Annotated in this window: 48 protein-coding genes and 2 pseudogenes (2 of these 50 only partly in view); 30 read left to right on the top strand and 20 right to left on the bottom strand. The window is 62.9% G+C overall.

Annotated features, from left to right (window positions below):
* The 3 genes in view from NIBR502773_RS29005 to NIBR502773_RS28995 are tightly spaced (at most 10 nt apart) and all read right to left on the bottom strand, a layout consistent with a single transcriptional unit that may run on beyond the window.
* Positions 1-1,610, bottom strand: partial view of an FUSC family protein gene (locus NIBR502773_RS29005; RefSeq protein WP_141157606.1) — the 5' portion only. It extends 346 nt beyond the left edge of the window; 1,610 of the gene's 1,956 nt are visible here — the first part of the coding sequence; its start codon is at positions 1,608-1,610; the stop codon falls past the left edge of the window.
* A complete protein-coding gene (locus NIBR502773_RS29000; RefSeq protein ID WP_141157605.1) occupies positions 1,610-2,518 on the bottom strand; it encodes an HlyD family secretion protein in 909 nt (302 codons plus the stop codon). Before NIBR502773_RS29000 ends, NIBR502773_RS29005 begins: the two co-directional genes overlap by 1 nt.
* A gap of 10 nt (positions 2,519-2,528) precedes the next feature.
* Complete coding sequence (locus tag NIBR502773_RS28995) at positions 2,529-2,717, bottom strand: DUF1656 domain-containing protein (protein WP_027608439.1); 189 nt, start codon at positions 2,715-2,717, stop codon at positions 2,529-2,531.
* Between the two features lie 117 nt (positions 2,718-2,834).
* Here NIBR502773_RS28995 and NIBR502773_RS28990 point away from each other — a divergent pair, with 117 nt between their 5' ends.
* From NIBR502773_RS28990 to NIBR502773_RS31475, 3 genes and pseudogenes are all read left to right on the top strand, one after another.
* Positions 2,835-3,689: a helix-turn-helix domain-containing protein gene (locus NIBR502773_RS28990; RefSeq protein WP_141157604.1), complete on the top strand. Its 855-nt coding sequence runs from the start codon at positions 2,835-2,837 to the stop codon at positions 3,687-3,689.
* A 41-nt stretch (positions 3,690-3,730) separates the two neighbouring features.
* Positions 3,731-4,459, top strand: a pseudogene (locus NIBR502773_RS31480) (PAS domain-containing protein); the annotation flags it as partial.
* Positions 4,460-4,606: 147 nt separating this feature from the next.
* Entirely contained in the window at positions 4,607-5,044 is a 438-nt protein-coding gene (locus NIBR502773_RS31475) for a methyl-accepting chemotaxis protein (protein WP_370671255.1), read from the top strand.
* A gap of 182 nt (positions 5,045-5,226) precedes the next feature.
* Here the strand turns inward: NIBR502773_RS31475 and NIBR502773_RS28980 are convergent, their stop codons facing one another.
* The gene (locus tag NIBR502773_RS28980) at positions 5,227-5,595 is read right to left on the bottom strand and encodes a hypothetical protein (protein WP_141157603.1); all 369 of its coding nucleotides are present in this window, start codon (positions 5,593-5,595) and stop codon (positions 5,227-5,229) included.
* 301 nt (positions 5,596-5,896) lie between these two features.
* Between NIBR502773_RS28980 and NIBR502773_RS28975 the strand changes: the two genes are divergently transcribed.
* From NIBR502773_RS28975 to dapA, 4 genes are all read left to right on the top strand, one after another.
* Positions 5,897-6,517, top strand: coding sequence for a LysE family translocator (locus NIBR502773_RS28975; protein ID WP_141157602.1), 621 nt, complete (start codon positions 5,897-5,899; stop codon positions 6,515-6,517).
* Positions 6,518-6,527: 10 nt separating this feature from the next.
* A complete protein-coding gene (locus NIBR502773_RS28970; RefSeq protein ID WP_141157601.1) occupies positions 6,528-6,920 on the top strand; it encodes an ester cyclase in 393 nt (130 codons plus the stop codon).
* A 33-nt stretch (positions 6,921-6,953) separates the two neighbouring features.
* Positions 6,954-7,433, top strand: coding sequence for a VOC family protein (locus NIBR502773_RS28965; protein ID WP_115487455.1), 480 nt, complete (start codon positions 6,954-6,956; stop codon positions 7,431-7,433).
* A gap of 322 nt (positions 7,434-7,755) precedes the next feature.
* Positions 7,756-8,619 (top strand): 4-hydroxy-tetrahydrodipicolinate synthase, encoded by an 864-nt coding sequence (gene dapA / locus NIBR502773_RS28960; protein ID WP_141157600.1) that lies wholly within the window; start codon positions 7,756-7,758, stop codon positions 8,617-8,619.
* Positions 8,620-8,787: 168 nt separating this feature from the next.
* Here dapA and NIBR502773_RS28955 read toward each other — a convergent pair whose 3' ends face one another.
* Entirely contained in the window at positions 8,788-9,480 is a 693-nt protein-coding gene (locus NIBR502773_RS28955) for a GntR family transcriptional regulator (RefSeq protein ID WP_141157599.1), read from the bottom strand.
* A gap of 2 nt (positions 9,481-9,482) precedes the next feature.
* Entirely contained in the window at positions 9,483-11,279 is a 1,797-nt protein-coding gene (gene atzF / locus NIBR502773_RS28950; RefSeq protein WP_141157598.1) for an allophanate hydrolase, read from the bottom strand.
* Between the two features lie 246 nt (positions 11,280-11,525).
* Here atzF and NIBR502773_RS28945 point away from each other — a divergent pair, with 246 nt between their 5' ends.
* Both NIBR502773_RS28945 and NIBR502773_RS28940 read left to right on the top strand, forming a co-directional pair.
* Positions 11,526-12,902 carry a pyridoxal-phosphate dependent enzyme gene (locus tag NIBR502773_RS28945; protein WP_141157597.1) on the top strand — a complete coding sequence of 459 codons (1,377 nt, stop codon included), beginning with the start codon at positions 11,526-11,528 and terminating at the stop codon, positions 12,900-12,902.
* Entirely contained in the window at positions 12,899-14,065 is a 1,167-nt protein-coding gene (locus tag NIBR502773_RS28940; protein WP_065941733.1) for a cystathionine gamma-synthase, read from the top strand. Before NIBR502773_RS28945 ends, NIBR502773_RS28940 begins: the two co-directional genes overlap by 4 nt.
* Positions 14,066-14,129: 64 nt before the next feature.
* Here NIBR502773_RS28940 and NIBR502773_RS28935 read toward each other — a convergent pair whose 3' ends face one another.
* Positions 14,130-16,328 carry an OsmC domain/YcaO domain-containing protein gene (locus NIBR502773_RS28935; RefSeq protein ID WP_141157596.1) on the bottom strand — a complete coding sequence of 733 codons (2,199 nt, stop codon included), beginning with the start codon at positions 16,326-16,328 and terminating at the stop codon, positions 14,130-14,132.
* 247 nt (positions 16,329-16,575) lie between these two features.
* On the opposite strand from NIBR502773_RS28935, the gene NIBR502773_RS28930 reads away from it, so the two are divergent.
* From NIBR502773_RS28930 to NIBR502773_RS28915, 4 genes are all read left to right on the top strand, one after another.
* Positions 16,576-18,057, top strand: coding sequence for a PAS domain-containing methyl-accepting chemotaxis protein (locus tag NIBR502773_RS28930; RefSeq protein ID WP_373682402.1), 1,482 nt, complete (start codon positions 16,576-16,578; stop codon positions 18,055-18,057).
* Positions 18,058-18,378: 321 nt separating this feature from the next.
* Positions 18,379-18,999 carry a LysE family translocator gene (locus tag NIBR502773_RS28925; protein ID WP_141157594.1) on the top strand — a complete coding sequence of 207 codons (621 nt, stop codon included), beginning with the start codon at positions 18,379-18,381 and terminating at the stop codon, positions 18,997-18,999.
* 132 nt (positions 19,000-19,131) lie between these two features.
* Positions 19,132-20,067, top strand: a complete 936-nt coding sequence (locus NIBR502773_RS28920; RefSeq protein ID WP_141157593.1) for a DMT family transporter — start codon at positions 19,132-19,134, stop codon at positions 20,065-20,067.
* Between the two features lie 148 nt (positions 20,068-20,215).
* Entirely contained in the window at positions 20,216-21,553 is a 1,338-nt protein-coding gene (locus NIBR502773_RS28915; protein WP_141157592.1) for an MFS transporter, read from the top strand.
* A gap of 59 nt (positions 21,554-21,612) precedes the next feature.
* Here NIBR502773_RS28915 and mdeB read toward each other — a convergent pair whose 3' ends face one another.
* A complete protein-coding gene (gene mdeB, locus NIBR502773_RS28910) occupies positions 21,613-24,291 on the bottom strand; it encodes an alpha-ketoglutarate dehydrogenase (RefSeq protein ID WP_141157591.1) in 2,679 nt (892 codons plus the stop codon).
* Between the two features lie 191 nt (positions 24,292-24,482).
* On the opposite strand from mdeB, the gene NIBR502773_RS28905 reads away from it, so the two are divergent.
* The 3 genes from NIBR502773_RS28905 to NIBR502773_RS28895 all read left to right on the top strand — a co-directional run bounded on the left by NIBR502773_RS28905 (position 24,483) and on the right by NIBR502773_RS28895 (position 27,236).
* On the top strand, positions 24,483-25,409 hold the full coding sequence (locus NIBR502773_RS28905) for a class I SAM-dependent methyltransferase (protein ID WP_141157590.1): 927 nt from the start codon (positions 24,483-24,485) through the stop codon (positions 25,407-25,409).
* 148 nt (positions 25,410-25,557) lie between these two features.
* Entirely contained in the window at positions 25,558-26,274 is a 717-nt protein-coding gene (gene pcsA / locus NIBR502773_RS28900; RefSeq protein WP_027606368.1) for a phosphatidylcholine synthase, read from the top strand.
* 182 nt (positions 26,275-26,456) lie between these two features.
* Positions 26,457-27,236: a TSUP family transporter gene (locus NIBR502773_RS28895; protein ID WP_115486169.1), complete on the top strand. Its 780-nt coding sequence runs from the start codon at positions 26,457-26,459 to the stop codon at positions 27,234-27,236.
* Here the strand turns inward: NIBR502773_RS28895 and nudC are convergent.
* Positions 27,204-28,037, bottom strand: coding sequence for an NAD(+) diphosphatase (nudC, locus tag NIBR502773_RS28890; RefSeq protein ID WP_141157589.1), 834 nt, complete (start codon positions 28,035-28,037; stop codon positions 27,204-27,206). The genes NIBR502773_RS28895 and nudC overlap by 33 nt on opposite strands.
* Before the next feature lie 5 nt (positions 28,038-28,042).
* A complete protein-coding gene (locus NIBR502773_RS28885) occupies positions 28,043-28,855 on the bottom strand; it encodes a crotonase/enoyl-CoA hydratase family protein (protein WP_141157588.1) in 813 nt (270 codons plus the stop codon).
* A gap of 185 nt (positions 28,856-29,040) precedes the next feature.
* Between NIBR502773_RS28885 and NIBR502773_RS28880 the strand changes: the two genes are divergently transcribed.
* Positions 29,041-29,595 carry a UPF0149 family protein gene (locus NIBR502773_RS28880; protein WP_141157587.1) on the top strand — a complete coding sequence of 185 codons (555 nt, stop codon included), beginning with the start codon at positions 29,041-29,043 and terminating at the stop codon, positions 29,593-29,595.
* Between the two features lie 7 nt (positions 29,596-29,602).
* Here the strand turns inward: NIBR502773_RS28880 and NIBR502773_RS28875 are convergent, their stop codons facing one another.
* Positions 29,603-30,232: a lytic polysaccharide monooxygenase auxiliary activity family 9 protein gene (locus tag NIBR502773_RS28875; RefSeq protein WP_115486173.1), complete on the bottom strand. Its 630-nt coding sequence runs from the start codon at positions 30,230-30,232 to the stop codon at positions 29,603-29,605.
* A gap of 313 nt (positions 30,233-30,545) precedes the next feature.
* Here NIBR502773_RS28875 and aroA point away from each other — a divergent pair, with 313 nt between their 5' ends.
* Positions 30,546-31,802 carry a 3-phosphoshikimate 1-carboxyvinyltransferase gene (gene aroA, locus NIBR502773_RS28870; RefSeq protein ID WP_141157586.1) on the top strand — a complete coding sequence of 419 codons (1,257 nt, stop codon included), beginning with the start codon at positions 30,546-30,548 and terminating at the stop codon, positions 31,800-31,802.
* A 32-nt stretch (positions 31,803-31,834) separates the two neighbouring features.
* A complete protein-coding gene (locus NIBR502773_RS28865) occupies positions 31,835-32,224 on the top strand; it encodes a hypothetical protein (RefSeq protein ID WP_065941293.1) in 390 nt (129 codons plus the stop codon).
* A 1-nt stretch (position 32,225) separates the two neighbouring features.
* On the opposite strand, the gene NIBR502773_RS28860 is transcribed toward NIBR502773_RS28865, so the two are convergent.
* The gene (locus NIBR502773_RS28860; RefSeq protein WP_141157585.1) at positions 32,226-32,825 is read right to left on the bottom strand and encodes an NAD(P)H-dependent oxidoreductase; all 600 of its coding nucleotides are present in this window, start codon (positions 32,823-32,825) and stop codon (positions 32,226-32,228) included.
* A gap of 72 nt (positions 32,826-32,897) precedes the next feature.
* On the opposite strand from NIBR502773_RS28860, the gene NIBR502773_RS28855 reads away from it, so the two are divergent.
* Positions 32,898-33,491, top strand: a complete 594-nt coding sequence (locus tag NIBR502773_RS28855) for a TetR/AcrR family transcriptional regulator (RefSeq protein WP_092488581.1) — start codon at positions 32,898-32,900, stop codon at positions 33,489-33,491.
* A 275-nt stretch (positions 33,492-33,766) separates the two neighbouring features.
* Here the strand turns inward: NIBR502773_RS28855 and NIBR502773_RS28850 are convergent, their stop codons facing one another.
* Entirely contained in the window at positions 33,767-34,432 is a 666-nt protein-coding gene (locus NIBR502773_RS28850; RefSeq protein WP_141157584.1) for a GNAT family N-acetyltransferase, read from the bottom strand.
* Positions 34,433-34,487: 55 nt separating this feature from the next.
* Complete coding sequence (locus tag NIBR502773_RS28845) at positions 34,488-35,372, bottom strand: LysR family transcriptional regulator (protein ID WP_141157583.1); 885 nt, start codon at positions 35,370-35,372, stop codon at positions 34,488-34,490.
* 113 nt (positions 35,373-35,485) lie between these two features.
* On the opposite strand from NIBR502773_RS28845, the gene NIBR502773_RS28840 reads away from it, so the two are divergent.
* From NIBR502773_RS28840 to NIBR502773_RS28815, 6 genes and pseudogenes are all read left to right on the top strand, one after another.
* The gene (locus NIBR502773_RS28840) at positions 35,486-36,709 is read left to right on the top strand and encodes an MFS transporter (protein ID WP_141157582.1); all 1,224 of its coding nucleotides are present in this window, start codon (positions 35,486-35,488) and stop codon (positions 36,707-36,709) included.
* Positions 36,710-36,747: 38 nt separating this feature from the next.
* Positions 36,748-37,458, top strand: a complete 711-nt coding sequence (locus tag NIBR502773_RS28835) for a FadR/GntR family transcriptional regulator (protein WP_092488585.1) — start codon at positions 36,748-36,750, stop codon at positions 37,456-37,458.
* A gap of 108 nt (positions 37,459-37,566) precedes the next feature.
* The gene (gene lhgO, locus NIBR502773_RS28830) at positions 37,567-38,760 is read left to right on the top strand and encodes an L-2-hydroxyglutarate oxidase (protein WP_141157581.1); all 1,194 of its coding nucleotides are present in this window, start codon (positions 37,567-37,569) and stop codon (positions 38,758-38,760) included.
* A 57-nt stretch (positions 38,761-38,817) separates the two neighbouring features.
* Entirely contained in the window at positions 38,818-40,143 is a 1,326-nt protein-coding gene (locus NIBR502773_RS28825; protein WP_141157580.1) for an MFS transporter, read from the top strand.
* Between the two features lie 81 nt (positions 40,144-40,224).
* Positions 40,225-41,076: pseudogene (locus NIBR502773_RS28820) on the top strand (CAP domain-containing protein).
* 171 nt (positions 41,077-41,247) lie between these two features.
* The gene (locus tag NIBR502773_RS28815) at positions 41,248-43,434 is read left to right on the top strand and encodes a GAF domain-containing protein (RefSeq protein WP_141157579.1); all 2,187 of its coding nucleotides are present in this window, start codon (positions 41,248-41,250) and stop codon (positions 43,432-43,434) included.
* 8 nt (positions 43,435-43,442) lie between these two features.
* On the opposite strand, the gene NIBR502773_RS28810 is transcribed toward NIBR502773_RS28815, so the two are convergent.
* The 4 genes from NIBR502773_RS28810 to NIBR502773_RS28795 all read right to left on the bottom strand — a co-directional run bounded on the left by NIBR502773_RS28810 (position 43,443) and on the right by NIBR502773_RS28795 (position 52,387).
* Positions 43,443-44,609, bottom strand: a complete 1,167-nt coding sequence (locus NIBR502773_RS28810; protein ID WP_141157578.1) for a diguanylate cyclase — start codon at positions 44,607-44,609, stop codon at positions 43,443-43,445.
* A 51-nt stretch (positions 44,610-44,660) separates the two neighbouring features.
* Positions 44,661-46,898, bottom strand: a complete 2,238-nt coding sequence (glgB, locus tag NIBR502773_RS28805) for a 1,4-alpha-glucan branching protein GlgB (RefSeq protein ID WP_141157577.1) — start codon at positions 46,896-46,898, stop codon at positions 44,661-44,663.
* Positions 46,895-50,242, bottom strand: coding sequence for a maltose alpha-D-glucosyltransferase (treS, locus tag NIBR502773_RS28800; RefSeq protein ID WP_141157576.1), 3,348 nt, complete (start codon positions 50,240-50,242; stop codon positions 46,895-46,897). Before treS ends, glgB begins: the two co-directional genes overlap by 4 nt.
* Before the next feature lie 156 nt (positions 50,243-50,398).
* Positions 50,399-52,387, bottom strand: a complete 1,989-nt coding sequence (locus NIBR502773_RS28795) for an alpha-1,4-glucan--maltose-1-phosphate maltosyltransferase (protein ID WP_141157575.1) — start codon at positions 52,385-52,387, stop codon at positions 50,399-50,401.
* A gap of 204 nt (positions 52,388-52,591) precedes the next feature.
* Between NIBR502773_RS28795 and NIBR502773_RS30690 the strand changes: the two genes are divergently transcribed.
* Positions 52,592-52,768, top strand: coding sequence for a hypothetical protein (locus NIBR502773_RS30690; RefSeq protein WP_168209022.1), 177 nt, complete (start codon positions 52,592-52,594; stop codon positions 52,766-52,768).
* Here the strand turns inward: NIBR502773_RS30690 and NIBR502773_RS28790 are convergent.
* Positions 52,746-53,237 carry an MgtC/SapB family protein gene (locus NIBR502773_RS28790; protein WP_115486185.1) on the bottom strand — a complete coding sequence of 164 codons (492 nt, stop codon included), beginning with the start codon at positions 53,235-53,237 and terminating at the stop codon, positions 52,746-52,748. The two genes, NIBR502773_RS30690 and NIBR502773_RS28790, sit on opposite strands and share 23 nt — an antisense overlap.
* 118 nt (positions 53,238-53,355) lie before the next feature.
* Here NIBR502773_RS28790 and NIBR502773_RS28785 point away from each other — a divergent pair, with 118 nt between their 5' ends.
* From NIBR502773_RS28785 to mapR, 3 genes are all read left to right on the top strand, one after another.
* Complete coding sequence (locus NIBR502773_RS28785) at positions 53,356-53,595, top strand: DUF3203 family protein (RefSeq protein ID WP_115486186.1); 240 nt, start codon at positions 53,356-53,358, stop codon at positions 53,593-53,595.
* A 184-nt stretch (positions 53,596-53,779) separates the two neighbouring features.
* On the top strand, positions 53,780-55,189 hold the full coding sequence (gene ccoG, locus NIBR502773_RS28780) for a cytochrome c oxidase accessory protein CcoG (protein ID WP_141157574.1): 1,410 nt from the start codon (positions 53,780-53,782) through the stop codon (positions 55,187-55,189).
* A 76-nt stretch (positions 55,190-55,265) separates the two neighbouring features.
* Positions 55,266-56,675, top strand: coding sequence for a GntR family transcriptional regulator MpaR (gene mapR, locus NIBR502773_RS28775; RefSeq protein WP_065941278.1), 1,410 nt, complete (start codon positions 55,266-55,268; stop codon positions 56,673-56,675).
* A gap of 123 nt (positions 56,676-56,798) precedes the next feature.
* Here mapR and NIBR502773_RS28770 read toward each other — a convergent pair whose 3' ends face one another.
* Positions 56,799-57,034, bottom strand: partial view of an SDR family oxidoreductase gene (locus tag NIBR502773_RS28770; RefSeq protein WP_141157573.1) — the 3' end only. Its footprint extends 511 nt past the window's final position; the window shows 236 of its 747 coding nt (coding positions 512-747); its start codon lies off the right edge, out of view; it ends in the stop codon at positions 56,799-56,801.

Genomic DNA, 57,034 nt, shown 5'->3' with positions numbered 1-57,034 from the left:
GCCTGCAAGGCGACCAATCGGTGCTGTTGCCGGGCCTGCCACTTGAGCAGGTCCATGCGGCGCCCGTGCCGGAGTAAGCGCCGGGTGTCCCTGTGCAGCGCCTGGGTGAGGGCGTGTACATGGCGGGCGGATTGCCCCGGCAGTAGCTGGAAGGCCAGCAGGCAGATGGCAAGCGCTACCAGCCAGGCGAGCGCTTGATTGGCGAAGTCAGTGAAGTCGTACTGGGCCGTGCCGCCGGTGCCGACGAGGGTGTTGAACGCGATCAGGTAGGCAATGCCCTGCAAGGCGTGGCGCGGCCGGGTGGTGGCATGAATGCCGACGGTCCAGAAGGCAATCAGCACGATGCTGAGCAACGCGAACCCGCTGATGTGCGGCAACACCAGGAACTTGCACGCCGCTGCCGTTACGATGCCGTACAGCGTCCCCTCGAAGAAGCGGCCTATGCCTTGAGCGGGCGCCGGGCTGGTGGCCAGCAAGGTGCAGCACGGGCCCAACACTGCCAGCAAGGTTGGCCCCTGGTCCCAGGCGCTCAGGTACCAGACCGCAGCGGTTGCAAGCGTGGCCACCAGGGCGCGTAGACCGTTACGCAGCGCGTCGCCGTAATGGCGGTGGAAACCCACGGCGCGGGCCGGCGTCCGGGGCGCGCGCTCAAGGCAGGCAAAGCTCAGCAAGGCGCTGGACAGGTCTGCCAATTGTTCACTCAAGCACTGCTGGCTTTGACGGTTTTCATGGGCCTGGGCGAGGCGGTGCTGCATCTCCCGGGCATGCTCGGCTGCCACGGAAAAACCCGGCTTTGCGTCGGCCAGCTGTTGCAGTTGCGCGCCCATTCGAACGAGGGAAGGCAAGCCACCGTGGTTGAGCGGTGACTCGTCCAGGATCACCCCGTGCACATACGCAAGCCCTGCCTGCAGGGTCGCGAGCCTGGAACGGATCAGGCGGGACTCGCCTCGGCCGATCCCGAGAAGCTCGTCCACCTTACCCACATCGATGGCGAGCTGGCCCTGCACACTAGCCAGTTGCGCGCCCTGCTCCCCCTCAATTCGCAAGGCCAGCAATCCCAAGGTACGGGCGGCGATGTCCTCAAGTGCCTTGTTCAGTTTGGACTCGACGGTCTTGCGGCTGAACAACGTCGCTACCAGACTCAGGCTCAACACCCCGAGAACCACGGCTGTGCCCCGCGCCACGATATGCTCGAAACCTTGCTGCGGGGCGACAATGGCCGGGCCCAGGGCAAGGCAAACCGTATAGCCTGCGACCACTGCCGCCGTGGCCTGGTAGTGCCGAAGCACGGTCATGGCACCGACACAAAGGCCGAGCCACACGCCGACCCCGAGGATGAACAGCAGCATTTTTTGCGCGAACAGGCCGGTCAGGGCCAGGGCGGCGAGCAACCCCACCAAGGTTCCCAGTACGCGATTGAAGCCCTTGCCGACCACCGCGCCCTGCAGCGGATGGATCAGCAGCAACACGGTCGAAGCCGCCGAGAACGGCGCCTCCAGGTGCAATTGGAAGCCCAGCCACAGGGCCAATGTGGCCGCCGCAAGACTGCGCAGCACATACCCCGAGGTCTCGGGCGACCATGCCCCGAGCATTCGCAGTGCGCGGGCCATCACATGAAATCCTGCAGCCACTGGGTAAGCCGCCAATGGGGGGCGGCCCCCGCCTCGGCGACTTCGATACTCGCGGTCATTCCCGCCGCCAGCTCCACGCCCGGTGGCACCTTGTCCAGCTCAATCCGAACCGGCACACGCTGGGCCAGGCGTATCCAGCTGAACGTCGGAGCCACCTGGGGCAAGCCGCTGTTACTGCGCAGCTCGTTGCCGTCGGCAATGCCTCTGCCGAGACTCGCCACATGCCCTTCAAGCAGCGGTGCAAAGCCCATGAGCTTGATGGACGCCGCGGCCCCCACGCGAACACCGGATAGCTTGGTCTCCTCGAAGTAAGCGGTGACCCAGAAGCTATGGCTGTCGACCACAAAGATATTGGTATCGCCCGCCGCCGCGTAGTCACCCGGCTGCAGCCGCAGCTGGGTCACGTATCCGTCGACCGGTGAACGAACCGTCGTGCGCTGCAGATCCAGCTGCGCGTGGTCCAACTGGCTCTGGGCCGCGTCCACCCGCGCCCTGGCCACCGCCAGGTCCCGGGCCGCATTGTCGGTCTCCTCCCGCGCAATGGCATCGCCGAGTTGCTGGCGACGGTTGAGCTGTGAGCGGCGCTGTTCGAACACGCTGCGCGCCTCGGCAAGCTCGGCCGTTCGCTGTTGCCGGGCCAGCAGATAGGCGCTGCGGTCGATCTGATACAACAACGCGCCCTTGGCGACCCACTGGTTGTCCTCGACCAGCAGTTGTTCAACCTGGCCGGACACTTCGGGGGCAATACGGATGACTTGCGCGCTGACCCGCCCGTCCCGTGTCCAGGGGGCCAGCTCATAGGCGCGCCACAACAGCGTACACAACAATAGCGCGGTCAAGCCGAGCACCAGGGTGACGAGGGTCTTGAGCAGGTGTTTGATCGTCATCGCCCGCGCCTCAAAACTTCAGCACAAGGATCGAGAGAACGATCAACGACATGCAGAAACGCGCCATGCTCGGGTGCCAGGCCCAGTCCAGCCAGGGCCGCATGATCCGCTCCAACAGTGCGTAAACCACTGCGGTAACGCCCAGGTAGAGCAAGAAAGGCGGCAGGTAGAGGTGGGCAATCGTGATTTCGCTCAGCATCGTTGAATCTCGCAGTCGGCAATGGCCTTGCTGACGATGGTAGGGACTGCAAGGCCGTGCCGATATTGAGTATGCTGCCAAGATATAATCAAATTCAGACAATCGAGGTGGCGCGACATGGACGAGACACGTCTCTACGGGGTTGATCAATTCGAACTGGACAGTTTCGACCAGCCCGCAGTGGCGTTGATGCTGGGGAGCCAGCGAAACGACACCGAATTCCCCGTCCATACGCACCGCAAAGGCCAACTGGTAGTGGCGTATCACGGCGGCATCGTGTGCACCGTAGAGGATGGCGTGTGGATGGTGCCGTCGGGGTTCGGCGTATGGATTCCGGGCGGTATTGCCCACAGCAACCGAGTGACCGCCAACGGCAAGATCGGCTATCTGTTCGTCGAGCCCGGTGCGGCCGCGCTACCGCACACATGCTGCACGCTGGTGCTGTCACCGCTGGTCCTGGAATTGATCCTGCACCTGAGCGCCCAAGCCCAGGACTATCCGCCGGCGTCTGCCAATGCACGCGTGGCGAGCGTGCTCCTCGAACAGTTGGAACTGGCCCCCTCGGAACAGCTGTACCTGCCGCTTCCGGCCACAACGCAGCTGCGTTTCATCGCACGGGGGTTGGCCCAGGACCCGTCAAATCGCTGCACCATGGCCCAATGGGCACGCCAGGTCGCCATGAGCGAGCGTTCCCTGGCGCGCTTGGTTAAAAGCGAAACTGGGCTAACCTTTGGCCAATGGCGCAAGCAATGGCAAATCATCGTGGCCTTGCAGAGCCTGGCCGAGGGCGAATCCGTGCAACGCACCGCCGAAGCCCTCGGGTACGAGTCGGTCAGTTCGTTCATCAGCATGTTTCGCAAGACACTGGGCTCGCCGCCGGCGCGGTACATGCGGCGGACCGCAACACATCAGCGGGGATCCCGGTTGGCTGATGAAGCTTTACCCGTCGAACGGTCTAAATTTGCAGAATGACGTGCCGATAGGCTGGATGTAACCCAAGGAGGCGGTTTCCCATGTTCAATACAAAAGCCAAGAACCAGCTTCACGCCCAGGCAGCCGAGCTGTTGGAACTGCGCCAACTGCGCGATGGCCTGAACCGTGAAATGCTGACGTTGAGCATCGACTCGACATTCAAGATCACCGCATGCAACGACAACTTTGCCAAATCGTTGGGCTACACCCCGGAGCAACTTCGCGGCCGTGCCATGGCCGAGATCGTCCCGCAGTACGTCTCCAAGCTGCCCTGCTTTCATAATTTCCGGGCGGCGGTCGCCGCTGGCAAGTCCATTACCGACGATTACCGCTACCTGCATGCCGACGGCTCATTGATATGGCTGCATGCACATTGGCAGCCGATCACGGATGCGAGCGGCCAGTTGAGTCATGTCACCTGCTATGCAACGAACATTACCGCCCGGGTAGAAAAAGCCTCGGAAAACACCTCTTTCATCCAGGCGTTGCTGCGCTCGACGGCGGTGATCGAGTTCGACCTCTCCGGGCATGTCATCACCGCCAATGAACAGTTCCTGCACGCCATGGGCTACAGCCTGGAACAAGCCAAAGGCAGCCACCACCGGATTTTCTGCAAGCCGGAGGAAACCTCGTCGCAGCACTACAAGGATTTCTGGGCAACCCTGAACAGGGGCGAGTTTGTAGCCGGCCGATTTGAACGCGTTGACAGCCGCGGCCAGACCGTATGGCTGGAAGCAACCTACAACCCGGTGTACGACACTGAAGGCACACTGTGCAAGGTGGTCAAGTTCGCCACGGTGGTCTCCGACCAGGTTGCCCGGGAACAGGAAGTCAGTGGCGCGGCGCAAACCGCATTTGAAATTTCCCGGCAGACCGATGTCAGTGCCGAGCGCGGAGCCGTGGTGGTCAACGACACGATGCATACCATGCATAAAATCGCCGCTGATATGCAGGCGGCTGCCGGCGGAGTCGAAGCCCTCGGAAAACAGTCACTGCTGATCAGTTCGATCATTCAGACCATCAGCAGCATTGCCCAGCAAACCAACCTGCTGGCATTGAATGCCGCGATCGAAGCCGCCCGTGCAGGCGAGCAAGGTCGCGGCTTTGCGGTGGTGGCTGATGAAGTGCGGCAACTGGCCGGGCGCACCAGCACGGCGACGGAAGAAATCGCCTCGGTGGTGCTGCAGAACCAGAAACTGGTGGATGAGACCGTCGCCGAAATGGCCAACAGCAAATCCCAGGCAGAGCAAGGTCTTGAACTCGCCACGCAGGCAGGCCAGGTCATTGTGGAAATTCAGGACGGCGCCAAGCGGGTGGTCGACGCGGTGGGCAGGTTTGCCAATCAGGTGGCTTAGCTCGCCCGCAGTGGCGCAGGCGAATTCGAGAGCGATGACATAGCAATCGACGGTGTCCACTGTGAAGCTGTCTTTTGAGGGTTGGATGCAAATGAACTATTTGCTGTACGCCTGCCCCAGATTCAACGCCTGGGATGCCTGCAAAAACCAGTGACTAAAGGGGTGGACTACCCCCGCCAGTCCTAAAATCGAGACGGCGGTTCATCTCCAGCTTTGATCTGTGAAAAGACATGGTCTGGATCTGCCTGGCACCAATATCTGAACAGAAGGCGAGGTTCGGTATCCCCAAAATACTGACTCAGGGAACTCTCGGCGGGGATTAACAATTTAGTTTCTGGCCATTGCTGAGCTAAAACACCTATATGTTTGCCAGACGAACAAATAATCCACGTCGCCTTGCCTCCACTGATGCCAGGCAGGTAACCCATACCTTGGATCGCTTCGAACAAAGCGCGCAGTGTTACTGCTGGATCAAGCCTGATTGATGTCCTACGACTTTCCAGATCATCCCCTGCATGCACGCTATCCCGATCAATTTGAATGACCAACATGAATGTTCCTTTTTAGCGTTGTGTGATTACTAGAATGCCAGCGTAGGAATGCCAGCAGCTATCTGTCTACAGTCCGCTTTTGGCCGAAAGCGCTCCGTCCAAGCATAGAGGTATCAAGCCAGACTCAAGCAAATGGAAAACTACATCCCCCCTGACCGGAATCGATCTGGTACCCGCTTCTCTTTAAATCCAACCTGCTCAACGCGCACTGGCATCTTTTCGCCGCCAACGCGCACATTGTCCAACCACCTCCACTCCCCTTATCCTCGACGCTCCCCGTCCGTCCAAAACCGGAGCCGCCATGGACCTCGCCACCCTCGCCCTGTTCCTCCCCGCCTGCTTCGCCCTGAACATGGCGCCCGGCCCCAATAACTTGTTATCCGTGAGCAACTCCACCCGCTATGGCTACCGCACCTCCTGCCTGGCCGGTATCGGTCGCCTACTGGCCTTTGCCGGCATGATCGCCCTCGCCTCTGCGGGGTTGGCGGTGGTGTTGCAAACCTCGGAACTGCTGTTCTACGCGATCAAGATCCTGGGCGCGGCGTATCTGTTGTATCTGGCGTTTCAACTGTGGCGCGCAAATCCCCAGGCGGAGGCGGAATCGGTAACCGCCAAGGTGAGCCTATGGGCACTGGCGCGACAGGAGTTTCTGGTGGCGGCAGGCAACCCCAAGGCGATCCTGATCTTCACCGCGTTCCTGCCGCAGTTCGTGGTGCCAGGCCAGCCGATCACGCCGCAATTCGCCGTGCTGGGCGCGCTGTTCCTGGTGTTGGAATGGATCGCCATCAGCCTCTACGCCTATATGGGCCTGCACATGCGTCGCTGGTTTGCCGAGCCGCGTGGCAAGCGGATATTCAACCGCTGCTGTGCGGGGTTGTTGTCGGCGGCGGCGACGGTGTTGTTGACCGCGCGCAGGGCTTGAGGAAAAAAACATGACCCGCAACCAACTTGCCGACCTGTACCTCGGCTACATCGACTGCCTCAACCGGCAGGATTGGAACCGCCTGGGCGACTTCGTCCACCCTGAGGTGGCCTATAACGCCAAGGTGGTCGGCCTGGAGGGGTACCACGCGATGCTGGAGCGCGACTTTCGCGAGATCCCCGACCTGGTGTTCCACATCCAGTTGCTGATCGCCGATCCGCCCACCGTCGCCAGCCGGCTGAACTTCAATGTCACGCCCCGGGGCGAGTTTTTCGGGCTGGCGATCAATGGTCGCCAGGTGGCGTTCTCGGAGAACGTTTTCTACACGTTCGTCGACGGCAAAATCGCCCAGGTCTGGTCGGTGATCGACAAGGCGGCGATCGAACGGCAGTTGGCCGTCTAAACTCCATGGACCCATTGTCCGTGGAGACCGATCATGAAACCCAAGAACACCCTCTGCCTCTGGTACAACGGCACCGCCGAGGAGGCTGCGCGCTTCTACGCCAGCACCTTCCCCGACAGCACGCTCGACGCCGTGCACCTGGCCCCCGGTGACTACCCGTCCGGCAAACAGGGCGATGTGCTCACGGTGGAATTCACCGTGATGGGCATCCCGTGCATCGGCCTCAATGGCGGCCCGATATTCCCCCACAGCGAAGCGTTTTCCTTCCAGGTCGCCACCGACGACCAGGCTGAAACCGATCGCTACTGGAACGCCATTATCGACAACGGCGGCCAAGCCAGCGCCTGCGGTTGGTGCAAGGATAAGTGGGGGTTATCGTGGCAGATCACGCCTCGGGTGTTGACCGATGCGGTGGCCCACCCTGACCCGACAATAGCCAAACGTGCTTTCGACGCGATGATGACCATGACCAAAATCGACATTGCGGCGATTGAAGCCGCGATAAAAGGCTGAGCCACCTGCACCGGTGCATTCAAGCCACGGGGGAAGTTGACACACCTCGTAATATTCCATGAAGATAGCCCCAGTCTTCATGGGTGTGTCAGCTTATGTCCGCAACCTCAGTGGTTAACCTTTCCGTCATTGGCTTGATTGCCAAGGCGCAAGGTTGCGTGGCGCACGCCCTCAAATCGAAGAAACAGTCGCTCATGTGACCGGGGCGCGCTGTCCCGTCAGATGAGCTGACAGGACATTGAGCGCGGACTCCCTCCCCCTTGCACAATTGCCCATGCCTTTCTGACGGTGACTCAAGCGGTCAATCATCAGGAGAAAGTGCATGTCATCGTTTCAAGGTATCTGGGTTCCCGTGGTCACGCCGTTCCAGGATGGCGCCATCGATTTTGTCGGCCTGCACCGCCTGGTCAGCCACCTGCTGGACAAGCACGTGGCCGGGATCATGGTGTGCACCACCACCGGCGAAGCCGCATCGCTCAGCCGCCAGGAACAATTGGCGGTGCTGGATGGGGTATTGCAACAGGTGCCCGCCCACCGTGTGGTGATGGGTCTGGCGGGCAACAACCAGATTGAGCTGCTGCAATTCCAGGCCGAGGTCCTCAAGCGCCCGCTGGCGGGTTTGCTGGTGCCGGCGCCGAGTTACATCCGTCCTTCCCAGGCTGGCCTTGAAGCGTTCTTTCGCACGGTGGCCGATGCGTCCAGCGTGCCGATCATTCTCTACGACATTCCCTACCGTACCGGCGTGACCTTCGAGCAGGCGACCTTGCTGAACATCGTCGCGCACCCGCAGATCGTGGCGATCAAGGACTGCGGCGGCAACCTGGGCAACACCCTGGCGGTGTTGGCCAGCGGTGAGGTCGATGTGTTGTGTGGCGAGGACCTGCAGATCTTCAATGCGCTGTGCCTGGGCGCCAGCGGTGCGATTGCCGCGTCGGCCCATGTGTGCACCGAACAGTTTGTAGCGCTGTGGCAACAGGTACGGGACAACCAGTTGGCTGAGGCGCGGGCGACGTTCCTTGGCTTGGTGCCGTTGATCAACACACTGTTCATGGAGCCCAACCCGGCGCCGGTTAAAGCCGCACTGGCGCTGGGGGGCTTGATCGAGAGTGAGTTGCGGGCGCCGATGCAGCGGGCAACCGAGGCGGTCATCGCAAAGCTGCAAAGGCTTTCACGCCAGGCCCAGTAACCCGTGGTGAGCGGGCTTGCCCCGCGCTAGGCTGCGAAGCAGACCCAAAACCAGGCGCTGCGGTTTACCTGACAGAACACAGGGAGCCTGATTGGGGCTGCTTCGCAGCCCAGCGCGGGGCAAGCCCGCTCACCACAACAAGCCCGCTCACCACATAAGCTCAGGGCATCAGGAAATCTGTCCCTCCACCTGCCGGGCCGTATGCAACCGGTGCAACGTGATCTCGCGCACCGCCTGCTTGCTCAGTTCGATGTGCCGTTTCAGCAGGTGCTGCGCCTGGTCAGCCTGGCGTTGCACGATGGCCGCAAGTATTTGCCCATGCTCTTCGTACGTCGCCGCAATGCGGGGCGCCTGGGTAAAGTCGAGCCGCCGGATGATGCGGATCTGCTCCGTGATGGCGTAGTGCATGCGCGCCATTTCACGGTTGCCGGTGGCTTCCACCAACGCGCAATGAAAACGCTCATCCAGCGCCGATACGGCCTGGGCGTCCTCCAGGCGCTCGTCCTCTTGCACCTGCCAGGTGGCCTGCAACGCCTGCAGCATCGGGTTCGGTTCGTCCATCGCACATAACCGGCCGACAGCCGCCAGTTCCAATACGATGCGCACGTCGTAGAGCTCTTCGAAGTAGGCGAAATCGAACGGTTTCACCTGCCAGCCACTGCGAAAATACACCTCCACATACCCTTCCCGCTCCAAGCGATACAGCGCCTGACGCACCGGCGTGCGGCTGGCGCGCATGCGTTCGGCCACCTCGCCTTCGCTGAAACGATCGCCCGGCAGCAGGCGGAAGTCGAAAATATCCGCCTTGAGCTGCGCGTAGACCTGCTCGGCCAGGCTGTCGGGGCGTGTCTTGGCCCCCATGCTCAGCCCCGGCTCGCAATAAAGGCGCGCCAGCCACCGAACTCGGTGATGTCAAGGGCGTCGGCCAGGGCCCACGGCTCGCAAATGAAGCCTTTGACGCTGCGCCCATCCGCCAGCAGCAGGTTGCCGATCCCCAGCGGCGCGGGGATCTCGGCGACGAACTCGCCAAAGCGTGCGAGGGGCATGTCCCATAGCTCGACGATGATCGCCCGACCGCTGTCCGCCTTGGCCAGCCCGGGCTTGGGCGGCACGGTGCCGGGCAGCGCGTACAGGCGGTAGGTGTCGGCCGTCAGGGTTTGCTCCACCAGCACCGCGTTACGCGTCGTCAGTTGGACATTCAGCGGCATGCCGGTGAGATGTGCGCCCACCACCGCCACGCGCACGCAACCGGGGGCTTGGGCGGGTGCGGACGGTGCCGGCAGATAGCGCTGGGTGGCGCCCAAAGGCAGCTCCAGGCTGGTTTGCCAGCGCTTGCCCAGGTGCGCCAGCGCCGTGTCATGCCAGGCCGGTGCGAGCAAGGTAATGCCGCTGGGCAAGCCATCGGCGCGGATACCGGCCGGCAGCGCCAGGGCCGAGAGGTCGGCCAGGTTGGTGAAGTTGGTGTAGTAGCCGAACTGCGAGTTGTAGCGCACCGGCTCTTCCGCCATCTCGGCCATGGTGCGCAGGGTTGGCGAAGTCGGCACCAGCAAGGCATCGAAACCGGCCAGGCTGTCGTTGATGCGGCGGCTCAGTTCGGCCCGCAGGTATTCGGCTTTGAAGGCGTCGCAGGCGCTGTACTGGCGGCCATTCTCGACAATGCCGCGCACCACCGGGTTGATTGCCTCGGGCTGGTTTTCGAGCATGCTTTCCAGGGCCACGGTGCGTTCGGCAACCCAAGGGCCGAAGTACAGCTGGTCCGCCAGTTCCTTGAACGCAGTGAAATCCACCGGAGTGATCAGCGCCCCCAGCGCCTTGAAACGCTCCACCGCCTGGTCGAACACGGCCTGGTTCTGGGTATCGCCGAAAAACTCCAGGGCCGCCGGGATGGCCAGCTTGATCGAAGCGCCCACCGCCACTGGCGCCGTGTTGGGGTTGGCGCGGGAATAGGCATCGCTGGCGTCGTATCCCGCCGCAACGTGCGCGACGGTCTCGGCATCTTCCACGGTCAGGGCAAACACCGAGACGCAATCCACCGTGCGGCAAGCCGGCACCAGGCCGGTATTGGACAAACGCCCCTTGGTCGGCTTCAAGCCGACGATATTGTTGAACCCCGCCGGTACACGCCCGGAGCCCGCCGTGTCGGTGCCCAGGGAAAACGCCACCAGGCCACGGGCGACCACCGACGCAGAACCGGAGCTGGAGCCGCCGCTGACGTAATCCCCATTGAAACTGTTGCCCACCGCGCCGTACGGCGAGCGGGTGCCCACCAGGCCGGTGGCGAACTGATCGAGGTTGGTCTTGCCCATCAGGATCGCACCGGCTGCGCGCAGCTTTTGTAAGACCGAGGCATCCTGCGTCGCCCGGTAGGCAAATTCGGGGCAGGCGGCAGTGGTATCCCAGCCGGCCGCATCGATGTTGTCCTTGATCGCAAACGGCACGCCATACAACGGCAGCCGGGTCATATCGCCGCCCTGGGCTGCCAATCGTTCGCTCAACTGCGCCAGTTGCTCGGCCAATGCCTGCGGTTGAGCGCGGGCGATCCAGGCGCTGTCCTCGGCGGGGTATTGCGCGGCCAGGGTGAGCAAAATGTCCGGCGTGATCGTGCCGCTGCGGTAAGCAGCCTGCCATTCACCGAGGGTCCAGCCAACAACGTTGTGCATGGGAAACTCCACCTTGTATCCAAGTTTGGATTTGTCTAAAGCAAAGCCCACGCCAGGTCACTCTGCCAGTGATTACGCAGGTATCGCCGCACAACGTGCGCTTAGATAGCGCACCCGGGCATCGTCCATGCGCCAAAAAAAGACATTCAATCGACCCCTCGGTTGCGACCGCGCCAATACCGACCTACTGTTCCAGACCATGCTCTGCCATTTGCTGTCCCCCACCCTAAGCCTTCAGGTGACGACATGCCCACGCTCCCCCGCCCTGCCGTACTCGAACTGATCGGCAACACGCCGCTGGTTCGGGTCAGCCGTTTCGATACCGGCCCCTGCACGCTGTTCCTCAAGCTTGAATCCCAGAACCCCGGAGGCTCCATCAAGGACCGCATCGGCCTGGCCATGATCGACGCCGCCGAACGCGACGGCCGCCTGCGCCCCGGCGGCACCATCATTGAAGCCACCGCCGGCAACACCGGCCTGGGCCTGGCGCTGGTGGGCCGGGCGAAAGGTTATCGGGTGGTGCTGGTGGTGCCCGACAAGATGTCCACGGAAAAAGTGCTGCACCTCAAGGCCATGGGCGCCGAGGTGCATATCACCCGTTCCGATGTGGGCAAGGGCCATCCCGAGTATTACCAGGACATGGCCGCGCGGCTGGCCAAGGAGATTGACGGCTGTTTCTTCGCCGACCAATTCAACAACCCCGCCAACCCCCTGGCCCACGAGACCAGCACCGCGCCGGAGATCTGGGCGCAAACCCAACACGATGTAGACGCGATTGTGGTGGGCGTCGGTTCGGCCGGCACCCTCACCGGCCTGACGCGCTTCTTCAAACGGGTACAGCCCGACCTGGAAATGGTCCTCGCCGACCCGGTGGGTTCGGTGATGGCCGAATACAGCCGCAGCGGCAAGCTGGAAACACCCGGCTCATGGGCGGTGGAAGGCATCGGCGAGGACTTCATCCCGTCGATTGCCGACCTGTCCAGCGTGCGCCACGCCTACTCCATCAGCGATGAAGACAGCTTCGACCACGCCCGCCAGTTGCTCAAGGCCGAGGGCATTCTCGGCGGTTCCTCCACCGGCACCCTGTTCGCGGCCGCGCTGCGCTATTGCCGCGAACAAACCGTGCCCAAGCGCGTGGTCACCTTCGTTTGCGACACCGGTACCCGCTACCTGTCGAAGGTCTACAACGACCAATGGATGACCGATGCGGGCCTGCTGCACTACAAGCACTACGGCGACCTGCGCGACTTGATCGCGCGGCGCTTCGAAGATGGCCGCGTGATCAGCGTAAGCCCCGACGACACTCTGCTCACCGCCTTCCAGCGCATGCGCCTGGCGGACGTGTCGCAACTGCCGGTGCTGGTGGACGGCCGCGAACTGGTGGGGGTGATCGATGAGTCCGACATCCTGCTGGGCCTGCACCATGATGCGGCGGACTTCTCCATGATGGTCGCCAGCGCCATGAGCGACAAAGTCCACACCCTGGCCCCCGGCGCCAGCCTGGCCGAATTGCAGGCTGAACTGGATCGCGGCCTGGTCGCCATCATTGCCGATGCGGCGGGCTTTCACGGCCTGATCACCCGCGTCGACCTGCTCAACCACCTGCGGAGATCCCTTGCATGAGCCAGCCCGATAAAAGCGCGTTTGCCACCCGTGTGATCCACGCCGGGCAGTCACCCGACCCGACCACGGGCGCGCTGATGCCGCCGATCTACGCCAACTCCACCTACCTGCAAGACAGCCCCGGCGTACACAAGGGCTTCGACTACGGCCGCTCCCACAACCCCACGCGGTTTGCCCTGGAGCGCTGCGTGGCCGACCTCGAAGGCGGCAGCCAGGCGTTTGCCTTCGCATCCGGGCTGGCAGCAATCTCCACAGTGCTGGAGTTGCTGGATGCCGGCGCCCATATCGTGTCCGGCAACGACCTCTACGGCGGCACCTTCCGCCTGTTCGACAAGGTGCGCCAGCGCAGTGCCGGGCACCGTTTCAGCTTTGTCGACCTGAGTGATGTGGCGGCGTTCGAAGCGTCCTTGCAGGACGATACACGCATGGTCTGGGTCGAAACCCCGAGCAACCCGCTGCTGAGCCTCACCGACCTCGCCGCCATCGCCCGTATCTGCCGCAGCCGCGGCATTCTCTGCGTGGCCGACAACACCTTCGCCAGCCCGTGGATCCAGCGCCCGCTGGAGTTGGGTTTCGACATCGTGGTGCACTCCAGCACCAAGTACCTCAATGGTCACTCCGATGTGATCGGCGGCATCGCCATCGTCGGCGACAACCCCGAGTTGGCCGAGCGCGTGGGCTTTTTGCAAAACTCGGTTGGGGCCATCGCCGGCCCGTTCGACGCCTTCCTCACCCTGCGCGGCGTGAAAACCCTGGCGCTGCGCATGGAGCGCCATTGCAGCAACGCCCTCGACCTCGCCACCTGGCTGGAACGGCAACCGCAGGTATCCCGGGTCTATTACCCAGGCCTGGCATCCCACCCCCAGCACGAACTGGCGCGCAGGCAGATGCGCGGGTTTGGCGGGATGATCTCGGTGGACTTGAACAGCGACCTGGCCGGCGCTACGCGCTTCCTGGAAACCGTCAAGCTCTTCGCCCTGGCCGAGAGCCTGGGCGGTGTGGAAAGCCTGATCGAACACCCGGCGATCATGACCCACGCCAGCATCCCGGCGGCGACCCGTGCGCAGTTGGGGATTGGCGACGGGCTGGTGCGGTTGTCGGTGGGGGTTGAGGACGTGGAGGATCTACGGGCAGACCTCGCCCAGGCCTTGGCCCGGATATAAATCCCCCCAGAAAACAAAGATCAACTGTGGGAGGGGGCTTGCTCCCTCCCACATTGGGTATGCGTCACCCCTGGACGATGTTGGCACGCGCCGAATGCAGCTTCTTGTAGCTCTCGATCAAGCGCAAATGCCGGTCCAGCCCTTCCAGCTTCATGCTGGTCGGCGTCAACCCATGGAAGCGCACACTGCCGTTGACCGAGCCGATCACCGCGTCCATCCGTTCATTGCCGAACATGCGGCGGAAGTTGGCTTCGTAGTCCGCCAGTTCCAGGTCGTCGTCCAGTTCCATCTCCAGCACCGCATTCATCGCCTGGTAGAACAGGCCACGCTCGGCGGTGTTGTCGTTGTACTGCAGGAACATCTCCACGCACTCCTTGGCCTCTTCGTACTGTTGCAAGGCGAGGAAGATCAGCAGCTTCAATTCGAGGATGGTCAGTTGGCCCCAGGCCGTGTTGTCGTCGAACTCGATGCCGATCAGGGTGGTGATGTCGGTGTAGTCGTCCAGCTCGCTTTCGATCAGGTGCTCGACCAACGCCTGCAATTGCGCTTCGTCCAGGCGGTGCAGGTTGAGGATGTCCTCGCGGAAGAACAGCGCCTTGTTGGTGTTGTCCCAGATAAGGTCGTCCACCGGGTAGATTTCCGAGTAGTCCGGCACCAGGATGCGGCAGGCGGTTGCGCCGAGGTGTTCGTACACCGCCATATAGGCTTCCTTGCCCATGCCTTCCAGAATGCCGAACAAGGTCGCGGCCTCTTGGGCGTTGGAGTCTTCACCTTCGCCTGAGAAGTCCCACTCGACAAATTCGTAGTCCGATTGGGCGCTGAAGAAGCGCCACGACACCACACCGCTGGAGTCGATAAAGTGCTCGACGAAGTTGTTCGGCTCGGTCACCGCCTGGCCTTCGAAGGTAGGCTGCGGCAGGTCGTTCAAGCCTTCGAAGCTGCGGCCTTGCAGCAGTTCGGTAAGGCTGCGTTCCAGCGCCACTTCCAGGCTTGGGTGGGCACCGAACGAGGCGAACACGCCGCCGGTGCGCGGGTTCATCAAGGTCACGCACATCACCGGGAATTCGCCGCCCAGGGACGCGTCCTTGACCAGCACCGGGAAACCCTGCGCTTCCAGGCCTGCAATACCCGCCAGGATGCTCGGGTACTTAGCGAGCACTTCAGCCGGCACGTCCGGCAGGGCAAATTCGCCCTCGATGATTTCGCGCTTCACCGCCCGCTCGAAAATCTCCGACAGGCACTGCACCTGGGCCTCGGCCAGGGTGTTGCCGGCACTCATGCCGTTGCTGAGATAGAGGTTCTCGATCAGGTTGGACGGGAAATACACCACCTCGCCATCCGACTGGCGCACGAACGGCAGCGAAACGATGCCGCGCGCTTCGTTGCCGGAGTTGGTGTCGAACAGGTGCGAACCGCGCAGCTCGCCGTCGCGGTTGTAGACTTTCAGGCAGTAGGCATCGAGGATTTCGTCGGGCAGCTCGTCATTCGGGCCCGGCTGGAACCAGCGTTCGTCCGGGTAATGCACGAACGTCGCGTTGGCCAGTTCCTCACCCCAGAATTGGTCGTTGTAGAAGAAGTTGCAGTTGAGCCGCTCGATGAACTCGCCCAACGCCGACGCCAGGGCGCCCTCCTTGGTCGCGCCCTTGCCGTTGGTAAAGCACATCGGTGAATGGGCGTCGCGGATATGCAGCGACCACACGTTCGGCACGATATTGCGCCACGAGGCGATCTCGATCTTCATGCCCAGGCCGGCAAGGATCCCGGACATGTTGGTGATGGTCTGCTCCAGCGGCAGGTCCTTGCCGGCAATATAAGTGCCCGCCTCGCTGCCCGCGCTCGGCATCAACAGGGCCTGGGCATCGGCGTCGAGGTTGTCCACTTCTTCGATCACGAACTGCGGCCCGGCCTGCACCACTTTCTTCACGGTGCAACGGTCGATGGAGCGCAGGATGCCCTGGCGGTCCTTATCGGAAATATCGGCCGGCAACTCGACCTGGATCTTGAAGATCTGGTTATAGCGGTTTTCCGGATCGACAATATTGTTCTGCGACAGGCGAATATTGTCCGTGGGGATGTTGCGCGTGCTGCAGTACAACTTGACGAAGTACGCTGCGCACAACGCCGACGAGGCCAGGAAATAATCGAACGGCCCCGGTGCCGAGCCATCGCCTTTATAGCGAATAGGCTGGTCGGCAATCACCGTGAAGTCGTCGAACTTGGCTTCAAGCCGGAGGTTGTCGAGAAAGTTGACCTTGATTTCCATGGGGGCACACCAGAATAACGGGCTAAACAAAAATGGCCGCCATTATGAGGTTTTTCATCGGGAAGTTTCAGGCTTTTGACCAGTGGCTGGCGAAATGAGCCATGCGCATTAATCTTCTGCACAATGCCGCCGATGGACTGTGTGCAACCAGGGAGTAGTCGGAATGCGCAACAACCAGCCTGTAACACAGCGCGAGATTTCACTCGCGCCTTCGCAAAAACTCATCTCCGCCACCGATGTTCAAGGGATGATCACTTACTGCAACGACGCCTTCGTCGATATCAGCGGCTTTGAACGCGCCGACCTGATCGGCGCGCCCCAGAACATCGTGCGTCACCCCGACGTGCCACCCGCCGTTTTCGCGCACATGTGGAGTGCGCTCAAGCAAGGCCTGCCGTGGATGGGCATCGTCAAGAACCGCTCGAAAAACGGCGATCACTACTGGGTCAATGCCTACGTCACGCCGATCTTCGACGGCAGCCGGGTCGTTGGCTTCGAGTCGGTGCGGGTCAAGCCCACGGCCGATGAAATCCGCCGCGCCCAGGCCCTCTACCGGCGTCTGAGCCAAGGCAAGCCGGGCGTGCCGCGCCAGGATGCCTGGCTGCCGGCGGCACTGAGTTGCGTGCCGTACATGGCCACCGGTGTGGCTGGCAGCGTCGCCGGGCTGTTCCTCAGTGCACCGGTGGCCGTCGCAGTGGCCGTGGCGGTCGCGCTGCCGGTGGGCCTGCTGTGCTCACACTGGCGCCAAAGCAGTACCCTGCGTCTATTGGAGGGGGTTGAACCCTCGACGTCGGATGCCTTGATCGCGCAGATGTACAGTGACGCTCGCGGCCCACAGTCGCGTTTGGAAACTGCGTTTCTCAGCCAGACCGCGCGCCTGAAAACCTGCCTTACCCGCCTGCAGGACAGCGCCGAACAACTGAGTACCCTGGCGGGGCAATCCGATCAGTTGGCGGCCGCCAGCGCCAAAGGCCTGAACCGCCAGCGCGTGGAAACCGAACAGGTCTCGGCGGCCGTCAATCAGATGGCCGCGACCACCCAGGAAGTCGCCAGCCATGTACAACGCACCGCCGACGCCACCCAACAGGCCAACGTGCTGACCGGACGCGGCCGCGAAGTGGCGCGCGATACCCGTGAAGCCATCGAGCGTCTGTCCACCATGGTCGGCGAGACCGGGGTGACCGTGGCGCAACTGGCCAGGGACAGCGACGAAATCGGCAGCGTGGTGGATGTGATCAAAGGCATCGCCGACCAAACCAACCTGCTCGCCCTCAACGCCGCAATCGAAGCGGCGCGGGCCGGCGAACAAGGCCGAGGCTTTGCCGTGGTAGCCGACGAAGTGCGCCAACTGGCCCAGCGCACGTCACAATCGACCACCCAGATCCATGGGCTGATCACCAAGCTCCAGGCATCCTCCAGCAATGCGGTGCAAAGCATGGAAAACGGCCAACGCCAGGCCCAGGAAGGCGTGACCTGGGTGCTGGAAGCGGACCAGGCCCTGGTGGGGATCAGCGAAGCGGTGTCGCATATCACCGACATGACCACCCAGATCGCCGCCGCCACCGAAGAACAAAGCGCCGTCGCCGAGGAGATCAGCCGCAACATCACCACCATCGCCGAACTGGCCGACCAGACCTCGATACAAGCCCATCAATCCACGGACCTGAGCAAGGAACTGACGAATACCGCGGCCACCCAATACGCGTTGGTTGAGCGCTTCAACCGCTGAAGGCAGACAAGCTTCTCTAGTAAGCCCGCTTACTGTGGTGAGCGGGCTTGCCCCGCGCTGGGCTGCGAAGCAGCCCCAAAACCAGGCACTGCGGTTTGTCTGATGGAACACAGTGATCTTGATTGGGGCCGCTTCGCAGCCCAGCGCGGGGCAAGCCCGCTCACCACAACAAGCCCGGTCACTCACAACAGGCCCGCTCACCATAGTAAGCCTGCTCACCACAACAAGCCGGCTTGCCACAACAAGCCCGCTCGCCACAAGATAACCACTCATGCCAAGCTTGGGTTAACGCCCACTCATCCCTCTGCATGAAGCCCGCTCATGTCCATCGCCGACAACCTCCTCGCCTTCACCTTCGCCGCCACCCTGCTGACCCTCACGCCCGGGCTCGACACCGCCTTGGTCCTGCGCACCGCCACGGTGGAAGGCAAGCGCCAGGCGCTGCAGGCCACGCTGGGCATCAACGCGGGTTGCCTGGTGTGGGGCGCCGCGGTTGCCTTTGGCCTGGGCGCGCTGATCGCGGTGTCGGAGATGGCGTTCAACCTGCTCAAGTACTGCGGCGCGGCTTACCTGGCCTGGCTGGGGCTGAACATGCTGGTGCGTCCGCGCCGCTCATTGGCACCCGCTTCAGCCGATGGCAAGCCCGGCGGCAACTGGTTTATCAAGGGCATGCTGGGCAATGTGCTGAATCCCAAGGTGGGGATTTTCTACGTGTCGTTCCTGCCGCAATTTATCCCCCAAGGGCATTCGCTGATTGCCTGGACCTTCGGCCTGGTGAGCATCCATGTGCTGCTCGGGCTGCTGTGGTCGCTGGTATTGATCGGCGCCACGCAGTCGCTGTCCGGGTTCCTGCGCCGCGAAAAGGTCATCCAGTGGATGGACCGCACCACCGGCGTGATCTTCGTGCTGTTTGCCGCAAAGCTGGCGTTCAGCAAGCGCTGAGTTTTCCCCAGGCCAAATCCCTCCTTGCCCCCTCGGCGCAAACACGCTACAAATCCCCCCTCACGAAGTTGTACGACAACCTAAAAATAAATCGCCATCCCCGACGATGGCGCCAACCGCCCGAGCCCCAGCATGACTCCGCCTGCCCCGACGCAAACTGCCCCCGCCCTGTTCTCCCGCCCCATTGCCGTGTTGATTCTGCTCTGCATGGGCTGTGCCTTCGCCGGCAATCACATCGCCGCTCGCGTCGCCTTCGATGACGGCGCCGGTGTGCTGTTGGCCATTCTGCTGCGTTCAGGCGGCACCTTGCTGGTGCTGGCGGTGCTGGTACTGTGGCAACGCCAAAACCTGCGCCTGCCCGCAGGTGCATGGCGTTGGCAAGTGCTGCTGGGCCTGCTTATCGCTACCCAGAGCCTGTGCCTCTACTCCGCCGTCGCCCGTGTGCCGGTGGCGATGGCGCTGCTGGTGGGCAACGTGTTCCCGATTCTGCTCGCTCTGCTCACCTGGGCATTCGGCGGCCCACGTCCGACGGCGCGCACCGCCTTGCTGATGGGCTTGATTCTGGTGGGCCTGGTGTTTGTGCTGGACGTACCCGGCCGCCTCTCAGGCCATGCCGATATCGGCCCGCACTGGCTGCTCGGCGTCGGCCTGGCCTTCTGCGCCGCGTTCGTGTTCGCCTGCGCGCTGTGGATCACCGACCACAAGTTGTCCCAGGTACGCGGCTCCGTGCGCAGCCTGCTGACCATCTTCATCGTATTCAGCAGCGTCAACCTCGCCGGCCTCAGCGGCGCCCTTCCCGGCGGCCTGAACCTGCCGGCCACGGGTACCGGCTGGCTGGCACTCGCAACGTTGGTAGTGCTGTATGGCACCGGTTTTATCGTGCTGTTCATGTCGGTCCCGCGCCTGGACATGCCGCGCAATGCGCCGGTCATGAACATTGAGCCGCTGGCCACGCTGTTGATGGGCTGGGTCGTGCTCGATCAAATGCTCAGCGCCGGCCAGATAGTCGGCGGCGTCATCGTGGTGACCGGGATTGTGCTGCTGACCTATCGCAAGTCTGCCCGGTAACGATAAATCCCCGCCTGACCTGGCCCAATTCCTGCCTCCCCCATCCCACCCGGTCGCTACTGACTACGCGGACGACTCTTTTGAGCCCGGCCGCCCAACACCCTCCCCGGATAATCCAGCATCCCCGACCCCTTCCGAGGCCTTCCCCATGACGAGCCCCTCCACCGAACAGGTAAGCCCCCAAACCCTGCGCAAGGTCATCATCGCCGCCGGCATCGGTAACTTCGTCGAATGGTTTGACTTCGCCGTGTACGGTTTCCTCGCCACCACCATCGCCCAACAGTTCTTCCCCAGCGGCGACGCCAGCGCGGCCTTGCTCAAAACCTTCGCGGTGTTCGCCGTCGCCTTCGCCTTCCGGCCCCTGGGCGGGATTTTCTTCGGCATGCTCGGCGACCGTATCGGGCGCAAGCGCACCCTGGCCATGACCATCCTGCTGATGGCCGGCGCCACCACCTTGATCGGCCTGCTGCCCACCTACGCCTCCATCGGCGTCACGGCGCCGATCCTGTTATCGCTGATCCGCTGTGCCCAGGGCTTCTCCGCCGGCGGCGAATACGCCGGTGCCTGTGCCTACCTGATGGAGCACGCGCCCCGGGACAAACGCGCCTGGTACGGCAGCTTCGTGCCGGTGTCGACGTTCTCCGCCTTCGCCGCCGCAGCCGTGGTGGCGTACGCACTCGAAGCGTCATTGTCCGCCGAGGCCATGGGCAGCTGGGGCTGGCGCCTGCCGTTCCTGATCGCCGCGCCGCTGGGGCTGGTGGGCCTTTACCTGCGCTGGAAACTGGATGAGACGCCCGCCTTCCAGGCCGTGAAGCAGGAGCATGCGGTGGCCCACTCCCCGCTCAAGGAAACCCTGCGCAACCATGGTGCGGCCATCTGCTGCCTGGGCGCTTTTGTGTCACTGACGGCGCTGTCGTTTTATATGTTCACCACCTACTTCGCGACGTACCTGCAAGTGGCCGGCGGGCTGAGTCGCGCGATGGCGTTGCTGGTGTCGCTGATCGCGTTGATTTTCGCTGCGGCGATCTGCCCGCTGGCGGGGTTGTATTCAGACCGGGTGGGGCGTCGGGCCACGGTGATGACGGCGTGTGTGCTGTTGATGGTGGTGGTGTACCCGTCGTTCCTGATGGCCAGTTCCGGGTCTTTCGCGGCGTCCATTGTCGGGGTGATGTTGCTGGCGGTCGGTGCAGTACTCTGTGGTGTGGTGACGGCGGCGTTGCTGTCGGAGACCTTTCCGACCCGCACGCGCTATACCGCTTCGGCGATTACCTACAACATGGCGTATACGATCTTCGGCGGCACCGCGCCGTTGATGGCCACCTGGTTGATCAGCACCACCGGCAGCAACCTGTCACCGGCGTTCTACCTGATTGCCGTGGCGTTGCTGGCGTTGGCCGGCGGGCTGGCATTGCCGGAGACGTCGAGGATTTCCCTGCATGACGTGGGCACCGAGGAAAAAAGCGCAGCACCGCTGCTCTCGCGTTAAACACGTTCGAGTCGTGGCCTGCGCAGCCATGCTGGGGCTACAGCTGCGCAGGGGGTGGGCTAACAGGTCCAGGAGGCATCGCGATCCGCCAGCAAGCCATACCGTTCAATGGCCTGCTGGCATACCTGGCACTCAAGGCTGCCCTGCTCCACCAACGCGGTAAGCGCCGCCAGCACGATGTGATGCCGATCCACCTCAAAGAAATCCCGCAGCGCCGCCCGTGTATCACTGCGGCCGAACCCATCGGTGCCGAGCACGGTGTAGCTGGAGTCCAGATAGGACGCGATCATCTGCGGGACCGCCCGAACGTAGTCGGACACGGCAATCACCGGTGCACCTGCCGGCAAGCAATCATTCAGGTGACTGACGCGCTTGCCGGCCTGCGGATGCAGGCGGTTCCAGCGCTCCACTTCCCGCGCCTCCCGTGCCAGTTCGCTGAAACTGGTCACGCTGTACACCTCGCTCGCCACGTGCCAATCCTCAGCCAGTAACCGCGCGGCGGCCTGGGCTTCACGCAGCAGGGTACCCGAACCGAGCAGGCGCACCCTGGCGTCGACGGCGCCTTCCAGGCGATACAGGCCCTTGATGATCGCCGCCTCCACGCCTGCGGGCAGGCTTGGCTGCGGGTAGTTTTCGTTCATCAGGGTCACGTAGTAGAACTCGTCCACATCCTGCTCCAGCATCTGGCGCATGCCGTGGTCGAGGATCACCGCCAACTCGCCGGCAAACGCCGGATCGTAGGCGCGACAGTTGGGTACGGTGGCGGCGGTGAGATGGCTGCTGCCGTCCTGGTGCTGCAAGCCCTCACCGCCGAGGGTGGTGCGCCCGGCCGTGGCACCGAGCAGGAAGCCACGGGCGCGCTGGTCGGCGGCGGCCCAGATCAGGTCGCCGACGCGCTGGAAGCCGAACATCGAGTAATAGATGTAGAACGGCAGCATGCGCAGGCCATGCACCGAGTAACTCGTGGCCGCCGCGACCCAGGAACTGATGGCACTGGCCTCGCTGATGCCTTCTTCAAGAATCTGCCCGTCGGTGGCTTCGCGGTAGCTGAGGATCGAACCAATGTCTTCCGGCTCATAGCGCTGGCCGACGCTGGAATAGATGCCGATCTGCTTGAACAGGTTGGCCATGCCGAAGGTGCGCGCCTCATCCGCCACGATGGGCACGATGCGCGGCCCGAGCGCCTTGTCCTTGAGCAGGTTGCTCAACATGCGCACGAAGACCATGGTGGTGGACATTTCCTTGCCGTCGGCCGCCGTGGCGAAACCGGCATAACCGCTCATGGGCGGTACGCTCACTGGCTCTGCGGCCTGGCTACGGCTGGGCACGTAGCCGCCCAGGGCCCTGCGCCGTTGATGCAGGTAGCGCAACTCGAGGCTGTCATCCGCGGGTTTGAAGAAGCTCAGCGACTCGGCCTGCTCATCGCTCAGCGGCAACTGGAAGCGGTTGCGGAACGCGAGCAGCGCCTCGCGATCGAGCTTCTTCTGCTGGTGGGTGGTCATCTTGCCCTGCCCGGCCTCGCCCATGCCGAAGCCTTTTTTGGTCTGGGCCAGGATCACCGTCGGCTTGCCCTTAACCCGGCGCGCGGCATGATAGGCGGCGTGGATCTTGACCATGTCGTGGCCGCCACGTTTGAGGCGGTCGATCTGCTCATCGCTCATGCCCTCGACCAGGCTGGCCAGCGCCGCGTTCTGGCCGAAGAAGTGTTCGCGGTTGTAGGCCCCGTCCTTGGCGGCGAAGGTCTGGAATTGACCGTCCACGGTGCTCGACAACGTGTTGACCAGGGAACCGTCGGCATCCTTGGCAAGCAAGGCGTCCCAGTCCGAACCCCAGACCAGCTTGATCACATTCCACCCCGCCCCCGCGAACAACGCCTCCAGCTCGTCGATGATCCGCCCGTTGCCACGCACCGGGCCGTCGAGGCGTTGCAGGTTGCAGTTAACCACCCAGGTCAGGTTGTCGAGGCCTTCGCGCGCGGCCAGGGTCAGGGCCGACATGCTTTCCGGCTCGTCCATTTCGCCGTCGCCGAAGACACCCCACACATGGCGCTCGGCGGTGTCCTGCAGGCCACGATGCTGCAGATAGCGCATGAAGCGCGCCTGGAAAATCGAACTGATGGGGCCAATGCCCATGGAACCGGTGGGGAACTGCCAGAAGTCCGGCATCAACCAAGGGTGCGGGTAACTGCACAGCCCACGCGCCCCGGCCTCGGCGCCACCGAGTTCCTGGCGATAGTGGGCCAGGTCGTCCTCGCTCAAGCGCCCTTCAAGGAAGGCGCGCGCATAAATGCCGGGGGCCGAATGCGGCTGGTAGAACACCAGGTCGCCGCCAAAGTCGTGCTTACGGGCGCGGAAAAAGTGATTGAAACCCACCTCGAACAAATCCGCCGCACTGGCGTAACTGGCAATGTGGCCACCGAGTTCGCCATAGGCCTGGTTGGCCCGCACCACCATGGCCAGGGCGTTCCAGCGTACCAGCGAGGCCAGGCGCTCTTCGGTGGCCAGGTCGCCGGGAAACGCCGGTTGCTGCTCGACGCTGATGCTATTGATGTAGGGCGTGCCGTGGTGGGGTTTCCAGTCGATGTGCGGAGCGCTGGCATCGCGGGCCAGCAGGTCGAGGATCTGCCGAGCGCGCTCAGGGCCGGCATTGGCTACCAGCGAAGCCAGCGCGTCACGCCATTCGTCGAGCTCTGGTTGATCCAGGGCTGTGTGATTCACTGCACTCGCGAAACCGTTCATGGGCACCTCCGGGCTTTTTTTCCAGTTTATGTCGGCGCTTGAGGATTTTTTGCCTGTTATCAGGCGCCGTTTATAGAATTTTGAGCATGAATCACTGCCCATGGGCTTTTTCCCAGCACGTTGTGCTCAAACAACCCGAAACCTCACCAGTGTGTTTAAAATGCCGCCCGCTCAATGACCGACGCTCAACGATGAACCCAGACGCACTCGCTACCCTGCACGCCCACCTGCTCACCGCCCTGGCCAGCCCGCCGGCTGAAACCCGGCGCCTGTTCCATGGCCGTGGCCGCTGCTGGCCGGGCCTGGAGCAATTGACCGTGGACTGGCTGCAAGGCGTGGTGCTGGTCGCGCTGTTCAAAGAGCCCGAAGCGCCTCACCTGAAGGGGTTGAAACAGCTGTTGATCGACTTCGACTGGGCCCAATCCGGCGCCCACAGCGTGGCGCTGCAACACCGCTACCTGCCGCAAAGCACCACGGAATGGCTGGTGGGCGCAGCCATCGACGAGCTGACCATCACCGAAGGCGGCCTGCGTTACCTGATCGACCTGGGCAAAAAGCAGAACAGCGGGCTGTTCCTCGACATGCGCTACGGCCGCAACTGGGTGCGCGAACAAGCCAAGGGCCAGCGGGTGCTCAACCTGTTTGCCTACACCTGCGGGTTCTCGGTCGCGGCCATCGAGGGCGGCGCCCGCCACGTGGTGAACCTGGACATGGCCCGTGGCGCCCTGAGCCGTGGTCGCGATAACCACCGCCTGAACGGTCATGACCTGAGCAAGGTCAGCTTCCTGGGCCACGACCTGTTCAAATCCTGGGCCAAGGTCACCCACAGCGGCCCCTACGACCTGGTGATCATCGACCCGCCGTCCTTCCAGAAAGGCAGCTTCCTGCTGACCAAGGACTACCAGCGTGTACTGCGTCGCCTGCCGGATTTGCTCACGGCCCAGGGCACTGTCCTGGCGTGCATGAACGACCCGGCCTTCGGCGAAGACTTCCTGATCGACGGCGTCACCCGCGAAGCACCGGGCCTGCGCTTTATTGAACGGCTGCAAAACCCGCCGGAATTTCCGGATATCGACGCGCAAAGCGGTCTCAAGGCGCTGGTGTTTCGCCAAGGCTGATGCCGAAACGTCCTACGCTTGCTACGCTATGGGATGCGCCGGGCGGTGAACCTTATGACCCCCTTCCCGGTCGATACCTGCATTCCCCGGCCAGACTCGACAGCGTCACGTTGTCGGCTGCCCCGTTTCATCTTTTGGAGAACCGCCCGTGATATCGACCCTGCATGTAGCCAGAATCAAAGCCTGGGGCGCCCACGGCTTTACCGCCACCGGTGTGGTATTGGCCTTCCTGGCCACCCTGGCGCTGCTGGAAAACTCACCCAAGGCCTGCCTGCTCTGGCTGGGCCTGGCCCTGGTGGTAGACGGCGTGGATGGTTCCCTGGCGCGACGGGTGAATGTCAGCACGGTATTGCCCAGCTTTGACGGCTCGGTACTGGACCTGGTGATCGATTACCTCACCTATGTGTTTATTCCGGCGCTGTTTATCTACCGCTATATCGACCTGCCGGACTTTACCCACCTGTTCACCGTGTCGGTGATCCTGGTGTCATCGCTGTTCTGCTTCTGCAACGTGAACATGAAGAGCAAGGACAACTACTTCGTCGGCTTCCCCGCCGCCTGGAACGTGGTGGCCTTGTGCGTATACATCATCCAGCCGGATGCCTGGGTCACCTTGCTGACCGTGATCGGCCTGGCCTTGCTGACCGTGACGCCGATGAAGTTCCTGCACCCGTTCCGGGTCAAGCGCTTCATGCCGATCAATATCGCAGTGACCACCATCTGGTTGCTGTGCAGCTTCTTGATGGTGGTGGATTACCCCAACACCAACCCGTGGACGTTTGGGTTGTGGTCGGTGATGTCGGCGTATTTCCTCGGGATTTGCGTGTGGCGCACGGCGCTGGAGTGGATGGGGACTCACAAATAGCCAGATGAACACAGTTCAACTGTGGGAGGGGGCTTGCTCCCGATTGCGGTGTGTCAGTCAGCTTATCCGTCACTGATACACCGCAATCGGGAGCAAGCCCCCTCCCACATTTGGTCCTGGGTACATTCGGCAGGTAAGATGGCGCCCCTTCGCACAGCGCCCTGCCAACCATAAGCCCTCCCATGCCTTTCGAACTCAGCGTAGACCTCACCACCCTCGCCATTCTCGCCGTCGTGGCCTTTATCGCCGGCTTTATCGACGCCATCGCCGGCGGCGGCGGCCTGCTTACCACCCCGGCGCTGCTCACCGCTGGGATGCCGCCCCACCTGGTACTGGGCACCAACAAGCTCAGCTCCACCTTCGGTTCGGCCACGGCCAGTTTCACCTTCTACCGTCGCAAGCTGTTCCACCCGCGCCAGTGGGTGCATGCCATCGTCGGCACCTTGATCGGCGCACTGGCCGGTGCGGTGGTTGCCCATTACTTGCCCGCCGAAACCCTGAACAAGATGCTGCCGGTGATCGTATTCGCTTGCGGCGTGTATTTGCTGTTTGGTGGCACACCCAAGGCACCGCTGGACGCCGACGCGCCGATCAAGAAGAAATGGCAAGGCACCCAGGGTTTCGGCCTGGGCTTCTACGACGGCGTGGCGGGCCCCGGCACCGGTGCGTTCTGGACCGTGAGCACCCTGCTGTTGCACCCCATCGACCTGGTGAAGGCCAGCGGCGTGGCGCGCAGCATGAACTTCGTCAGCAACGCGGCGGCGCTGTCGGTATTTATCTTCAACGGCTCGGTGGATTGGATTGTCGGCCTGGCGATGGGCGTGTCGGTGATGGGTGGCGCATTCTTTGGCGCCCGCAGCGCGATCAGCGGCGGCGCCAAATTCATTCGCCCGGTGTTTATCACCGTGGTCCTCGGCCTGACCGTGCGCCTAGCCTGGCAGCACTGGTTCAGCGTGGCCTAGGCGACGGGCCACATAAAGGTCGATCAGGTAACGCGCAATCGAGCGTGAAGCCGGCAGCGGCGGCAGGTCGTGGATGCTGAACCACTGCGCGTCCTCGATCTCGTCGGCCTGGGGCACGATGTCACCACCGGCGTACTCGGCATGGAAGCCCAGCATCATCGAATGGGGGAACGGCCAGCACTGGCTGCCCATGTACTGGATGTTCCTGACCTCCACCTGCACTTCTTCGCGCACCTCGCGGATCAGGCAGTCCTCGGCCGACTCGCCCGGCTCGGCAAAGCCGGCCAAGGTGCTGTAGACCCCGGTGACAAAACGCGGCGAGCGCGCCAGCAGGATCTCGTCGCCACGGGTCACCAGCACGATCATGCTCGGCGAAATCCGTGGGTAGCTGCGCAGGTCGCAGGCCTGGCAATACATCGCCCGCTCCCGTGGCACCTGGACCATGGCCTGGCCGCAACTGCCGCAGAACCGATGCTCCCGCGCCCAGGTGCCGATCTGCGCGGCGTAGCCCAGCACTTTGTAGAGGGTGTGATCACCTTGCAGCATGAAGCCGCGCAGGCCCTGCCAGCTGCAACCCGGCACTTCGCCCGCCGCGTCGAGTTCCAGCAGGTACACCGGCTCACCGTCGAGGTGGCCGATGCCGTGTTCGGCAAACACCGATAGCTCCTGGCGCTTGAGCCATTCCCGAGGGAACAGCGGGCCGTTGGCATCATGCAAAAAGCCCTCGCGGCTGCGGGCGACGGCCCAGCCGCCGGGGGCGTCGTTGTCCAGCAGCGTTGTGGTAATCCAGCCTGGGGTCATGTCAGTCAATCCACGAATTCGGGTTTCTGCTTGCTCATATGGGCCGCGATGGCCACGCGCAGGTCGTTGGATTGCAACATAGCCGAGTTCCAGGTGGCAACGTATTCCAGACCGTCATTGACCGTATGGTCACGCATGTAGCTGATCATGGCCTTGCTGCCGGTGACCGCAATCGGCGACTTGGCCGCGATAGCATGGGCGATCTCGAACACCCCGGCCAACAGGCTGTCCTGGTCGGCGTACACGCGATTGACCAGGCCGATGCTGCGCGCCTCCTCGGCACCGAACTGGCGGCCGGTGTAGGCCAGCTCACGCAGCATACCGTCGCCGATGATGCGTGGCAGGCGCTGCAGGGTACCGACGTCGGCGGCCATGCCGATGTCGATTTCCTTGATCGAGAATTGCGCGTCTTCAGCCGCGTAGCGCATGTCGCAGGCGCTGATCAGGTCGATGGCGCCACCGATGCAGTAACCCTGGATCGCCGCCAGTACCGGCTTGCGGCAGTTATCGACAGCGTTGAACGAGGCTTGCAGCTCGAGGATCTTGCGCCGCAGCAGGCGCGCATTGCGGCCCACATCCTTGCCGAAGTCGTTGGCCACCGAGGCCAGCATCATCAGGTCGATGCCCGAGGAAAAATGCTTGCCGGCACCGCTGAGCACCACGGCGCGTACGGCGTCGGTGTCTTCGATCCATTGGAAAATGTCGATGATCTCGGTCCAGAACGCCGCGTTCATCGCGTTGATCTTTTCCGGGCGGTTGATCTGCACATGGGCAACGTTGTCGGTGAGTTCGACGACGAAAGCTTGGTATTCGGACATGGCAGTGATCCCTGGCTGGCGAGTGATAAGGCCCGAACTATAACAAGGGTACGTGACGGCGCATCGGCCAAAAGCGGGACTGGCAACGGCGATGGAAAAGACGCTGGATAAAAGCCCCGGCACACGCCATCCTTCGCGCTTTGAGCCGCCCCATCAGCGGCGTTCGACGTTTAAAGGATATGCCCATGCACGCCCAACCCCTCGCCCCCGCCGATTTCGAATTCATCGAAGAAATCCTGTTGAAATACGGCGACGACCATTCGGTACTGAACCTGGCCGAACTCGACGGCTATTTCACCGCGCTGGTGTCCAGCCCGGCACAGGTGGATATTGCAGAGTGGTTCCCGGCGATCTGGGGCGGGCAGAACCCGGAGTGGGAAAGCGCCGAAGAGGCCCGGCAGTTCCTCGACCTTTGCGTGCGTCATATCAACCTGCTGGCCGGTCAACTGGCGACTGACGCTCAGGGTTTCAAGGCACGCTTCGATGCAACCGAACACCAGGGCCAGGACGTGACCCTCGCCGAGGAATGGTGCTTTGGTTATATCCGCGGTGCGGCGATCGGCAACTGGCCGCAACTGCCGGCCGAACAGGCCGCACAGCTGGAGAAAATCTCCTGGTGTGCCGAGCAGGACAACTTCGAGTTGCCGGCTGACCTGGATGTAGACGCCCATCAGCAGCGAGCCCGAGAAATCGAACCCGCTGCACGGGCGCTACATGATTACTGGCTGAGCCGGCGTTGATCCGGGTTTATTTGAAGTCCAGGTCAAACGCCTGATAGAACGCGTTACCGGTGTTGGCGACGATCCACAGCAACACCACCACATGCCGCCCCTTCTTGCCCTTGGGCAGTGTCACTTGATGCTCGACCTTGGCCTTCAATTCGTCGGCATGCTGGTAGTACGGCACCTGGGGGTAGAAGTCCTCGTAGAACGGCGAGGCTTCGAGTTGGGCACGGCTGATGCGCTGTCTGGCGTCCCAGCCGTCCTTGGTGATGAACCAGCGATAACCACGGGTGACGTGGGCGGCGGTGTATTCCCATTGCACCTTGAACACTTGGCCGGCCTCTACATTCAGGAGTGGCCAGGTGAATGGTGTGTTGAGCTTCTTGCTCATTTCCTCGTCGGTGAAGTTGATGCAGTCGCGCTCATCGGTCTTGCCGCCACTGAGAATATGCCCATCGGCAGGCGGCGTGACGCTTTGATCGTCGGTTTCATACGGCGCAGGAAACGGTCCGGCCGTGAGCGCGGGGAAGTTCTTGCCACCTTCCATTTCATTGACTTGCCAATTGCCCAGCAACCCGCGCTCTACCGCAACCGAGCCTCGGCTGGCGGGGGTGACGACACGTCCGTGCCGAAGTTGTGTCTGAGGTTTGTTCATTTCATTCACTCCATGATTGAAAACGCCCCGGGTGGGGAACGTTCTGAACTTACCCCATCACCCAGGCTTGTCCAGCAGGCGGCTATGCGGGCAACACTGCACGCCTCCTGCATTTCATTAAGGGGGCGCAGTTGTCCTGCGCCTGGTTCGGGCGTACGCCTACCTAGGCAAGGGCCATCTGCCTACAGGCCTTGTCCTGTAACAGCCCACGGTGGTTGATTCCCCGCTCGACAAGCACTGCATCTATGCCCGATTATTCGGGTCCGCCCGTTGGCCGCGCCAGCCACCTTGCCTTGACCAGGAGCCTTGCACCTTGAGTTCGCAGAAAACCGTGACCGTTACACCGCCCAACTTCCCCCTGAACGGCAAGGTCGCGCCCCCCGGCTCCAAATCCATTACCAACCGCGCCCTGCTGCTGGCGGCCCTGGCCAAGGGCACCAGCCGCCTGAGCGGCGCCTTGAAGAGCGATGACACCCGGCATATGTCGGTGGCCCTGCGCCAGATGGGCGTGACCATCGACGAGCCGGACGACACCACCTTCGTGGTCACCGGCACCGGCAAGCTGCAATTGCCGGCGCAGCCGTTGTTCCTCGGCAATGCCGGCACCGCGATGCGCTTCCTGACGGCCGCCGTGGCTACCGTGCAAGGCACCGTGGTACTGGACGGCGACGACTATATGCAAAAACGCCCGATCGGCCCGTTGCTGGCCACCCTCGGCCAGAACGGCATCCGGGTCGACAGCCCGACCGGTTGCCCACCGGTGACGGTGCACGGCGTGGGCAAGGTCCAGGCCAAGCGCTTCGAGATCGACGGCGGCCTGTCCAGCCAGTATGTATCGGCCCTGTTGATGCTGGCCGCGTGCGGCGAAGCGCCGATTGAAGTGGCACTGACCGGCAAGGACATCGGCGCCCGTGGCTACGTGGACCTGACCCTGGACTGCATGCGGGCCTTCGGTGCGCAGGTCGATGTGGTCGACGACACCACCTGGCGCGTGGCCCCCACCGGCTACACCGCCCATGATTACCTGATCGAACCCGACGCGTCCGCCGCCACCTACTTGTGGGCTGCCGAAGTGTTGACCGGCGGCCGTATCGACATCGGCGTGGCCGCCCACGCCTTCACCCAACCGGACGCCAAGGCCCAGGCGGTGATCGCGCAGTTCCCGAATATGCAGGCCACCGTGGTGGGTTCGCAGATGCAGGACGCGATCCCGACCCTGGCGGTCCTGGCTGCCTTCAATAACACCCCGGTGCGCTTCACGGAGCTGGCCAACCTGCGGGTCAAGGAATGCGATCGCGTACAGGCCCTGCATGACGGCCTCAATGCGATCCGTCCGGGCCTCGCCAGCATTGAAGGCGATGACCTGCTGGTCGCGGCCGACCCGGCGCTGGCCGGCACGTCGTGCAACGCCCTGATCGACACCCATGCCGACCACCGCATCGCCATGTGCTTTGCGCTGGCGGGGTTGAAAATCGCGGGTATCCGCATTCAGGACCCGGACTGCGTGGCCAAGACCTATCCTGGGTACTGGAAGGCCCTGGGCAGCCTGGGGGTCGCGTTGAGCGACTGACTCGCCCGCGCCGGAATGGGGAGGTAAGGATCATGACCATTCGCCAACCCTGCCCACCCGGCGCCTGCGTCTGCGACCGTGAACAGCTGCTGGAGGCGCCCGGCGCCGACCTGCGCATCCTCAGCCTGACGCGCCAGGAAGAAAAACGCCTGGTCGAGCGCCTGGAAAACCTGCAAAGCCTGCAAGACCTGGAGCGCATGCAACAGCGGATGCACGAGCTATTGGGCATCCGCGTGCATATCGCGCCGGGGCACACCGAGGTCAAGAGCATGCGCGGCATCCAGATCGTCATCGACGAGCTGCCAGGCATGTGCCGCAAGACCCGGCAAGCGATCCCGGCGGCGATTCGCCGGGGCCTGGAGAAAAACCCGGAAATTGCCTACCGCCTGCTGGACGCCCACGACCTGTTTCGCGAAGGTTGAATCAACCGGCAACCGTCTCGGCCTCGAACAGCCTCTGCCCGATCGCTTTCGCCGTCTTCAGATGCGTCGGGGCCGCGCCGCCTTCCGAATCCAGCAACAGCTCGGACGACACCACCTTCGCCCCGCAGTAATCGAAGATGCCGTAGTCGATCTGGGTCCGCATCGCCTTGGCATAGCCATGACGGTCAAACGCGCTGTCATCCGCACCGCCGAGGGCCAGCAAGTGCACCTGCAAATGCCGCAGTTTTTTCACCACCGGGGTATCCGGGCCGTAGTCGATCGCCCAGCCGTTGACGAACACGCGGTCGACCCAGCCCTTGAGCAGGCCCGGCAGCGACCACCAGTAGATCGGGAACGCCAGCACCAGGGCATCGGCGCGCTCGATGCGCGCCTGTTCCGCCAGCACGTCGCCCGGGGGCGTGGCCTGGGTGCGGTGTACCCGGTGATCGGCGGCGGTGTAGCGCGGGTCGAAGCCTTCGGCGGCGAGGTCGGCGATTTCAAAGGTGTGGCCCGCAGCAGTCAGGCCGGCAGCCACCTGCGCGGCCACGGCGTGGGTGAGGGATTGTGGGTCGTGATGGGCAACGACGATGAGTGCGTGCATGACTTTGACTCCGTTTGGGTTTAAGCTACTTTTGGTAAGTTAACGCCATCAAGTTACTTTTGGTATATAAGCATGTCAAGCCCTGAATCTCCTGCCCCACGTCGTCGCCTGTCCCGTGAAGATCGCCTGCGTCAGTTATTGGAGGTGGCCTGGCAGCTGGTGCGCGAGGAAGGCACCGAAGCCCTGACCCTGGGCCGCCTGGCGGAACTGGCCGGCGTCACCAAACCGGTGGTCTACGACCATTTCGTCACCCGTGCCGGGCTGCTCGCCGCGCTGTATGAAGACTTCGACGCGCGTCAGACCCAAGTGTTTGCCGAAGCCCTCGACGCCAGCCGCGCGACCTTGGAAGAACGCGCCGGGGTGATCGCCTCGTGCTATGTCGATTGCGTGTTATTGCAGGGCCGGGAAATTCCGGGGGTGATTGCCGCACTGAGCAGTTCGCCGGAGCTGGAAGCGCTCAAGCGTAAGTACGAGGCGATTTTTCTCGACAAATGCCGCGACGCACTGGGGCCCTTTGGCCAGGTTTCACAGCCAGGATTACGGGCGATGCTGGGCGCTGCGGAAGCGTTGTCCTACGCTGCGGCCAGTGGCGAGATCAGCCGTGAAGAGGCGCAAGATGAGTTGTTGGCGACCATCCTGGCAATGGTCAACCGCCCACGGCGTTGAAGACTGAAGAAGCTTCTGTGGTAAGCGGGCTTTGTTGTGGTGAGCGGGCTTGTTGTGGTGAGCGGGCTTCTGTGGTGAGCGGGCTTGCCCCGCGCTGGGCTGCGAAGCGGCCCCGATAAGAGCGCTGCAGTGTGCCAGGCAGCTCCGGGGCTGTTTCTGGGGCCGCTTCGCAGCCCAGCGCGGGGCAAGCCCGCTCACCACAACAAGCCCGCCCACCACAGAGGCAAGCTCACCACAGAAGCCCGCTCACCACAAAAAAAGCCAACCAGGCCAGGCTAACGCCCTGCCACAAACAGCTGGACCTTGCGGGCCAGTTGATCGAGGTGCCGATCACGCTGTTTCTCGGCATCCACCATCGCCCGCTTGCCGTGTTTTTGCAGCAGGTAGGTATGGATCTGGCGTACCTCCAGCGAACTGTAGATCGCCGCCACATCCAACACGCCCATCAAGCCATCGGTGCCGTAGTCCCGGGTATTCATCAACACCTGGGTGCCCCGCGCACCCCGCACTTGAAACCCCATGGCCTCGAAGACCGCTACCTTCTCCACGGCACAGGCCAACTCGGCATGGGGATAGCGCGCCAGCACGTCCGCCATCATCCCGCGCGCCACACCCTGGCGCCGGAAACCGGCCTGCACCGCCATAAAGGCGATGCCACAGGCTTCAGGATCATCTTTCACCGGCAGGTACAGGCAAAAGCCAATCACCTGCTCCTCGAGCATCGCCACGATCAACTCAACGGCAATCCCCTTCGACCCGCCCACTGCCTCCAGGTACAGGTGCACCTCAAAGCCGATGGCGTATTGGTAAATGTTGTAGAGCAGGTTGCTCGGCGGCAGCGCGACGCTGCTGATGTCGGTGAGGTTGTCCACCACCATCTGCAGGATCTGGGCATTGATGGGCTCGGGGCACGGAGTGGTGTAGCGGGTAAGGCTGAACATGCAGATTCCTGGGTTTCGCGTCAAGGCAGCGGCGATTGTACCTGTTGCAGGCCGTTCAGTGCCCGCACACCTCACGCACGCACCCGCGCAACCAGCGGTGGGCCAGGTCGGCATCCAGCCGCGGATGCCAGAGCATCGCCACGGTGAACGGTGCCAGCGTCAACGGCAACGCAAAGCTGTACAGGCCTTCGCGCTGATGGGCGGTGTAGCGTTCGGGCACGCTGGCAATCAGGTCGGTGTCGCGGGCCAGGGCGATGGCCGTGGCGAACCCGGCGACGATGGTGCCGATCTGCCGCGTCAAGCCCAGGGCGTCAAGCCCATCGTCGATCTGGCCGCGCTCCTGCCCGCGCCGCGAGACGTAGACGTGCCGCCCCTGGGCAAACCGCTCGGCACTGATGTCGCCCTTGCTCAAGGGATGGCCGCTGCGCACCACGCCAATCAAACGGTCGCGAAACAGCGCCTGGGTCAGCACTTCGGGGCTGGCGTTGGGGTCGACCACACCGGTCTCCAGGTCGACGCTGCCTTCGCGCAGCAACGTGCTGTCCTTGTCGGTCTTGCTGACGAAACGCAGGCGTACACCAGGCGCGTCCCGTGCGATGCGCGCCAGTAACGCGGGACCGAAGTTTTCGACGAACTCTTCACTGGTGCGCAGGGTGAAGGTGCGCTCCACCTGGGCCAGGTCCAGGGCGTGTGCCGGGCGCAGCACCGCATGGGCGTCCTGCACCAGGCGGCTGACCTGCTCACGCAATGCCTGCGCCCGCGGCGTCGGTACCAGCCCGCGCCCGGCGCGGACCAACAGCGGATCGCCGGTGGTCTCGCGCAAGCGCGCCAGCGCCCGGCTCATGGCCGAGGGGCTCAACTGCAAGCGCTTGGCCGCTCGGGCGACACTGCCTTCGGCCAGCAAGACATCCAGGGTGATCAGCAGATTAAAGTCGGGCATGGGCGCTCCTTAGCAGGCGTTTGACGCAGGTATTAACTGCAAACCTTGCGTCTTCCGCCATGTTAGGCAAGGCCGTAGATTTGTGACAGTTGCGTCCACCCAAGGAATCTTCCATGCATACGTCTTCACGCGGCGGCCTTGCCAGCCTGTCGCTGTCCATGTTGCTCGCCGCCCTCGGCACCAGCATCGCCAATGTCGGCCTGCCCAGCCTGGTAAAGGCATTCGATGCGTCGTTTCATGCCGTGCAGTGGGTGGTGCTGGCCTACCTGATGGCGATCACGCTGGTGATCGTGAGTGCGGGCCGCCTGGGCGACCGCCTGGGCCGGCGTCGGCTGTTGCTCGTCGGGTTATTGCTGTTCGCGCTGGCATGCGGGCTGTGCAGTGCGGCGCCGACATTGAATGGGCTGATTGCCGCACGCGCGCTGCAAGGGCTCGGTGCCGCCGTGATGATGGCCATGGCCCTGGGAATGGTCGGTGATACGGTGCCTCCGGAGCGTACCGGCCGCGCAATGGGCCTGCTGGGCACGCTGTCGGCAGTCGGCACGGCGCTGGGGCCGAGTGTCGGTGGGGGGTTAGTGAGCCTATGGGGTTGGCGGGCCCTGTTTCTGGCGGGTGCGCCCCTGGGGTTAGCGGCCTTCGTCCTTGCCTGGCGCTGTTTGCCCCTTGATCGCCGCAACGGGCGATTGCCTGCACAGGCCGGGTTCTGGCGCGCCCTGGAGGACGCTTCGTTGCGCAGTCGCCTGGTCATGAGCGCGTTGGTCAGCGCGGTGATCATGGCCACCTTTGTGGTCGGGCCGTTCTATCTGTCCCAAGGCCTGGGGCTCGCGCCTGAATGGATGGGCCTGGCCATGGCGGTCGGGCCGTGTGTCGCGGCGCTGACCGGCGTACCGGCGGGTCGCCTCACCGACCGCCTGGGCAGCCGGCACACGACCTTCGCGGGGCTGGGCACCCTGCTCGGCGGTGCGCTGCTGCTGGCGCTGGCCTCAGGACTGCCGGCCTACCTGGGTTCGCTGGTGATCCTGACGGCGGGCTACAGCCTGTTCCAGACCGCCAACAACACCGCCGTGATGAAAGCCGCACGGGGCACCAACCGAGGCACGCTCTCGGGTTGGCTGAACCTGTCGCGCAACCTCGGGCTGATTGGCGGCGCATCGGCACTGGGCACGGTGTTCGCCTGGGCACCCCCTGATGTCACCCATGGCACCCCGCAATCAGTCGCAGATGGCCTGCACACAACCTTTGGCGTCGCCGCCGGTTTGATCCTGCTCGCCCTGGCCATCGCAAGGGGCCACGTGGACAGCCAGCAGCACGCAAACATTGACAAGCTAAAATCGTAACGACTATTGTCTGACAACCTGATCACCAAGGTTGTCCCATGCTTGAGCTTCAACGTCCCGATTCGCTTGTCGTGCGGGTTGTCAGTGCGATCCGCGCAGAAATCGACGCCGGCGAGCTACCGCCCGAATCGCGCCTGCCCACCGAACAGCAACTGGCCGAACAGCTCAACGTCAGCCGTTCCGTGGTGCGCGAGGCCATTGCCCAGCTCAAGGCCGACGGTGTCATCACCGCGCGCCGGGGCTTGGGCTCGTTCATTTCCCAGACGCCTGCCGGCACGGTATTCCGCTTTCCCCTGCCGAACGGACGGCGCCCCGACCTGGCGCAGATGTTTGAAGTGCGCCTGTGGATCGAGACCCAGGCCGCCGCGATTGCCGCCCAGCGCCGCGATGACGCCGATCTGGTACGCATGAAAAGCGCCTTGCAGGACATGCAGGACAACCGCGACAACTTCGAAGCCGCCGCCCTGGCCGACGTGGAATTCCACCGGGCCATCGCTGACGCGAGCAAGAATGACTACTTCGTAGCCTTCCATGACTTCCTGCGCAGCCAACTGGCCAGCGCGCGCAAGACCGCCTGGGAAAACTCCGCGTCACGCTTTGTGACCGGTTCTGCCGATGCCACCCAGGAACACCAACTGCTTTACCAGGCCATTGCCGACGGTGACGCCCAGCGCGCCGCCGCCAACGCCGAGGCCCACCTGCGTGCGGCGGCGCGGCGCCTGAGCCTGGAGTTGCCCGCCAAGCACTGAAGGATTTCACCCGTTTGAAGCGTGTCCCGGACACGCCATTTTTTTAACAAAACCATTAGTCTGACAACCTGATAAGCAGACCAAAATGGACAGCCCTAGGTACCCGCAATGATTCACGACTTTTGCATTATCGGCGGCGGCATCGTCGGCCTCGCCACCGCAATGGCACTGCTCAAGCGCCAGCCCGGCGCGTCCCTGGTGATCCTCGAGAAAGAACCGGTGCTGGCCAGGCACCAGACCGGCCACAACAGCGGCGTGATCCACGCTGGCATCTACTACGCACCCGGCAGCCTCAAGGCCGACCTGTGCAAGCGCGGCGCCGAAGCCACCAAGCAGTTCTGTACCGAGCACGGCATCAAGTTCGAGGTCTGCGGCAAGCTGCTGGTGGCCTCAAGCCCCCTGGAAATGCAGCGAATGGAAGCGCTGTATGCCCGCGCCCAACTCAACGGCATGCAGGTCGAACGCCTGGATGCCGACCAATTGCGCCAGCGTGAACCGAACATCGTCGGCCTGGGCGGGCTGTTCCTGGACGCCACCGGCATCGTCGATTATCGCCAGGTGTGCGAGACCATGGCCCGAGTGATCCGCCGCAGCGGTGGCGAGATCTGCCTGGAGCGCACCGTCACCGGCATCCGCGAAAGCAGCGATCACGTCACCATCAACACCCACGGCGAAACATGGCAGGCGCGCCACCTGGTGGTCTGCGCCGGGCTGCAGTCGGACCGTCTGGCGCGGCTGGCCGGGGTAAAGATCGACCACCAGATCATCCCGTTTCGCGGCGAGTACTTCCGCCTGCCGGCCGCCAAGAACAACATCGTCAACCACCTGATCTACCCGATTCCAGACCCGCAGCTGCCGTTCCTCGGCGTGCACCTCACGCGCATGATCGACGGCAGCGTGACCGTCGGCCCGAATGCCGTACTGGGCCTGGGTCGCGAGAACTACCGCAAGTTCTCGGTCAACTGGCGCGACGTGGCGCAGTACGCCAGCTTCCCCGGCTTCTGGAAAACCCTTTGGCAAAACCTCGGTTCAGGCACCACCGAGATGAAGAATTCGCTGTTCAAGTCCGGCTATTTGGAGCAATGCCGCAAGTATTGCCCGTCGCTGAACCTCGACGACCTGCTGCCCTACGAAGCCGGCATCCGCGCCCAGGCCGTGATGCGCGACGGCAGCCTGGTGCACGATTTCCTGTTCGCCCAGACCCCGCGAATGCTCCACGTCTGCAACGCGCCTTCGCCGGCCGCCACATCAGCCATGCCGATCGGCGCGATGATCGCCGACCGCCTGTTCACGCCCGAGTAACCCCCGCACCACACGTCCATTTGACAATAACTACAAAGACCCAGAAGGAAGTACAGCATGACGGCATCCGCCCCCCTCTCCGGCACCGAAACGCCCGAGCAAACGCGCAAACGCCTGCGCAAAGTCGCAGCGGCAACCATCTTTGGCTCGATGTTGGAGTGGTACGACTTTTACCTGTACGCCACCATGGCGGCCATTGTGTTCTCGAAGATCTTCTTCGATAACAGCGATCCGAAGGCAGCCACGCTGATGGCCTTCTCCACCTTCGCCATCGGCTTTATTGCACGCCCGTTCGGCGGCATCCTGTTTGGCTACCTGGGCGACAAGTTCGGGCGCAAACAGGTACTGGTGCTGACCTTCTGCCTGATGGGCGTGTGCACCACGCTGATCGGCCTGATCCCCAGCTACGCCTCCATCGGCATCTGGGCACCGATCGTGCTGGTGTTCATCCGCATCATCCAGGGCCTGGGCGCCGGTGCCGAGCTGTCGGGGGCGGCAGTCACCTCCTACGAACACGCCGCCCAGGGCAAGCGCGGCAGCCAGGGTGCGTGGCCCGCACTGGGCCTGAACCTGGGCCTGTTGCTGTCGTCGCTTACCGTGTACCTGCTGACCATCAACGGTAATGAGTTCCTCCTGGCCGGTGGCTGGCGCATTCCGTTTATCTGCAGCATCGTCCTGGTCGGCGTCGGCCTGTGGGTGCGTAACAGCATTCCGGAAACCCCCGAGTTCAAAGAACTGACCAAAGCAGCCGCCAAGGCCAAGGCTTCGCCCCTGAAAGCCTTGTTCAAGAACGACCTGAAGGGCCTCGCCGTGGTGTTCTTCGTGGCCATTGGCTACAACGCCCTGAGCTACATCTTCAAGACCTTCTCCCTGGCCTACCTGACCCAGTTCAAAGGCGTGGATGTACACGTCACCTCGCTGTCGGTGACCATCGCCAGCCTGATCGCCATCGTCGCCGTGCCGTGTTTCGGCTGGCTCTGCGACAAGTGGAGCAGCAAGCTTGTGCTGATCCTCGGTGGGGTCTGCTCGCTGCTGTTCGCCTACCCGTTCCTGGCCCTGCTCAATACCGGCGAAAGCCTGATGATCTACATCGCCATCGGCGTAGGTACCGGCATCCTGGCGCCGATGATGTTTGCCCCACAGGGTTCGTTCCTCAGCCGCCAGTTCCCGACCCAGACCCGCTCTTCGGGCTTCGGCACCGGGCGCGAAATCGGCACGGCCATCGCCGGTGGCCTGGCGCCGCTGGGCGCCCTGTCGATGGTGGCGGCATCGGCCACCCACTCCACCGATGGCGTGGTGATCATCCTCGGCATATCCGCGCTGCTGGTGGTGGTGTTTGCCTTGTGCGACCAGGGCCGCAAACACTCTGCATTCAAGAACTGAGCAAAAAAGTTCGGACCAACGGGTGCATGGACGCACCCACATCGCGCATCATGGGCACTTTCAAGCTCAAGGGTAACGTCCATGCGCGTTCTGTCATTGATGATGGGTCTTACGACGCTGGCCGCCAGTACGGTGTTCTGCGCCAGCGCGATGGCGAATGAAGAAAGTCAGTTGGTGCAACAGATCAACGAGTACCGCAGCCAGGTGCAGCGCTGCGGCGACCAGGGTTCCCAGGAACTGCCACCGCTGGCCAACGATACACGGCTGGTGCTGCCGGCCAGTAACGTCGGCGACCTGCAGCAGGCCCTGGCCCGGGCCGCTTACCCGATGGTCAATGTGCAGGCCATCAGCCTGTCCGGGCCCAAGGACGCCCAGGCAGCCATGAAAGCCGTGCGCGAGAGTTTCTGCCGGGTGGTGCTGGACCCGCAATTCGTCGACATCGGCGTGAGCAACAGCGGCTAGGACTGGCGCATCGTGCTGGCCCGCCCGTTGCTATCCAGCGGCCTGGGCGATTGGCAAACCGAAGGCCGCAAGCTGCTCGACCTGATCAATGCCGCCCGTACACAACCGCGCCAGTGCGGCACCCAGGCGTTTACCGCGACCACACCATTGTCGTGGAACGAGGCGTTGGCCGGGGCCGCCAACAGCCATACGCGCAACATGGCCAACGGCAATTTCTTCGACCACCTGGACCACGACGGCCGCACGCCTGGCGACCGCGCCGAACTGGCCGGGTATATCGCGAAGAACATCGGCGAAAACATCGCCGCCGGCCTGGACACCCCGCGCAAGGTGGTCGACGGCTGGCTCGCCAGCCCGGGTCATTGCGCCAACCTGATGAACCCGCAATTTCGCGAATTGGGCGCAGCCTATGCCATGGACCCGAAGAGTGACGCGGGCATTTACTGGACGGGTTTATTCGGCGCGCAATAAGGTGGGGTAATCGTCCGATAGCGCTGAACTCGGGCTATTCAAACGAGCGGAGAATCAAATTGCCATCTATCGGATAATTCGGCTGAACTGGTAGCGCTCAAGCGGGTCTGTAGCTTTGCGCCGGATCCTGACAGGCGCGCCGAAGATTCTGAAAAACAAGGTGTTTCCCGAATGATGAATTGGCTGCAAAGCAGCAGCGACATGGCCGAACAGGTGCGCCAGCATGATTGGGCCAATTCACCTCTCGGTCCATTGGAGCAGTGGCCAGACGTTTTGAAGACGACGGTCGCGCTGTGTTTCGCGTCGAGCTTTCCCCAGGCGATTGTCTGGGGTCCGCAGCTGATCACGCTCTACAACGATGCGTTTATCCCGATCCTGGGCAGCAAGCCCTACGCGTTGGGGCGCCCGTTCAACGAAGTGTGGGCCGAGGTGTGGGATGACGTCAGCCCTATCGCCAACGCCGCCTTCGAGGGCCACGCCACCTATATCGAAAACTTTCCCCTGGTGATTGAACGCGGCCCGAGGCGGGAGCAGGCGTACTTCACCTTCTGCTACAGCCCGATCCGCGATCCCCAAGGCAAGGTGGTCGGCATGCTCGACACCGTCACCGAGACCACCGCCACGGTGTTCCTGGCACGCCGCCTGGCGGTGCTGGACGCCATCGGCAACGCGGTGGCCAACGCCGCCGATGCCGAAGCCATCATGACCAGCACCACCCGGTTGCTGGCCGAACACCTGCAGGTGAGCAATTGCGCCTACGCCGACATGGACGCCGATGAGGACGGCTTTACCATTCGAGACAATTGGACCGCGCCCGGCTCGCCCAGCATCATCGGCCGCTACAGCCTGGCGGCGTTCGGCGAGATGGCCGTCAACTGCCTGCGCGCCGGCGAGCCCCTGGTGATCCACGACAATCTGCGCGAGTTGCCGCCCGCAGAGTCCGCCACCTTCCAGGCCCTGGGGGTGACGGCGACGATCTGCATGCCGCTGATCAAGAACGGTCGCCTGACGGCCCTGATGGCCGTCCATGACAAAAAACCACGCCCCTGGTCCCCATACGACCTGGCCCTGTTGCGGGAAGTCACCGAGCGCTCCTGGGCGCATATCGAGCGCGTGCGTGCCGATGCCGATGTGCGCAAGGGCCTGGCGGCCTATGCCGAACTGAACACCACTCTCGAACAGCGCGTCGAAGAACGCACCCTGGCGCTGGCCAAGGCCGAAGCCGCACTGCGCCAGTCGCAGAAACTCGAAGCCATCGGCCAACTCACCGGCGGCGTGGCCCATGACTTCAACAACCTGCTGACCATCATTCGCTCATCGGTGGACTTCCTGCGTCAGCCAGACCTGTCGGAACAGCGTCGCCAGCGCTATATGGGCGCGGTGGCGGATACCGTAGAGCGGGCCAGCAAGTTGACCAGCCAATTGCTCGCCTTTGCCCGTCGCCAACCACTGAACCCGGAAGTCTTCGATGTGGGCCAGCGCGTACAGAACATCGGCGAGATGCTGGAGAGCGTCACGGGCGCGCGCATTCATGTGCGCGTCGAGATGCCTTCGCAGCCGTGTTTCGCGCGGATCGATGCCAGCCAGTTTGAAACCGCACTGATCAACATCGCCCTCAATGCACGGGACGCAATGGAGGGCCAGGGCACCCTGACCCTGAAAGTCCTCGGGGCACAGCCGTTGCCCCACATTCGCGGCGACGCCGGGTCGGGTAAGGCGTATGTCGCCATTTCGCTCGCCGATACCGGCCCCGGCATTCCCGAAGACACCGTCGAACGCATTTTCGAGCCGTTCTTCACCACCAAGGCGGTGGGTAAAGGCACCGGCCTGGGCCTGTCGCAAGTCTTCGGCTTCGCCAAGCAGTCGGGGGGCAATATCGATGTGACCAGCACGCCCGGCCAAGGCAGCGTATTCACCTTGTATCTGCCCCAGGTCGAAGCCGAAGCAGCGCTGCCACCCCCCTGCGAGGAAACACCGGCTTCGTCCCACGACACCTCACAGTGCCGGGTGCTGATTGTGGAGGACAACCTGGAGATCGGGCGGTTTGCCAGCCAGATTCTTCAAGACCTGGGCTACCAGGCCACCTGGGTGACCGATGCCGAACAGGCCCTGACCCTTGCCGGGCACGATGGCAGGGCCTTCGATGTGATCTTCTCCGACGTGGTCATGCCCGGTATCACCGGCGTCGCCATGGCCAAGCTGCTGCGCCAGCGTCGAGCGGACCTGCCGGTGATACTGACCTCGGGCTACAGCGAAGAGCTGGCAGACAATGGCTATGACGGCTTCGAGTTCCTGCCCAAGCCTTACTCTGCCGAGCAGGTTTCGCGGGTATTGATCAAGGCCATGCACAAGGACTGAGCCGCGCCCTACTCCGCCACGGCCACCTGGTTGCGGCCCAGCGCCTTGGCCCGGTACAGCGCTTTGTCGGCGCTGTTCATCAGGCCGTGCAGGTCCTCGTCCACGGCATGGGTGAACGCCACCCCAAGGCTGGCTGACAGCCCCTTGACCGGCTCGGCGGCCAAACCGGCGATAGCCTTGATCAGGTCCTCGGCAATAGTGCGCGCGGTGTCCAACGACGTATTGGGCAACAACACCGCAAACTCTTCGCCGCCCAGGCGGCCATACACATCGGCCTTGCGGAACGACGCACTGATCACCCCGCCAATCTGGCGTAACACCTGATCGCCGGCCTGGTGCCCATAGGTGTCGTTGATTTGCTTGAAGTGGTCCATGTCCATCATCAGCGCGCACAGCGGCTGCTGGTTATGACGGCATTGCGCATACAGCAATTGCGCATGTTCGAAAAATGCCCGGCGGTTCATCAGGCCGGTCAGCTCATCGGTCTGCGCGGCACGGGTCGAGATGTTGTGGGCGCGCTCCATTTGCCGGGTCAGGCGAAAGGCTTTCTCCAGTGCATCGGACAACTTGCGCGTGGCACTGGCCACAAACGTGGAAAACACCAGGACCGCGATGCCGATGCCCACTTGCATCGATGTCGGCTGGAACAACAGCCACAGGGTGCACGGCAGCAACACCAGGCCGATGGACACCAGGGTCATATAGCGATAGGCCGAATAACACGACACCGCACTGACCGACATCCCCACGGTGAACAGCATCACCAGCGCCTGGGACAACCGATCATCAGGGGGCATCAGCGCGAGTGCCCCAGCCCCCCAAATGCTCGCGGACAGCACCAGCGTGACCCAGTAGCGGCGCTCCCAGCGGTCCGGGGTGCGTTCGCTGTTGGGGCAGCGGAACCAGTCCAGGAACATCTTGACCCGCAGCAGCGACGAGGCACCCAGCAGCACCAGCCACACCAGCATGGACGTGTGATCAAAACGCTCCCAGCACAGCCAGCAGAGCATGGCGGCCGCCATGTAGCTGCCGAAAATGGCTGCAAATGACTGGCGAAACAATTGGTGCAAACGGTCGGTTCGCACCTGTGCCTCTATAAAGCAATCCTGGTCCTGCCCATGCCCAAGGCCATTCATGAAATGTGCTCGATTCGACTGCCATGACAAAGGCGCCATTGTGGCACCCTGCCAGCAGCGTGGACAACTGAATCCAGCAAGGTAGAGCCTTTAACTCGCCTCAGGCCGCAAAATCAGCACCCCCAACGGTGGCAGGTTCAACGACAGCGACACCGGTTGCCCATGGCGTGGCTCATCCTCGGTGAACACGCCACCACCATTGCCATAATTGGAACCCGCATAGGTGTCGGCGTCGCTGTTGATTACCTCGCTCCAACGCCCACCGAACGGTACGCCCACCTTGTAGGCCTCACGGGGCACCGGGGTGAAATTGGCCACCACCAGCACCGGCTTGCCGTCCTTGCTCCAGCGCAGCCAGGCGTAGACGCTGTTGATCGCGTCGTCGCCGATCAGCCACTGGAAACCCTGGGGCGCATCATCCTGCTCGTGCAGGGCCGGCTCTTCGCGATACAGGCGGTTCAAGTCACCCACCAGCTTTTGCACGCCTTTGTGCTCGGCGTACTGCAGCAAGTACCAGTCCAGTTGCTGGTCGTGGTTCCACTCGCGCCACTGGCCGAATTCGCAGCCCATGAACAGCAGCTTCTTGCCCGGATGCATCCACATGAACGTCAGGTAGGCACGCAGGTTGGCAAACTTCTGCCAGCGGTCGCCGGGCATCTTGTCGATCAGCGAATGCTTGCCGTGCACCACTTCATCGTGGGAAATCGGCAGGATGAAACGCTCGGACCACGCATACACCAGGCCGAAGCTCAGCTCGTTATGGTGGTGGGCGCGGTAGACCGGGTCTTGCTGGATGTAATGCAAAGAATCGTGCATCCAGCCCATGTTCCACTTGTAGTTGAAGCCCAGGCCGCCCTGTTGGGTGGGCTGGCTGACGCCGGGCCAGGCGGTGGACTCTTCGGCGATCACCAGCGCGCCGGGCGCCTCCAGTGCTACCACGTCGTTCAAGTGGCGCAGGAAGTCGATGGCTTCCAGGTTCTCGCGCCCGCCATGGCGGTTGGGCACCCATTCGCCGGCCTTGCGCGAATAGTCGCGGTACAGCATCGACGCCACCGCATCCACGCGCAGCCCGTCAATGTGGAAGTGTTTGAGCCAATGCAGCGCCGAGGCCAGCATGAAGCCGTGGACCTCAGTGCGGCCCAGGTTGTAGATCAGCGTGTCCCAGTCCTGGTGGAAGCCTTCCAGCGGGTTGGCGTATTCGTACAACGCAGTGCCATCGAATTGCGCCAGGCCGTGGGTGTCGGTGGGGAAATGAGCCGGCACCCAGTCGAGGATCACGCCGATATCGGCCTGATGGAGTGCGTTGACGAAATAGGCGAAATCTTCCGGCGAACCAAAACGCGCCGTCGGTGCGAACTGCGACAGCGCCTGGTAACCCCACGAACCGCCGAACGGGTGTTCCATGATCGGCATCAATTCGACGTGGGTGAAGCCCAGTTGCTGCACATACGGCACCAACCGCTCCGCCAGCTCGCGCCAGGTGTACTGGCGCGCCACTTCGCCGGCCTCGTCCAGCTCGCACTGCCAGGAGCCCACGTGCAGCTCGTAGATCGACAGCGGCGCCGTGGCCTTCTGGCGCTCGACCCGCGCTTGCATCCACTCATGGTCCTGCCAGTCCACCTGCAACGGCGCGGCGACTTTCGAGGCGGTATCGGGTGGCAACTGGGTCGCCAGCGCCATCGGGTCGGCCTTGAGCGGCAGAATCCCGTGGGCGCCGAGGATTTCGTACTTGTAGGCGGCGCCAGGTTGCAGGCGTGGAATGAAGATTTCCCACACGCCCGACGGATGCCGCAGGCGCATCGGGTGGCGGCGGCCGTCCCAGATATTGAAGTCCCCCACCACCGAGACCCGCCGCGCATTCGGCGCCCACACGGCAAAACGCACGCCGTCTACGCCATCGACGCTGGTCACCTGGGCCCCCAGGCAACTGCTGAGGTCACGGTGGTTACCTTCGGCGAACAGGTACAGGTCCATCTCCCCCAGCAACAGTTGCTGGAAGCTGTAAGGGTCTTCGGTGATCTGCTCGCCACCGGCCCACTGGATTTTCAGCAAGTACGCCTGGCGGGTGTTGAACTGCCCGACGAACAGCCCCGGCACCTGGGTCGCATCCAGGCTGCCGATCTGTTCACCGCCATCGCGGCTCAGCACCTGGACACTCAAGGCTTCCGGCAGGAACGCGCGGATAAATTGGCCGCCCTGCTCGTCATCGTGTGGCCCGAGAATGGAAAACGGGTCGTGGTGCTCGGCGCGCACCAGCGCTTCGACGTCCTTGGACGCCGGCATGGCTGTCAACTTCGGTTGCAGCGGTTCTTTATTCGTAAAGCTCATGACGTCTCCCCACCGCGTGCAGTGTTCGATTTAGATGTAATCCCGCTCAACAACCCGTGCAAGCCCTGCAAGGGCACCGGCAACCAGGTCGGGCGGTTTTCCGCTTCGTACGCTACCTCATACGCGGCCTTCTCCAGGCTGAACAACGTCAGCGCGGCGTCCTGGCCCTTGGCATCCTGCCAGTCATGCGCCAGTGTAGACGCAGCGGCTTGATAAGCCTGGATAAATGCCTGGCGGGCCTCTTTCAGGTAGCGATCGGTCACGCGTCTGCGCGCCTGGTCCGCTGCGGGCGAGTGATCCACCCCTTGTACGTTCAAGGCCATGGCCGCCGCATAGTCAAAGGAGCGCAACACGCCGCTCACATCTTTATACGGGCTGTGCTTGCCGCGCCGTTCATGCAACGGCCGCGCGGGTTCGCCTTCGAAGTCGATCAGGTAGGCATCGCCCTTCACCACCAGCACCTGGCCCAGGTGCAAGTCACCATGGACCCGAATGCGCAGCCCGCCCAAGGTGGCTTTCGCCAGCGCCTGGACATGCGCGCCGATGGCTTTTTTCTGCGCCAGCAATTCACTGACCAGCGCCTGATCGGCAGGGTTCAATTGGCTTTGATGCAGCTTGAGCAATTGCAATGCACGGTCGATCTGCGCGCCAACGTCCTTGGCCCAGGCTTGGGTATCCTTAGTGCTAGTCGGTTCGGGCTTGAAGTCCTTATTGGTCGTTTTGGCGCCCAGTACCCCGTGCATTTCACCCAGGCGCTGGCCGAGCAGCCCGGCGAAGTCCGCCAGCTCGCCCAATGCGTTGTAATGCTGTTCCTGCTCGGAGATGGCCTCGGCCAGTTCATCGCGAATCGCACGTTCCAGGTTGTTCTGGGTCCAGCTCCAGGCGTCACCCTGGTTGCTCAAGTAGCCCTGGGCGATCATCAGCAGGTTGTCCTCGCCGGCGCCATCATGGCGAATCACCGAACCCATCAGCGGCGAGATATTCGGGTAGCCCGCCTGCGTCAGGTAGGCGCTCATTTCCAGCTCCGGGTGCACCCCGGCGCTGACTTTGCGGATCAGCTTGAGCACCAGGCTCTCGCCCACCACCACCGAGCTGTTGGACTGCTCGGCAGACAAGTAACGCACCGGCGACTCGTCCGTCAGTTGCAGCGTGTCCAAGTGTGGCGTGGCTTCAAAACGCAGGTCGCCGTCGCTGCCGTTCAACACGGTACCGGCCTGCAGGCCTTGGATCACCGCGCGGATAAAGTGCTCCAGACTGAAGGCATCCGTCACCAATCCCACCTGGCGCACCCGTCGGACGCGGGCCAGGGCTAACTGCTGCGGCAAGGCGCTGGTGAACTGATCTTCGCCAAGAAAACCGAACGGCAGCTGATAACGGCTGACCTGGCCACCAGCGGTCACCTCAAGCTCGCTGAGCAAGACCGGATGCTGCGGGTCCCCAAAGCGCACACCGTAGGCGATGCGCACGCTGTCGATGGCGGTGTCCTTGCCGGCAAACCAACGGCGCTTGGGCAGCCAGGCGGGCAGCGAGGTCTGTTCGAGGGTGGTGCGGCACGGTTCGTCGAGCAGCTCTTCCATGCGTTTTTTCAGCACCAGGGTGGTGAAGTCCGGCATGCTTTGCACCGGCTCCACGTGCCAGCTGGGCATCTGGTTTTCCGCCGCCAGCACGAACCAATAGAAGCCATACGGCGCCAGGGTCAGCAGGAAATTCAATTGGCCGATGGGCGGGAACGCATTGCCGCCGAGCATCTCCACCGGGACCATGCCGGCAAAGGCCGACAGGTCCAGCTCGGCCGCCTGGGCGCTGCGCGAGACGTTGGCCACGCACAGGATGATTTCGGTGCGCCCGTCTTCGCCGGTGAATTCGCGGGTATACGCCAGGATGCGGCGATTGCTTGGGGAGAGCATTTTCAGGCTGCCGCGCCCAAACGCCTTGGACTGCTTGCGCACCGCCAGCATGCGGCGGGTCCAGTTCAACAGCGAGTGCGGGTCCTGGGCCTGGGTTTCGACGTTGACCGACAGGTAGCCGTATTGCGGATCCATGATCGGTGGCAGCACCAGGCTGGCCGGGTCGGCGCGGGAGAAACCGCCGTTGCGGTCGATGGACCATTGCATCGGCGTGCGCACGCCATCGCGGTCGCCGAGGTAGATATTGTCGCCCATGCCGATTTCGTCGCCGTAATACAGGGTCGGCGTGCCGGGCATCGACAGCAGCAGGCTGTTGAGCAACTCGACCCGGCGGCGATCACGCTCCATCAAGGGCGCCAGGCGCCGGCGAATGCCCAGGTTGATGCGTGCGCGGCGGTCAGCGGCGTAGTAGTTCCACAGGTAGTCGCGCTCTTTATCGGTGACCATTTCCAGGGTCAGCTCATCGTGGTTGCGCAGGAAGATCGCCCATTGGCAATTGGCGGGGATCTCCGGCGTCTGGCGCAGGATATCGGTGATCGGGAAGCGATCCTCCTGGGCCAGCGCCATGTACATGCGCGGCATCAGCGGGAAGTGAAACGCCATGTGGCATTCGTCGCCGTCATCGCCCTTGCGGTCGCCGAAATACAGTTGCGTGTCTTCCGGCCATTGGTTGGCCTCGGCGAGCAGCATGCGGTCGGGGTAATGGGCGTCGATCTCGGCGCGGATCTGCTTAAGGACGTCGTGGGTTTCCGGCAGGTTTTCGTTGTTGGTGCCATCGCGCTCGATCAGGTAAGGGATGGCGTCCAGGCGCAGGCCGTCGATGCCCATGTCCAGCCAGTAGCGCATCACCGACAGCACGGCTTTCATCACCTGCGGGTTGTCGAAATTGAGGTCCGGCTGGTGGGAATAAAAACGGTGCCAGAAGTACTGGCCGGCGACCGGGTCCCAGGTCCAGTTGGACTTTTCGGTGTCGAGGAAAATGATGCGAGTGCCGTCGTATTTCTGGTCGTCATCGGACCACACGTAGAAGTCCCGCGCCGCCGAACCCGGCTTGGCCTTGCGTGCCCTCTGGAACCACGGGTGCTGGTCGGAGGTGTGGTTGATCACCAGCTCAGTGATGACCCGCAACCCGCGCTTGTGGGCCTCGGCGATAAAGCGCCGGGCATCGGCCATGGTTCCGTAGTCGCTGTGCACGCCCCGGTATTCGGCAATGTCATAGCCGTCATCGCGGCGTGGCGAAGGGTAGAACGGCAGCAGCCAGATGGTGTTGACGCCCAGGTCGGCGATGTAGTCGAGCTTGGCGATCAGGCCGGGAAAGTCACCGATGCCGTCGTTGTTGGAGTCGAAATAGGATTTGACGTGAACCTGGTAGATCACCGCGTCCTTGTACCAGAGCGGGTCTTTGATGAAGGTGGCAGCCTTGGGTTTCTTCGCCATTGGAAACTCCTGAAATACTCGAAAAATCGTGCAGACTGAACCGGGTCAATGTGGGAGGGGGCTTGCCCCCGATAGCGGTCTTTCAGGTGGGTATTCAGTGGCTGACACACCGCTATCGGGGGCTTGCCCCCTCCCACATGTTGATCTTCACCAGGCTCAGGAGGTTCTGATGCGCCAGATCCCGAACGGCATCTGCGGCTCCAGCCGCGTCCACTGGGTCTTGCCATACCAGGTCCAGCGGTGGCCGTTCATCAGGTCTTCACCCTGGGTGTGCGCATCGTCCGGCAGGCCCAATTCCCACAACGGCAACTCGAAGTGGGCCTCCTGGGCATTGAACGGGTCGAGGTTGACGGCTACGAGGATGAAGTTGCTGCCGTCCTCGCTGCGCTTGCCGAAGTACAGGATATTGTCGTTCCAGGCGTTGTAGAGCTTCAGCCCCAGGTGGGTCTGCAAGGCCGGGTTTTGGCGGCGGATGCGGTTGAGCTGGGCGATCTCGGCGATGATATTGCCGGGTGCGGTAAAGTCCCGAGGGCGAATCTCGTATTTCTCCGAGTCCAGGTATTCCTCTTTGCCCGGCACCGGTGCCGCCTCACACAGCTCAAACCCCGAATACATGCCCCACAGGCCCGAACCCATGGTGGCCAGCGCGGCGCGGATCAAGAAACCTGGGCGCCCGGACTCATGCAGGAAGCCTGGGTTGATATCCGGCGTGTTGACGAAGAAGTTCGGCCGGTAGCATTCGCGCCACGGCGACTCGTTCAATTGCGCCAGGTATTCGGCCAGTTCGGCCTTGGTATTACGCCAGGTGAAGTAGGTGTAGCTCTGGGAGTAACCGACCTTGCCCAGGCGCGCCATCATCGCCGGGGTGGTGAACGCCTCGGCGAGGAAGATCACCTCGGGATACTTTGCCCGTACATCGGCGATCAGCCACTGCCAAAAGGGCAGCGGCTTGGTGTGGGGATTGTCGACGCGAAAGGTCTTCACGCCCTCTTCCACCCAGCCCACCACGATGTCACGCAGCTCGGTCCACAGGCCAGGGATCGCATCCGCGGCATAGAAGTCGACGTTGACGATGTCCTGGTACTTCTTCGGCGGGTTCTCGGCATATTTGATCGTGCCGTCCGGGCGCCAGTTGAACCAGCCCGGGTGCTCTTTGAGCCACGGGTGGTCCTGGGAGCACTGGATGGCGAAATCCAGGGCGATCTCCAGGCCATGCTCGGCGGCGGCCTTGACCAGGCGCCGGAAGTCATCACGGCTGCCCAACTGCGGGTGGATGGCCTCGTGGCCGCCCTCCTCGCTGCCGATGGCATAGGGGCTGCCCGGATCATCGGGGCCTGCGGTCAGGGAATTGTTCTTGCCTTTGCGGTGGCTGCGCCCGATCGGGTGGATCGGCGGGAAGTACAGCACGTCGAAGCCCATGTCATGGATCATCGACAGGCGCGAGTGCACGTCGTTGAACGTACCGTGGCGGGCCGGATCATCGGTGATCGAACGGGGAAACAGCTCGTACCAACTGGCAAACTGCGCCGCCTCGCGCTCCACATCAATCGGGTAGACGGTGCTGATGCTCAAGTAGGCGCGGTGGTCGGCCTGGGTCATCAGGTGTGCACTGTCTTCGTGCAAAAACAGCGCGACCTGCTCGGTTTCCAGCAAACCGGAGAGTTCGTGGTGCAACAGCATCAGGCGGTCGCGCAGTTCGTTGTCGCTGCGTTCGGCGGCCTGCAGCACCAGGCTGCGGCCTTCCTGCAATTCCAGGCTGACCGGCACCCCGGCTTCATGTTTTTTGCGCAGTTCATAGCAGAAGCTGGCGAAGGTATCGATCCAGGCTTCGATGCAGTATTCGTGAGGGCCCTGGACGGTAACGGTAAACGCACCTTCCCAGCCATTGTTGCCCACGTCGTTCATGACCACGCTGTGCCAGCTTTCTTCATGCAGCGGGCGCCAGCGGATCAGTACGGCCAGCTTGTCGTGGCCATCGGCGAATACCTTGCTGGTGACGTTGACCCGTTGGCCTACCACAGCCTTGACGGCAAATTCGCCGCCGTCGATCACGGGTGAAGTGCTTTCGATCGCGATCCTGGGCAGCAACAGCGCCTGGGACAGCGGCAATATGGAGTCTTCTGGAGCCAGTGTTTCAGCAGTCATCGAGCATCTTCCCCTTACGCCCTGTGGACGCTCTTTGCTTGATCCGAATTCCGATACGGCCGCGCTCTCCCTGAGCAGGGCCGCTATAGGTCCGAGCTTGGGCCGAGGTTAAAAGTTCAGCTGGATGTACCGCCATTGGGCGGGGAATCAATTGGCCCCGGCGGATGTCCACCGCTAGAGCAAAGCACAAAGGAGGCCACACCGATGAATATCCCGATCCCGGCAGAAACCCCGGACCCGAATATCGACAACCCGACCTTGCCCCCCACGGAGCCCGAGCCGATTCCCGAGAAGGAACCGCCGGAAAATGAACCGCCACCGGTAGAGGAACCGCCGACGACCATGCCGCCGGTGATCGTCAGTCCCTCTCAAATCGCTTGACGATTTTTGGCATCACGCTGAACACCGCCAAGGCCAACAAGGTACTCAGTACCGCTGTCGATTCCCGACCCAATCCGGCCGAGACCCCAATCGCAGCGGTCATCCACAAACCGGCAGCCGTCGTCAGGCCCTTCACATGCCCCTCGTCATCATCCTTGCCCTTGATGATGGTGCCGGCGCCCAGGAACCCAATCCCGGCAATCACGCCCTGCACCACGCGGCTCATGGCATCCGCCTGATTACCCGACATCTGCGGCACCATGACAAACAACGCTGCGCCCAAGGCCACCAGCATGTGGGTGCGCACGCCGGCGGCCTTGCCCTTGCTCTCGCGTTCGAACCCGAGAATGCCGCCCAGGATCGCGGCGATCACCAGGCGCACGGTGATCTGGGTGAGCTGCCGGGCGTCGCCGATATCGGCAAATTCGGCCTGCAGGGTTTGCCACACTTCGTGCCACCAGGCGTCCATGGATGCTGTCCTTTATTTATGAATAAAGGATGGACAGCGGCGACCGCCAGTCAGTTGCCTTGAACGCGCCTGCATCGCCGAACCCTAACCTTACACAGCCCATGAAAAGGAGATCGACATGACAATACGTATCGAAAACCACTTGTGCTACTTCATGCTCGATGAGAACGGCCAGGAACAGAGTGTGCCGGCAACCCGGGTCAATATCGTTACCGACACCGACAAATCCATGTCGTACGTGGAACTGGCGGCCGAGCGGATCTATATCACCGAAGCCGAGGCCGACGCCCTGACGGTGGCAGGTGCCCATGATGGGCGCCAGCATGTAAAGGCTGAAGAACCTGGTTCGCTGATTTAATTGATCTGTATCAGCACGCGCCAGAGCTGGCTGCACCTCAAGCGCCATGGGGTGCAGCACATTGACGCAGGCCCCTGGCCAAAGCCCATCTGATCCGCTTTTTATCGCCATACCTGAGTCTGTTACGCAAACAGACCGGCGCGCATAGTTCATCGGCCTGATGGAGGCTGATGAGCGAACGACCATGAGCGAACGAATCCCAACCGTGGAAACCTTTGAGCCGATCCCCCCAAAGAAGGTGAAGGCCAAATCCAGCGACAACCTGATCCATACCCGCAGTTTCACCGGCCTGTTCCGCACCTTGCGCGTGGCTGGCGCGGGCTTTCTGTTCCTGGCGTTCTTCGGCACGGTGTGGCTGAACTGGGGTGGGCGGCAAGCCGTGCTGTGGGACTTGGCCGAAAGCAAATTCCATATTTTCGGCGCCACCTTCTGGCCCCAGGATTTCATCCTGTTATCGGCGTTGCTGATCATCTGTGCCTTCGGCCTGTTTGCGATTACGGTGTTCGCCGGCCGCGTGTGGTGTGGCTACACCTGCCCGCAAAGCTCGTTTACCTGGCTGTTCATGTGGTGCGAAAAGGTCACCGAGGGCGAGCGCAACCAACGCATCAAGCTGCAAGCGGCGCCCTGGAGCCTGAACAAACTCGCGCGGCGCTCGGCCAAACACACGTTGTGGCTGGTCATCAGCGTGCTCACCGGGCTGACCTTTGTCGGCTACTTCACCCCGATCCGCCCCCTGGCCGCCGAACTGCTGACCTGGCAGATGGGAGGCGTGAGTCTGTTCTGGGTGCTGTTTTTTACCGCCGCCACCTACATCAACGCCGGCTGGCTGCGTGAAGCGGTGTGCATGCACATGTGTCCGTATGCGCGGTTCCAGAGCGTGATGTTCGATAAAGACACCCTGACCATTTCCTACGATAGCGCCCGTGGCGAGCATCGCGGCCCGCGCAAACGCGAGGTCAAGCCGGCCGATGTCGGCCTGGGCGACTGTATTGACTGCCAGCTGTGCGTACAGGTCTGCCCCACCGGCATCGACATCCGCGACGGCCTGCAAATGGAGTGCATCGGCTGCGCGGCGTGCATCGACGCCTGCGATTCGATCATGGACAAGATGGGCTATGCGCGGGGCTTGGTGAGCTACACCTCCGAGCATCAATTGCAAGGCGGCAAGACCCACCTGCTCAGGCCGCGCCTGATCGGCTACAGTGCGGTGCTGCTGGTGATGATTGCGGCGTTGGTGGTGGCATTGGTGGAGCGGCCAATGGTGTCGCTGGACGTGACCAAGGATCGTGGCATGTTCCGCGAGAACGCCCAGGGCCAGATCGAAAACATCTACAGCCTCAAGGTCATCAACAAGACACAGCAGCGCCAGGAATACCGGGTGGAGCTGCTGGATGCAGAGGGTTTCCAACTGCAAGGCAAGACCGAGATCAGCCTGGCACCTGGGGAAATCGTCGATGTGCCGGTGTCGGTAGCGTTGCTGGCCGACAGGCCGGCGAGCAGTTCGCAGACAGTGCGCTTCAAGGTTTCGGATGTGGACGAGCCGTGGATCTACAGCGCCGCCGACAGCCGCTTTGTGGCACCACTGAACCGCTGAGACCTCGCTGTCGGAAATGATGCCGATCAAATGTGAGAGGGGCTGCACTCATATTACCTATTTGTTTAAGGCCAACATGAAACGCTACGAAAAATTCGCCGACGACATCGCAGAACTGATCCGCTCCGGCGTGCTCGGCCCCGGCCAGCGTGTGCCGTCGGTGCGCTATGCCAGCCAGACCTATGGCGTCAGCCCGTCCACGGTGTTCCAGGCCTACTACCTGTTGGAGCGTCGCGGGTTGATCCGGGCACGGCCGCGCTCCGGCTACTTCGTCAACACCCATGCACCCAGCCCGTTCTCCGAACCGGTGGTGAGCGAGCAGGTGCATGAGTCCACCGAAGTCGATGTCAGCGAACTGGTGTTCTCGGTACTCGATTCGATCAAAGACCCCAACACCGTGCCCTTCGGCTCGGCCTTCCCCAGCCCGATGCTGTTCCCGCTGCCGCGCCTGGCCCGCTCCCTGGCCAGCGCCAGCCGCGAGATGGACCCGCGCCTGGTGGTCACCGATATGTCGCCGGGCAACCCGCAACTGCGTCGGCAGATTGCCCTGCGCTATATGGTCGGCGGCCTGATGCTGCCCATGGAGGAACTGCTGATCACCAACGGCGCCCTGGAAGCGTTGAACCTGTGCCTGCAAGCGGTCACCGAACCGGGCGACCTGGTGGCCATCGAGGCCCCGGCGTTCTACGCCTGCCTGCAAGTGCTGGAGCGCCTGAAGCTCAAGGCGGTGGAAATCCCCGTGCACCCGCGCGACGGCATTGACCTCAACGCCCTGGCGCAAACCCTGGAGCGCTACCCGATCAAGGCCTGCTGGACCATGACCAGTTTCCAGAACCCCATGGGCGCCACATTGCCGGAAGCAAAGAAGCAGGCGCTGGTCGAGTTATTGCGCAGCCACCAGGTGCCGTTGATCGAAGACGATGTGTACGCCGAGCTCTACTACGGGCAGCAGGCCCCTAAACCGGCCAAGGCCTTCGACACCGAAGGCCTGGTGATGCACTGCGGCTCCTTCGCCAAGAGCCTGGCGCCGGGCTATCGCGTCGGCTGGGTGGCGGCCGGGCGCTACGCGCAGAAGGTCGAGCGCTTGAAGCTGATGACCTCGCTGTGCCCCTCGATGCCGGCGCAAGCGGCGATTGCCGACTACCTGCAACACGGCGGCTATGACCGCCACTTACGTAAACTGCGCTATGCCCTGGAAGAACAGCAAAGCGCCATGCTGGCGGCAATCGCCCGCTACTTCCCGGCGCAGACACGGGTGAGCCAGCCGGCCGGCGGGTATTTCCTGTGGCTGGAATTGCCGGAGCAGACCGATTCGTTGAAGTTGTTCCAGATGGCCCTGGCGCAAGGCATCAGCATTGCGCCGGGGCCGATCTTTTCTGCGACCCAGCGCTTTCGCAACTGTATTCGCCTGAACTACGGCAGCCCGTGGACCGAGGCCTCGGAGAAGGCGATGGAGACGTTGGGGCGGATTGTGCGGTCGTTTTGAGGGATGGCGTTGCGCTTTCTGACGCCATCGGGGGCAAGCCCCCTCCCACATTTTGGGCTGTGAATCCTCTCAAGTGTGGGAGGGGGCTTGCCCCCGATGGCGCCGGTGCAGGCACTGCATGAGCTAGCGACCGCCACCCAAATCCAGAAAAGTCCCCGTGGCATACGAAGCCTTGTCCGACAGCAACCAGATAATCGCTTCCGCCACTTCATCGGGCCGCCCGCCACGGGCCATGGGAATACCGGACTCGAGCTTGCTGACCCGGTCCGGGTCGCCGCTCAGGGCGTGGAAGTCGGTGAAGATGTAGCCGGGGCGCACCGCGTTGACGCGGATGCCCTCGCCCGCCACTTCTTTCGACA

Source organism: Pseudomonas sp. NIBRBAC000502773, from assembly GCF_006517195.1.
GTDB classification, from domain to species: Bacteria; Pseudomonadota; Gammaproteobacteria; order Pseudomonadales; family Pseudomonadaceae; genus Aquipseudomonas; species Aquipseudomonas marginalis.
The sequence above is the reverse complement of the archived record's forward strand: the minus strand, read 5'-3'. Positions and strand labels throughout refer to the sequence as shown.

Bases quoted from the DNA above. Each gene is read 5' to 3' on its own strand.
- NIBR502773_RS29000 (WP_141157605.1), bottom strand. From the start codon at position 2,518: ATGACGATCAAACACCTGCTCAAGACCCTCGTCACCCTGGTGCTCGGC.
- NIBR502773_RS28995 (WP_027608439.1), bottom strand. From the start codon at position 2,717: ATGCTGAGCGAAATCACGATTGCCCACCTCTACCTGCCGCCTTTCTTG.
- NIBR502773_RS28990 (WP_141157604.1), top strand. From the start codon at position 2,835: ATGGACGAGACACGTCTCTACGGGGTTGATCAATTCGAACTGGACAGT.
- NIBR502773_RS31475 (WP_370671255.1), top strand. From the start codon at position 4,607: ATGCATACCATGCATAAAATCGCCGCTGATATGCAGGCGGCTGCCGGC.
- NIBR502773_RS28980 (WP_141157603.1), bottom strand. From the start codon at position 5,595: ATGTTGGTCATTCAAATTGATCGGGATAGCGTGCATGCAGGGGATGAT.
- NIBR502773_RS28975 (WP_141157602.1), top strand. From the start codon at position 5,897: ATGGACCTCGCCACCCTCGCCCTGTTCCTCCCCGCCTGCTTCGCCCTG.
- NIBR502773_RS28970 (WP_141157601.1), top strand. From the start codon at position 6,528: ATGACCCGCAACCAACTTGCCGACCTGTACCTCGGCTACATCGACTGC.
- NIBR502773_RS28965 (WP_115487455.1), top strand. From the start codon at position 6,954: ATGAAACCCAAGAACACCCTCTGCCTCTGGTACAACGGCACCGCCGAG.
- dapA (WP_141157600.1), top strand. From the start codon at position 7,756: ATGTCATCGTTTCAAGGTATCTGGGTTCCCGTGGTCACGCCGTTCCAG.
- NIBR502773_RS28955 (WP_141157599.1), bottom strand. From the start codon at position 9,480: ATGGGGGCCAAGACACGCCCCGACAGCCTGGCCGAGCAGGTCTACGCG.
- atzF (WP_141157598.1), bottom strand. From the start codon at position 11,279: ATGCACAACGTTGTTGGCTGGACCCTCGGTGAATGGCAGGCTGCTTAC.
- NIBR502773_RS28945 (WP_141157597.1), top strand. From the start codon at position 11,526: ATGCCCACGCTCCCCCGCCCTGCCGTACTCGAACTGATCGGCAACACG.
- NIBR502773_RS28940 (WP_065941733.1), top strand. From the start codon at position 12,899: ATGAGCCAGCCCGATAAAAGCGCGTTTGCCACCCGTGTGATCCACGCC.
- NIBR502773_RS28935 (WP_141157596.1), bottom strand. From the start codon at position 16,328: ATGGAAATCAAGGTCAACTTTCTCGACAACCTCCGGCTTGAAGCCAAG.
- NIBR502773_RS28930 (WP_373682402.1), top strand. From the start codon at position 16,576: ATGATCACTTACTGCAACGACGCCTTCGTCGATATCAGCGGCTTTGAA.
- NIBR502773_RS28925 (WP_141157594.1), top strand. From the start codon at position 18,379: ATGTCCATCGCCGACAACCTCCTCGCCTTCACCTTCGCCGCCACCCTG.
- NIBR502773_RS28920 (WP_141157593.1), top strand. From the start codon at position 19,132: ATGACTCCGCCTGCCCCGACGCAAACTGCCCCCGCCCTGTTCTCCCGC.
- NIBR502773_RS28915 (WP_141157592.1), top strand. From the start codon at position 20,216: ATGACGAGCCCCTCCACCGAACAGGTAAGCCCCCAAACCCTGCGCAAG.
- mdeB (WP_141157591.1), bottom strand. From the start codon at position 24,291: ATGAACGGTTTCGCGAGTGCAGTGAATCACACAGCCCTGGATCAACCA.
- NIBR502773_RS28905 (WP_141157590.1), top strand. From the start codon at position 24,483: ATGAACCCAGACGCACTCGCTACCCTGCACGCCCACCTGCTCACCGCC.
- NIBR502773_RS28895 (WP_115486169.1), top strand. From the start codon at position 26,457: ATGCCTTTCGAACTCAGCGTAGACCTCACCACCCTCGCCATTCTCGCC.
- nudC (WP_141157589.1), bottom strand. From the start codon at position 28,037: ATGACCCCAGGCTGGATTACCACAACGCTGCTGGACAACGACGCCCCC.
- NIBR502773_RS28885 (WP_141157588.1), bottom strand. From the start codon at position 28,855: ATGTCCGAATACCAAGCTTTCGTCGTCGAACTCACCGACAACGTTGCC.
- NIBR502773_RS28880 (WP_141157587.1), top strand. From the start codon at position 29,041: ATGCACGCCCAACCCCTCGCCCCCGCCGATTTCGAATTCATCGAAGAA.
- NIBR502773_RS28875 (WP_115486173.1), bottom strand. From the start codon at position 30,232: ATGAACAAACCTCAGACACAACTTCGGCACGGACGTGTCGTCACCCCC.
- NIBR502773_RS28865 (WP_065941293.1), top strand. From the start codon at position 31,835: ATGACCATTCGCCAACCCTGCCCACCCGGCGCCTGCGTCTGCGACCGT.
- NIBR502773_RS28860 (WP_141157585.1), bottom strand. From the start codon at position 32,825: ATGCACGCACTCATCGTCGTTGCCCATCACGACCCACAATCCCTCACC.
- NIBR502773_RS28855 (WP_092488581.1), top strand. From the start codon at position 32,898: ATGTCAAGCCCTGAATCTCCTGCCCCACGTCGTCGCCTGTCCCGTGAA.
- NIBR502773_RS28850 (WP_141157584.1), bottom strand. From the start codon at position 34,432: ATGTTCAGCCTTACCCGCTACACCACTCCGTGCCCCGAGCCCATCAAT.
- NIBR502773_RS28845 (WP_141157583.1), bottom strand. From the start codon at position 35,372: ATGCCCGACTTTAATCTGCTGATCACCCTGGATGTCTTGCTGGCCGAA.
- NIBR502773_RS28840 (WP_141157582.1), top strand. From the start codon at position 35,486: ATGCATACGTCTTCACGCGGCGGCCTTGCCAGCCTGTCGCTGTCCATG.
- NIBR502773_RS28835 (WP_092488585.1), top strand. From the start codon at position 36,748: ATGCTTGAGCTTCAACGTCCCGATTCGCTTGTCGTGCGGGTTGTCAGT.
- lhgO (WP_141157581.1), top strand. From the start codon at position 37,567: ATGATTCACGACTTTTGCATTATCGGCGGCGGCATCGTCGGCCTCGCC.
- NIBR502773_RS28825 (WP_141157580.1), top strand. From the start codon at position 38,818: ATGACGGCATCCGCCCCCCTCTCCGGCACCGAAACGCCCGAGCAAACG.
- NIBR502773_RS28815 (WP_141157579.1), top strand. From the start codon at position 41,248: ATGATGAATTGGCTGCAAAGCAGCAGCGACATGGCCGAACAGGTGCGC.
- NIBR502773_RS28810 (WP_141157578.1), bottom strand. From the start codon at position 44,609: ATGGCGCCTTTGTCATGGCAGTCGAATCGAGCACATTTCATGAATGGC.
- glgB (WP_141157577.1), bottom strand. From the start codon at position 46,898: ATGAGCTTTACGAATAAAGAACCGCTGCAACCGAAGTTGACAGCCATG.
- treS (WP_141157576.1), bottom strand. From the start codon at position 50,242: ATGGCGAAGAAACCCAAGGCTGCCACCTTCATCAAAGACCCGCTCTGG.
- NIBR502773_RS28795 (WP_141157575.1), bottom strand. From the start codon at position 52,387: ATGACTGCTGAAACACTGGCTCCAGAAGACTCCATATTGCCGCTGTCC.
- NIBR502773_RS30690 (WP_168209022.1), top strand. From the start codon at position 52,592: ATGAATATCCCGATCCCGGCAGAAACCCCGGACCCGAATATCGACAAC.
- NIBR502773_RS28790 (WP_115486185.1), bottom strand. From the start codon at position 53,237: ATGGACGCCTGGTGGCACGAAGTGTGGCAAACCCTGCAGGCCGAATTT.
- NIBR502773_RS28785 (WP_115486186.1), top strand. From the start codon at position 53,356: ATGACAATACGTATCGAAAACCACTTGTGCTACTTCATGCTCGATGAG.
- ccoG (WP_141157574.1), top strand. From the start codon at position 53,780: ATGAGCGAACGAATCCCAACCGTGGAAACCTTTGAGCCGATCCCCCCA.
- mapR (WP_065941278.1), top strand. From the start codon at position 55,266: ATGAAACGCTACGAAAAATTCGCCGACGACATCGCAGAACTGATCCGC.